Origin of the sequence: Myroides sp. C15-4 (assembly GCF_050522745.1) — a bacterium.
Lineage (GTDB): Bacteria > Bacteroidota > Bacteroidia > Flavobacteriales > Flavobacteriaceae > Flavobacterium.
The window spans coordinates 57,672-115,342 of sequence record NZ_JBMVQX010000005.1; the positions used below are offsets into that span (position 1 = coordinate 57,672).

At 37.2% G+C, this 57,671-nt stretch carries 55 protein-coding genes and 1 tRNA gene (2 of these 56 cut by a window edge); 30 read left to right on the top strand and 26 right to left on the bottom strand.

The features are described 5' to 3' along the window. Positions 1–192, top strand: partial view of a cyclase family protein gene (locus ACPDHL_RS03695; protein ID WP_430531453.1) — the final stretch only. It extends 579 nt beyond the left edge of the window; the window shows 192 of its 771 coding nt (coding positions 580–771); the start codon falls outside the window, past its left edge; the stop codon is at positions 190–192. A gap of 9 nt (positions 193–201) precedes the next feature. After that, complete coding sequence (locus tag ACPDHL_RS03700) at positions 202–561, top strand: MmcQ/YjbR family DNA-binding protein (RefSeq protein WP_430531454.1); 360 nt, start codon at positions 202–204, stop codon at positions 559–561. 75 nt (positions 562–636) lie between these two features. Here ACPDHL_RS03700 and ACPDHL_RS03705 read toward each other — a convergent pair whose 3' ends face one another. The 4 genes from ACPDHL_RS03705 to ACPDHL_RS03720 are packed head-to-tail and all read right to left on the bottom strand — an operon-like array spanning position 637 to position 3,464. Next, a complete protein-coding gene (locus ACPDHL_RS03705) occupies positions 637–1,416 on the bottom strand; it encodes a hypothetical protein (RefSeq protein ID WP_430531455.1) in 780 nt (259 codons plus the stop codon). A gap of 14 nt (positions 1,417–1,430) precedes the next feature. Further along, on the bottom strand, positions 1,431–2,678 hold the full coding sequence (locus ACPDHL_RS03710) for a M56 family metallopeptidase (RefSeq protein ID WP_430531456.1): 1,248 nt from the start codon (positions 2,676–2,678) through the stop codon (positions 1,431–1,433). Between the two features lie 4 nt (positions 2,679–2,682). Next, the gene (locus tag ACPDHL_RS03715) at positions 2,683–3,048 is read right to left on the bottom strand and encodes a BlaI/MecI/CopY family transcriptional regulator (protein WP_430531457.1); all 366 of its coding nucleotides are present in this window, start codon (positions 3,046–3,048) and stop codon (positions 2,683–2,685) included. Further along, positions 3,045–3,464 (bottom strand): hypothetical protein, encoded by a 420-nt coding sequence (locus tag ACPDHL_RS03720; RefSeq protein WP_430531458.1) that lies wholly within the window; start codon positions 3,462–3,464, stop codon positions 3,045–3,047. The genes ACPDHL_RS03715 and ACPDHL_RS03720 overlap by 4 nt, the downstream gene beginning before the upstream one ends. 139 nt (positions 3,465–3,603) lie before the next feature. Between ACPDHL_RS03720 and ACPDHL_RS03725 the strand changes: the two genes are divergently transcribed. Continuing rightward, positions 3,604–4,131, top strand: coding sequence for a hypothetical protein (locus ACPDHL_RS03725; RefSeq protein ID WP_430531459.1), 528 nt, complete (start codon positions 3,604–3,606; stop codon positions 4,129–4,131). Positions 4,132–4,196: 65 nt separating this feature from the next. Here ACPDHL_RS03725 and ACPDHL_RS03730 read toward each other — a convergent pair whose 3' ends face one another. Beyond that, positions 4,197–4,778 carry a tRNA-(ms[2]io[6]A)-hydroxylase gene (locus ACPDHL_RS03730; protein WP_430531460.1) on the bottom strand — a complete coding sequence of 194 codons (582 nt, stop codon included), beginning with the start codon at positions 4,776–4,778 and terminating at the stop codon, positions 4,197–4,199. A gap of 90 nt (positions 4,779–4,868) precedes the next feature. Between ACPDHL_RS03730 and ACPDHL_RS03735 the strand changes: the two genes are divergently transcribed. Then, positions 4,869–6,131 carry a glycosyltransferase gene (locus ACPDHL_RS03735; protein ID WP_430531461.1) on the top strand — a complete coding sequence of 421 codons (1,263 nt, stop codon included), beginning with the start codon at positions 4,869–4,871 and terminating at the stop codon, positions 6,129–6,131. Positions 6,132–6,158: 27 nt separating this feature from the next. Here the strand turns inward: ACPDHL_RS03735 and ACPDHL_RS03740 are convergent, their stop codons facing one another. Beyond that, positions 6,159–7,547: a dipeptidase gene (locus ACPDHL_RS03740; RefSeq protein ID WP_430531462.1), complete on the bottom strand. Its 1,389-nt coding sequence runs from the start codon at positions 7,545–7,547 to the stop codon at positions 6,159–6,161. Positions 7,548–7,705: 158 nt separating this feature from the next. Here ACPDHL_RS03740 and ACPDHL_RS03745 point away from each other — a divergent pair. Further along, a tRNA-Leu gene (locus tag ACPDHL_RS03745) sits at positions 7,706–7,787 on the top strand. A gap of 209 nt (positions 7,788–7,996) precedes the next feature. Here ACPDHL_RS03745 and ACPDHL_RS03750 read toward each other — a convergent pair. Next, positions 7,997–8,818: a hypothetical protein gene (locus ACPDHL_RS03750; protein ID WP_430531463.1), complete on the bottom strand. Its 822-nt coding sequence runs from the start codon at positions 8,816–8,818 to the stop codon at positions 7,997–7,999. 244 nt (positions 8,819–9,062) lie between these two features. On the opposite strand from ACPDHL_RS03750, the gene ACPDHL_RS03755 reads away from it, so the two are divergent. Then, positions 9,063–10,373: a DEAD/DEAH box helicase gene (locus tag ACPDHL_RS03755; protein ID WP_430531464.1), complete on the top strand. Its 1,311-nt coding sequence runs from the start codon at positions 9,063–9,065 to the stop codon at positions 10,371–10,373. 62 nt (positions 10,374–10,435) lie between these two features. On the opposite strand, the gene putP is transcribed toward ACPDHL_RS03755, so the two are convergent. Further along, positions 10,436–11,965 (bottom strand): sodium/proline symporter PutP, encoded by a 1,530-nt coding sequence (gene putP / locus ACPDHL_RS03760; RefSeq protein WP_430531465.1) that lies wholly within the window; start codon positions 11,963–11,965, stop codon positions 10,436–10,438. 206 nt (positions 11,966–12,171) lie between these two features. On the opposite strand from putP, the gene ACPDHL_RS03765 reads away from it, so the two are divergent. Next, positions 12,172–12,903, top strand: a complete 732-nt coding sequence (locus ACPDHL_RS03765; protein WP_430531466.1) for a hypothetical protein — start codon at positions 12,172–12,174, stop codon at positions 12,901–12,903. Positions 12,904–12,969: 66 nt separating this feature from the next. On the opposite strand, the gene ACPDHL_RS03770 is transcribed toward ACPDHL_RS03765, so the two are convergent. After that, a complete protein-coding gene (locus ACPDHL_RS03770) occupies positions 12,970–14,757 on the bottom strand; it encodes a hypothetical protein (RefSeq protein ID WP_430531467.1) in 1,788 nt (595 codons plus the stop codon). Positions 14,758–15,098: 341 nt separating this feature from the next. Here ACPDHL_RS03770 and ACPDHL_RS03775 point away from each other — a divergent pair, with 341 nt between their 5' ends. Together ACPDHL_RS03775 and ACPDHL_RS03780 are read left to right on the top strand one after the other, a co-directional pair. Beyond that, a complete protein-coding gene (locus ACPDHL_RS03775) occupies positions 15,099–15,935 on the top strand; it encodes a mechanosensitive ion channel family protein (RefSeq protein ID WP_430531468.1) in 837 nt (278 codons plus the stop codon). A 52-nt stretch (positions 15,936–15,987) separates the two neighbouring features. Further along, a complete protein-coding gene (locus tag ACPDHL_RS03780) occupies positions 15,988–16,887 on the top strand; it encodes a glycoside hydrolase family 25 protein (RefSeq protein WP_430531469.1) in 900 nt (299 codons plus the stop codon). Between the two features lie 5 nt (positions 16,888–16,892). Here ACPDHL_RS03780 and ACPDHL_RS03785 read toward each other — a convergent pair whose 3' ends face one another. Next, positions 16,893–17,978: an ABC transporter permease gene (locus tag ACPDHL_RS03785; RefSeq protein WP_430531470.1), complete on the bottom strand. Its 1,086-nt coding sequence runs from the start codon at positions 17,976–17,978 to the stop codon at positions 16,893–16,895. A gap of 11 nt (positions 17,979–17,989) precedes the next feature. Continuing rightward, complete coding sequence (locus ACPDHL_RS03790; RefSeq protein ID WP_430531471.1) at positions 17,990–20,224, bottom strand: carboxy terminal-processing peptidase; 2,235 nt, start codon at positions 20,222–20,224, stop codon at positions 17,990–17,992. A 183-nt stretch (positions 20,225–20,407) separates the two neighbouring features. On the opposite strand from ACPDHL_RS03790, the gene surE reads away from it, so the two are divergent. From surE to ACPDHL_RS03815, 5 genes are all read left to right on the top strand, one after another. Continuing rightward, the gene (gene surE / locus ACPDHL_RS03795; RefSeq protein ID WP_430531472.1) at positions 20,408–21,178 is read left to right on the top strand and encodes a 5'/3'-nucleotidase SurE; all 771 of its coding nucleotides are present in this window, start codon (positions 20,408–20,410) and stop codon (positions 21,176–21,178) included. Then, positions 21,179–21,457: a hypothetical protein gene (locus ACPDHL_RS03800; protein ID WP_430531473.1), complete on the top strand. Its 279-nt coding sequence runs from the start codon at positions 21,179–21,181 to the stop codon at positions 21,455–21,457. Further along, on the top strand, positions 21,458–22,570 hold the full coding sequence (lpxB, locus tag ACPDHL_RS03805; RefSeq protein WP_430531474.1) for a lipid-A-disaccharide synthase: 1,113 nt from the start codon (positions 21,458–21,460) through the stop codon (positions 22,568–22,570). It begins immediately after the preceding gene. Positions 22,571–22,598: 28 nt separating this feature from the next. Then, positions 22,599–23,204, top strand: coding sequence for a C40 family peptidase (locus tag ACPDHL_RS03810; protein ID WP_430531475.1), 606 nt, complete (start codon positions 22,599–22,601; stop codon positions 23,202–23,204). Between the two features lie 93 nt (positions 23,205–23,297). Next, positions 23,298–25,277 carry a ComEC/Rec2 family competence protein gene (locus ACPDHL_RS03815; protein ID WP_430531548.1) on the top strand — a complete coding sequence of 660 codons (1,980 nt, stop codon included), beginning with the start codon at positions 23,298–23,300 and terminating at the stop codon, positions 25,275–25,277. A gap of 2 nt (positions 25,278–25,279) precedes the next feature. Here the strand turns inward: ACPDHL_RS03815 and ACPDHL_RS03820 are convergent, their stop codons facing one another. The 6 genes from ACPDHL_RS03820 to ACPDHL_RS03845 all read right to left on the bottom strand — a co-directional run bounded on the left by ACPDHL_RS03820 (position 25,280) and on the right by ACPDHL_RS03845 (position 35,328). After that, positions 25,280–25,732, bottom strand: coding sequence for a thioredoxin family protein (locus ACPDHL_RS03820; RefSeq protein WP_430531476.1), 453 nt, complete (start codon positions 25,730–25,732; stop codon positions 25,280–25,282). Between the two features lie 18 nt (positions 25,733–25,750). Continuing rightward, complete coding sequence (locus ACPDHL_RS03825; RefSeq protein WP_430531477.1) at positions 25,751–27,859, bottom strand: peptide MFS transporter; 2,109 nt, start codon at positions 27,857–27,859, stop codon at positions 25,751–25,753. 101 nt (positions 27,860–27,960) lie between these two features. Then, positions 27,961–29,595 carry an MFS transporter gene (locus ACPDHL_RS03830; RefSeq protein WP_430531478.1) on the bottom strand — a complete coding sequence of 545 codons (1,635 nt, stop codon included), beginning with the start codon at positions 29,593–29,595 and terminating at the stop codon, positions 27,961–27,963. A 150-nt stretch (positions 29,596–29,745) separates the two neighbouring features. Continuing rightward, positions 29,746–31,284, bottom strand: coding sequence for a peptide MFS transporter (locus tag ACPDHL_RS03835; protein WP_430531479.1), 1,539 nt, complete (start codon positions 31,282–31,284; stop codon positions 29,746–29,748). 37 nt (positions 31,285–31,321) lie between these two features. Beyond that, on the bottom strand, positions 31,322–33,094 hold the full coding sequence (locus ACPDHL_RS03840) for a peptide MFS transporter (protein ID WP_430531480.1): 1,773 nt from the start codon (positions 33,092–33,094) through the stop codon (positions 31,322–31,324). Between the two features lie 68 nt (positions 33,095–33,162). Next, positions 33,163–35,328 (bottom strand): S9 family peptidase, encoded by a 2,166-nt coding sequence (locus ACPDHL_RS03845; protein WP_430531481.1) that lies wholly within the window; start codon positions 35,326–35,328, stop codon positions 33,163–33,165. Between the two features lie 526 nt (positions 35,329–35,854). Between ACPDHL_RS03845 and ACPDHL_RS03850 the strand changes: the two genes are divergently transcribed. The 5 genes from ACPDHL_RS03850 (at position 35,855) to ACPDHL_RS03870 (ending at position 40,422) form a co-directional block, all read left to right on the top strand. Continuing rightward, positions 35,855–37,201: a hydroxymethylglutaryl-CoA reductase, degradative gene (locus tag ACPDHL_RS03850; protein ID WP_430531482.1), complete on the top strand. Its 1,347-nt coding sequence runs from the start codon at positions 35,855–35,857 to the stop codon at positions 37,199–37,201. 4 nt (positions 37,202–37,205) lie between these two features. Further along, positions 37,206–38,117: a GYDIA family GHMP kinase gene (locus tag ACPDHL_RS03855; protein WP_430531483.1), complete on the top strand. Its 912-nt coding sequence runs from the start codon at positions 37,206–37,208 to the stop codon at positions 38,115–38,117. Positions 38,118–38,551: 434 nt separating this feature from the next. Continuing rightward, positions 38,552–39,271 carry a YqjF family protein gene (locus ACPDHL_RS03860; RefSeq protein ID WP_430531484.1) on the top strand — a complete coding sequence of 240 codons (720 nt, stop codon included), beginning with the start codon at positions 38,552–38,554 and terminating at the stop codon, positions 39,269–39,271. 17 nt (positions 39,272–39,288) lie between these two features. Continuing rightward, the gene (locus ACPDHL_RS03865) at positions 39,289–39,705 is read left to right on the top strand and encodes a lipocalin family protein (protein WP_430531485.1); all 417 of its coding nucleotides are present in this window, start codon (positions 39,289–39,291) and stop codon (positions 39,703–39,705) included. Between the two features lie 24 nt (positions 39,706–39,729). Continuing rightward, positions 39,730–40,422: a carboxypeptidase-like regulatory domain-containing protein gene (locus tag ACPDHL_RS03870; protein ID WP_430531486.1), complete on the top strand. Its 693-nt coding sequence runs from the start codon at positions 39,730–39,732 to the stop codon at positions 40,420–40,422. On the opposite strand, the gene ACPDHL_RS03875 is transcribed toward ACPDHL_RS03870, so the two are convergent. Both ACPDHL_RS03875 and ACPDHL_RS03880 read right to left on the bottom strand, forming a co-directional pair. Next, entirely contained in the window at positions 40,411–40,815 is a 405-nt protein-coding gene (locus ACPDHL_RS03875; protein WP_430531487.1) for a hypothetical protein, read from the bottom strand. The two genes, ACPDHL_RS03870 and ACPDHL_RS03875, sit on opposite strands and share 12 nt — an antisense overlap. Further along, positions 40,815–41,390 carry a hypothetical protein gene (locus tag ACPDHL_RS03880; protein WP_430531488.1) on the bottom strand — a complete coding sequence of 192 codons (576 nt, stop codon included), beginning with the start codon at positions 41,388–41,390 and terminating at the stop codon, positions 40,815–40,817. Before ACPDHL_RS03880 ends, ACPDHL_RS03875 begins: the two co-directional genes overlap by 1 nt. A gap of 119 nt (positions 41,391–41,509) precedes the next feature. On the opposite strand from ACPDHL_RS03880, the gene ACPDHL_RS03885 reads away from it, so the two are divergent. Both ACPDHL_RS03885 and ACPDHL_RS03890 read left to right on the top strand, forming a co-directional pair. Further along, complete coding sequence (locus ACPDHL_RS03885) at positions 41,510–42,724, top strand: NAD(P)/FAD-dependent oxidoreductase (RefSeq protein WP_430531489.1); 1,215 nt, start codon at positions 41,510–41,512, stop codon at positions 42,722–42,724. 10 nt (positions 42,725–42,734) lie between these two features. Beyond that, complete coding sequence (locus ACPDHL_RS03890; RefSeq protein WP_430531490.1) at positions 42,735–43,220, top strand: PH domain-containing protein; 486 nt, start codon at positions 42,735–42,737, stop codon at positions 43,218–43,220. Between the two features lie 194 nt (positions 43,221–43,414). Here the strand turns inward: ACPDHL_RS03890 and ACPDHL_RS03895 are convergent, their stop codons facing one another. Next, positions 43,415–44,032 (bottom strand): hypothetical protein, encoded by a 618-nt coding sequence (locus ACPDHL_RS03895; RefSeq protein ID WP_430531491.1) that lies wholly within the window; start codon positions 44,030–44,032, stop codon positions 43,415–43,417. 227 nt (positions 44,033–44,259) lie between these two features. On the opposite strand from ACPDHL_RS03895, the gene ACPDHL_RS03900 reads away from it, so the two are divergent. The 8 genes from ACPDHL_RS03900 (at position 44,260) to ACPDHL_RS03935 (ending at position 51,174) form a co-directional block, all read left to right on the top strand. Further along, complete coding sequence (locus tag ACPDHL_RS03900; protein WP_430531492.1) at positions 44,260–45,351, top strand: diphosphomevalonate/mevalonate 3,5-bisphosphate decarboxylase family protein; 1,092 nt, start codon at positions 44,260–44,262, stop codon at positions 45,349–45,351. Positions 45,352–45,404: 53 nt separating this feature from the next. Beyond that, positions 45,405–45,803 (top strand): hypothetical protein, encoded by a 399-nt coding sequence (locus ACPDHL_RS03905; protein ID WP_430531493.1) that lies wholly within the window; start codon positions 45,405–45,407, stop codon positions 45,801–45,803. A 29-nt stretch (positions 45,804–45,832) separates the two neighbouring features. Further along, a complete protein-coding gene (locus ACPDHL_RS03910) occupies positions 45,833–46,426 on the top strand; it encodes a penicillin-binding protein activator LpoB (RefSeq protein WP_430531549.1) in 594 nt (197 codons plus the stop codon). Between the two features lie 11 nt (positions 46,427–46,437). Continuing rightward, on the top strand, positions 46,438–47,862 hold the full coding sequence (locus tag ACPDHL_RS03915; protein WP_430531494.1) for a COG3014 family protein: 1,425 nt from the start codon (positions 46,438–46,440) through the stop codon (positions 47,860–47,862). A gap of 6 nt (positions 47,863–47,868) precedes the next feature. Further along, positions 47,869–48,222 carry a cysteine-rich CWC family protein gene (locus tag ACPDHL_RS03920; protein WP_430531495.1) on the top strand — a complete coding sequence of 118 codons (354 nt, stop codon included), beginning with the start codon at positions 47,869–47,871 and terminating at the stop codon, positions 48,220–48,222. A 74-nt stretch (positions 48,223–48,296) separates the two neighbouring features. After that, positions 48,297–49,235, top strand: coding sequence for a mevalonate kinase family protein (locus ACPDHL_RS03925; RefSeq protein ID WP_430531496.1), 939 nt, complete (start codon positions 48,297–48,299; stop codon positions 49,233–49,235). Positions 49,236–49,289: 54 nt separating this feature from the next. Next, on the top strand, positions 49,290–50,213 hold the full coding sequence (locus tag ACPDHL_RS03930; protein ID WP_430531497.1) for a geranylgeranylglycerol-phosphate geranylgeranyltransferase: 924 nt from the start codon (positions 49,290–49,292) through the stop codon (positions 50,211–50,213). 70 nt (positions 50,214–50,283) lie between these two features. After that, positions 50,284–51,174 carry a pseudouridine synthase gene (locus tag ACPDHL_RS03935; protein WP_430531498.1) on the top strand — a complete coding sequence of 297 codons (891 nt, stop codon included), beginning with the start codon at positions 50,284–50,286 and terminating at the stop codon, positions 51,172–51,174. Positions 51,175–51,379: 205 nt separating this feature from the next. On the opposite strand, the gene ACPDHL_RS03940 is transcribed toward ACPDHL_RS03935, so the two are convergent. The 4 genes from ACPDHL_RS03940 to ACPDHL_RS03955 form a co-directional block, all read right to left on the bottom strand. Continuing rightward, positions 51,380–51,910 carry a YceI family protein gene (locus ACPDHL_RS03940; RefSeq protein WP_430531499.1) on the bottom strand — a complete coding sequence of 177 codons (531 nt, stop codon included), beginning with the start codon at positions 51,908–51,910 and terminating at the stop codon, positions 51,380–51,382. Positions 51,911–51,936: 26 nt separating this feature from the next. Next, complete coding sequence (locus ACPDHL_RS03945; RefSeq protein WP_430531500.1) at positions 51,937–52,668, bottom strand: pirin family protein; 732 nt, start codon at positions 52,666–52,668, stop codon at positions 51,937–51,939. A gap of 186 nt (positions 52,669–52,854) precedes the next feature. After that, positions 52,855–53,430 (bottom strand): Crp/Fnr family transcriptional regulator, encoded by a 576-nt coding sequence (locus ACPDHL_RS03950; protein ID WP_430531501.1) that lies wholly within the window; start codon positions 53,428–53,430, stop codon positions 52,855–52,857. Between the two features lie 108 nt (positions 53,431–53,538). Then, positions 53,539–54,729 (bottom strand): pyridoxal phosphate-dependent aminotransferase, encoded by a 1,191-nt coding sequence (locus ACPDHL_RS03955; protein WP_430531502.1) that lies wholly within the window; start codon positions 54,727–54,729, stop codon positions 53,539–53,541. A 114-nt stretch (positions 54,730–54,843) separates the two neighbouring features. Here ACPDHL_RS03955 and rsmG point away from each other — a divergent pair, with 114 nt between their 5' ends. Further along, positions 54,844–55,473 (top strand): 16S rRNA (guanine(527)-N(7))-methyltransferase RsmG, encoded by a 630-nt coding sequence (gene rsmG / locus ACPDHL_RS03960; RefSeq protein WP_430531503.1) that lies wholly within the window; start codon positions 54,844–54,846, stop codon positions 55,471–55,473. A 370-nt stretch (positions 55,474–55,843) separates the two neighbouring features. Here the strand turns inward: rsmG and ACPDHL_RS03965 are convergent, their stop codons facing one another. Both ACPDHL_RS03965 and ACPDHL_RS03970 read right to left on the bottom strand, forming a co-directional pair. After that, positions 55,844–56,716 carry a universal stress protein gene (locus tag ACPDHL_RS03965; RefSeq protein ID WP_430531504.1) on the bottom strand — a complete coding sequence of 291 codons (873 nt, stop codon included), beginning with the start codon at positions 56,714–56,716 and terminating at the stop codon, positions 55,844–55,846. A gap of 6 nt (positions 56,717–56,722) precedes the next feature. Beyond that, positions 56,723–57,671, bottom strand: the 3' portion of a protein-coding gene (locus tag ACPDHL_RS03970; RefSeq protein ID WP_430531505.1) for a BCCT family transporter. 638 nt of this gene lie beyond the right edge of the window; 949 of the gene's 1,587 nt are visible here — the last part of the coding sequence; its start codon lies beyond the right edge, outside the window; its stop codon occupies positions 56,723–56,725.

A 57,671-nucleotide genomic window follows, 5' to 3' on the forward strand; every position in this document is an offset into this window, starting at 1 on the left:
GCACACAAAGCGTTTTGGAATGTAACAGACATTAAAAAAGTCAACGAAGACGCGCAATTTGATGCAACGATTACCGAGATGATCTATGTGCCAGATTGGGTACACGATGGTTTTTATCTCCTGAATATACAGATTGCCTCTTTTGTAAATGATGCCTCGCCTAGCAAGCCAATTTTATATCAAATTCTTTAACGTCATACCATGGATGTACATGTTATTTACGACTATTGTCTGAACAAAAAAGGCACCACAGAAGATTTTCCCTTTGATGAGGAAACACTGACATTTAAAGTAGGAGGAAAGATTTATCTGCTCCTCAATTTGACTAAATGGGAGCAGGGCAATTGCTTTGTCAATTTAAAATGTGATCCTGAAAAGGCGGAAGAGCTTCGCGCAGATTACAGCGAAATTGTTCCAGGATATCACATGAGTAAAAAACATTGGAACAGTATACACCTTGGTGGAGCTGTACAATGGACGTTGTTGAAAGCATTGATCGATCATTCGTATGAACTCGTTTACACAAGTTTGACGAAAAAGGTAAAAGAGAGTTTAGATTAAAATTAACTTGTTGATTGAATACTAGTTAGATTTATATAAAAAATAAAAAAGAGCATAATCGCTCTTTTTTATTTTTTAACTTGCTCGTAAAATGAAAGGCAAAATCTCTTTCTTGCGTTCGTATTCATCTTTTAGCAATTGCTGCAGATCAGTTGAATCCAGCATCTGGATGAATAAGGCTCCTTGTGCACGAAGCAATTGATCTTGGTCGTTTGTTCCTAAGTTTAACTTGTAAATCTTTTGTATCGATTTAATATAATAGTTGTAAAAAGGATAGGTTTCGCTGTTTAAGTTATTGATAATAGCATCAAAAGCAAAAGCTTCTAAATAGGGTGAACGCGTTTTTTCTGTGTTTTTTAAAGGGTTGATTCCCACGCAAATTCGTCCACTATAAGCTCCTGCGGCATTGACTCCGGTGAGATTGAAAAACTTAACTGCTACGTTGAGAATTTTGTCTAAGTGAACGGTGTCTTTGGCTTGGGTATGATCTACAACTTTCGCTCGGTAGTTTTTTACTAAAGGGGCAAAAGTAGCATCAGATTCGAGGTGCTCGATTACGTTTTGACTTACGGCGATTGTGTCGTTGATTTGAGCTAAGGCATCATAATCTAAACGCGCTGAATGATTGATAATCAAAAAATCCCAAAAACTCGGTTGTCCGTTGATTGCTGCCGCTCCAGTCAAGGATGAATCGACTTGTCTAATTGTGACATAAGGCGATGCATCATAGAATTTTACCTCTAAAAATTGGTTGTAATCTTCAAACATCGATGGAGGCTGTTGTGCATGTCCTTGTGACGGAGTACCTAGCAATGTCAAGAGGAAAATAATAGATAATGAATAAATGATTTTCATGTTGTTTTATTTGATTAGCTGTTTTTAGCTGGTGGAGTTGCCGCAATAGTGATAGGCAAAGTAAATTGACTGCGTACTATTTGATCATGGTCTTCAGCAGGAATCCATTGTTTCGTTTTGGATAGAGCTTCTATAGCTGCTTCCCCTATACCAAAACCAGGATCTCTCACAACTTTAACGTCGTGTAAACTCCCATCTTTTTCAACAATGAATTGAAGAATAACGCGAGCGGAGTTACCATCTATCTCAGGTAGTTTAAAGTTGGAAATAAAATCTCGGTTAAATTCTTCCATACCACCGGGGTATTTGGCTGGTTTAGAAACGGCAATGTGAACTTTATCTGAATTCGATACTTGCTTTGCTTTTTCCGTTTGGGCTGACGCTGTTGTTTGTTTTTTGAGATCTTTTGCAAGTACAGTTGTTGCGCCTAGCATACATACTAAAGCGAAGGTACCCAATACAGCTAGTGTATTGTGTAACGGTTTGTTTACTTTTGTTAGCATAATAAAACGTTTTTTAGTTAGGTTAAAGTTGAATGAACTACTCAACGGTTGTTCATTGTGTTGATAGGTTTGTGTTAATAGTAATTGTAAATAAGCTTGGGTTTCCTCTTTTGATGTATTTAGGGTATCATCCGCTAAAAACTCGTGATTTAAGGCGATGTGCTGTTTGTACCAATACAACAAAGGCTGAAACCAAAACACTATTTTTAATAGTTCAATGAATAAAATGTCTCGTGAATGATGTTGTTTCACATGGTTGTATTCATGCAATAGAATTTTATTGTCCCAGTCAATAGGAATGTGAAGGGGAAGGTAAATGGTACTTCGAAAAGTAAAAGCTACATCCATGTGGGGTAATAGAACAAAGCGTTGTCCGCGATTGTAGATAACACTGCCTTGCTTTTCTATTTTTTTATACTGGTATAGGGCAGTAAAAAAGCGAATTAACATAACGATAACTCCAAGGACATAGAGCAGGAGTAAAATCGTTGATCCAGTTAGTACTGACGAAGTGTCAACCCCCGTTGGCGGGGTTACAGGAGAAATAATTACTTCATTTAGTTCTTGTAATTTGCTATTAGCAACTGTCAATGCTCCTGTAGAGGGGATCTTTATCAAGGGCATAGCAAAGGCAAATCCCAAAGCAGCAAGGAGATAGTAACGTTTGAACTCGTGTATTTTGGTCTGTTCGAGAAACAGTTTATATATGCCCAGAGTCAAAAGCAATAAGAGTGTGGTTTGGATGAGGTATAGTAGCATAGTGTTAGTCTTTTAGTTGGTCTTCTACAATTTTTTTAAGCGCTTCCAATTCTTTTTTGCTCATTTTGCTTTTTTGGGTAAAGAATGAAGCGAAAGAGAAAGCAGAGTTGTTAAAATGTTGCTCTACGAGGGTGTTTAAATGCGTCTCGAAATAATCCTCTTTTTTGACTAAAGGGGTATAGGCTCTAGAATTACCATAGGTTTCATAGGTAATAAATGCTTTCTCAGTCAGTCGTTTTAACAACGTGGCTAAGGTGGTCTGTGCAGGTTTTGGATCAGGGTATTTGTCCAACAAATCCTTAGCAAAGGCCTGCTTCAAATCCCAAATATACTCCATCAACTGTTCTTCTGTTTGCGGTAATTTTATCATCGTTGTATGTTTGTTTCGTGTTTTAATTCGCCAAATTCATAATGTCTTACAGTGGTTAACTGTTCTTTCGTGTCGTAAATAAACCAAGAACCAAAGTAAAAAAAGTGTAAACCTGAAGGAGTAGATCGCAATCGTGTTTGTCCTCTTTTCGCTATTTTTCCATTGGGATGGTAATAGGTAGTATAAGCAATAGTGTCTTTAAACTGTTCTTTCTTGTATAGTTTCCCCTTGTAGCGATAATGCCAGGTTCCTTTTTGGAAACCACGGTTGTCATAACGCCCTCGAACAACCTCCCTGTTTTTTTGATCTACAGTTGTTTTATAGACCCAACGCCCTACCTTCTCCCCATTGACTGTTTGATTGATGGTGCAACTCTGTAAAAAAAGTAAAATTAAAAGTAGGGGAATCGCTTTCATTTCTATTAATGTAGATGTTGTTCTACAAATATAGAATAAGAAATTGAAAAAACAACTGTTATTTTTAAAAATAGTAAAAAAACGGAGTATATTTACAAGCACAAGACCTTTATATTGAGCTGTATAAGCAATGTATACTATGATTGAAAAGATTTTATCCCAAGGAAATACAAGTTTAGCAAGCAGAAAAAAAGTACGAGAAGACATCGAAAAACAACCGAATTCAATTTTAACTTTAGTTGAATTTACGTTTGATCCCACGAGTAAAGTAAAGGTACTAGCGAGTATTATTTTGGACGATATGGTTCAAGAGAATCCTTGCTTATTAGATGATTATATTGTTTTTTTTATTGAAAATTTGCCTCGAGTAACGGATGAGAGTGTGAAGCGCTTGACGAGTAAAATGGCTGTTTTATTGTTGGAAAAGCGTGGACATCTACTGACTGTTCAGCAAGAAGAACAATTGGTTGATCAAAGTTTGCTGTGGTTAACTACGGAAACCAAAGTAGCGACAGAGGCCAATGCTATGCAGGTGATCTTGTTGTTGTGTGAGAAATTTCCCACACAAGCCAAATTGATTGCTGAATTAATCGAAGTGAGATTTACAGCCAAAACCCCAGCCTATCAGAGTAAGGCGCGTAAACTGTTGAAGAAAGTAATGGGTTAACGGTTCACAGCGTGCCGTAAACCGTACACTGTAAACTAAAAAAGGGCATACGCCCTTTTTTAATTCTATCCGTGGATATGTTCTTTTGTTCCGTAGCTTTGAATTAAATTACCTTCAAATTCAAGCCATTCTTTCCAGCGTTTGTCTACGTCAACACGTTCGGTATATTTGCGTGCAAACTTCAAGAATGTCGTATAGTGATTGGCTTCAGAAACCATTAAATCATAGTAAAACTTAGCAAGTTCTTCATCCTTAATATTTTGAGATAGTACGCGAAAACGCTCACAACTTCTTGCTTCAATCATGGCAGCAAATAACAAGCGATCAATAAAGGCATCATTTCGACTACCGTCTTTTTTACAAAACTTAACGAGTTGATTGACGTAATCATCCTTGCGCTCACGTCCTAAAGTATAGCCACGTTCTTTGATGATGTCGTGTACCATTTTGAAGTGTTCCATCTCTTCAATGGCGATATCCGTCAATTCGGTTACAAGGTCTTCGTATTCCGAGTTGTATGTGATTAGTGTAATAGCGTTGGTTGCTGCTTTTTGTTCACACCAGCAGTGATCAGTCAAGATTTCTTCAAGATTTGATTCCGCAATATTAGCCCATCTTGGATCGGTTAAAAGTTTTAGTCCTAACATAATTCCTTTTCGTTTTGAGCAAAAATACTAAATATAATAGAGATTAAAAATTTAGGTGTGATACTGCTTTAGAAGCTGTACTTTTGTAGGATGGAGCATTCGTTAAAAGGAAAAAAAATACTGGTTATTGGTCAGGTATGGCCTGAATCTCGATCCTCTGCTGCAGGTAAGCGCATGTTGCAATTATTGGCTGTTTTTCAATTGTGGGAATTGGAGATTTACTTTGGATCTCCTGCACAGCAAACACCTTATAGTGATGATTTGACGCCTTTTGGCGTAACAGAAGTAGCGATTTACCTCAATGAGGAGCGCACAGATCATGTACTAGCTGATTTACAACCTGATTGGGTGATGTATGATCGATTTATGATGGAAGAGCAATTCGGATGGCGGGTTAGCGCACAATGTCCTAATGCCCGAACCATACTTGACACCGAAGATCTACACTTTTTGCGTTATGCACGTCAAGAATTAATAAAAAAAAGAGTTGGCACTATAGAAGATTATTGGTATAGCGATCGAACTAAACGCGAATTGGCTAGTATAATGCGATGTGATTTAACCCTCCTAATTTCTCCTGTAGAGTACCAGTTGTTGGTGGAGCATTTTCGACTACCTCCAAAGGTGTTATGGGTACTTCCTTTTCTAGAAGCTGAAATTTCCCAAGAAGAGCAAAGTAACTGGTTGGCTTTTGACCAAAGAGAGGGGTTTGTTTTTATTGGTAACTTTATTCACGAGCCCAATTGGCATACTGTGTTGCGTTTAAAAACAGAGATTTGGCCGTTGATTCGAAAACAGCTACCCCAAGTCAATATGCATATTTACGGAGCCTATCCTTCTGCTAAAGTGATGCAATTGCATCAACCAAAGGAGAACTTTTGGGTACACGGTAGAGCAGAAGATGCTTTATCCGTTATTGGCCAAGCAAGAGTATTACTAGCGCCTATTGCTTTTGGCGCAGGAATAAAAGGAAAGTTTATTGATGGGATACGCGTTGGAACCCCTAATGTAACTACCTCAGTTGGGATGGAAGCCATGGCAGTAGAAGAGGAGTGGCCTGGTTTTGTGGCAGATGAAGTAGATCAATTGGTTGAAAGAGGCATTCAATTATACCAAAACGAAGTTGTTTGGAAGGAAAAACAGCAAAAAGGAATTACTTTACTTGAGCAGAAGTACAATAAAACTTCTTATATACAAGCGTTTAAAGCAAGAATAGTAGAACTAGATGCTGCGATAGAAGACCATCGAAAAGAGAACTTTTTATTGGAAGTCTTTAAACATCATAGCGCGCAAAGCACGAAATACATGGCGCTTTGGATTGAAGAAAAAAACAAACATAAAAAAAGCGAGTAACCTGAGGTACTCGCTTTTTTGTTTATTTTATTTTGTTAGTTCCATATAGTATTTGTAGAACAACGGAATCGTTTCAATTCCCTTTAAGTAGTTGAATACACCAAAGTGCTCATTTGGTGAGTGAATTGCATCTGAATCCAATCCGAATCCCATCATGATTGATTTAGATCCTAATTCTTCTTCAAACAAAGCAACAATTGGAATACTTCCTCCTGAACGTACCGGAATTGGCGTTACACCAAAAGTATCTTCATACGCTTTGGCAGCCGCTTGATAGCCAATAGAGTCGATTGGTGTTACATACCCTTGTCCACCGTGATGAGGTTTGACTTCTACTTTTACACCTGCTGGAGCAATGCTTTCAAAGTGTGTTTTGAATAGATTCGTGATTTCTTCCCAGTCTTGATTCGGTACTAAACGCATTGAAATTTTAGCAAAAGCTTTGCTAGCAATTACTGTTTTAGCTCCTTCTCCTGTATAACCTCCCCAAATTCCATTTACATCCAAGGTAGGACGAATTGAATTGCGTTCATTTGTTGTGTATCCTGCTTCTCCGTATACTTCGTCAATGTCCAAGGCTTTTTTGTAGTCGTCTAAAGAGAATGGGCGTTTAGCCATTTCGTCTCTTTCTTCGCGTGAAAGCTCTTCTACTTTGTCGTAGAATCCTGGAATTGTGATGTGATTGTTTTCATCGTGTAAGGAAGCAATCATCTTAGTTAATACGTTTATTGGGTTTGCAACCGCTCCACCGTATAAACCAGAGTGTAAATCTCTGTTTGGTCCTGTAACTTCAACTTCAACATAGCTTAATCCTCTCAATCCTGTTGTGATCGATGGTTGTTGATTTGAAATCATGCCCGTGTCAGAAATTAGAATAACATCGTTCTTTAATTTGTCGTGGTTTCTTTTTACAAACCACCCCAAACTTACTGATCCAACTTCTTCTTCCCCTTCAATCATGAATTTCACGTTACAAGGGAGGGTATTGGTTGCAATCATATATTCAACCGCCTTCACATGCATGAACATTTGTCCTTTGTCATCACATGCCCCACGAGCAAAGATTGCTCCTTCAGGGTGAATCGGTGTCGTTTTAATCACGGGTTCAAACGGAGGAGACGTCCAAAGTTCGATTGGGTCTGCGGGTTGTACGTCATAGTGACCGTAAACCAAAACCGTTGGAAGAGCAGGATCGATGATTTTTTCTCCATAAACAATAGGATATCCTGGAGTTTCGCACAATTCTACATTGTCGCAACCTGCTTTTATTAAATTTTCTTTTACCGCTTCAGCTGTGTTGATGACATCCTGTGAGTATGCACTATCCGCGCTGATAGAAGGCTTTTTAAGTAGTTCAATTAACTCATCTATAAGACGTTGCTTGTTTTCTTGAACAAATTGTTTTGAATCTTTCATAGTATGTATAGATACAGTTATATTATTCCTTACAAACATAAGAATAAAAAAAAATTATTTTTTTCTTGCAGATTAAAAAACAGGTTGTATATTTGCAACGTCTTAAAAGAACAACAGTACACAAGTAAACACAAGTGCACAGCCGTTCGAAGCCACCTGCGGGTGTGGTGAAATTGGTAGACACGCCAGACTTAGGATCTGGTGCCGCAAGGTGTGTAGGTTCGAGTCCTATCACCCGCACTAAAGCCTCTTCTTTCGAAGAGGCTTTTTTTATGGTTTCCAGTCTAGTATGCTCCCTTTTAGGGATCAGGAGCAAAAGTTGGGATCAGGAGCAAAACTTGGGGACTATGTAAAAAAAGGGATCAGGAGCAAAACTTTTAGTAACAAAAAAAAGGGCAACCTGTTAAAGCTGCCCTAAACGTACTGCAGGTAGAATAGATTTACTCTAATTACGGTGCAGGTATTGTTGTAGGATCATTAGGATCAATTTGACCATTATAAACAAGCGCAATTGCGTTTATATCAGGACGACTTTTTTTAAGACCACGGAATTTCCAATATACTCTTTCTCCAGTTTGGTTGTTTTTCCAATTAAAGGTCTGTGAGATGGTAGATTTGGGTGAGGTTACAACAACTTTAGTTGTCGTTCTTCCATTCTGTATTGAGGTTCCTGTATCACAAGTTAAAACAGCCGCTACATTATTGGTTCGGTTACTAGAGTTTACAGCAACCATCGTAATCACTTTATCCTTACCATATGTTTCAAAAGGCTTTGAGTACTGATCTTGCCTAGTAAAATTTATACTACCAAGAGAAATATAGTACCCAGAACCTGTATGTTCATCAACTTCCTTTATCGGAGTTAAATTCAATGAGTCACTAAGTTCTTGGGTATACGAATCACGACTCGTTTCCATGACAACATAGTCTGCTTGATTTTTGGTTTGCTCACGGATGAAAGTATTTAATTCTTCTAACCCATCGACAAATTTCTTTTTATGGGCCGCAGAAATTTGTTGGAATTGTTCCACTACCTTTTTAGAAATAGTGGCTGTCTGTTGATCTTTTGTTTCTAAATCCAAATAGTATCGGTTATTAACTTTGTCAATGCGAACAAATTCCTGTAAAACTTTAGCATCAGCTTGATACTGCTGTGAAGTTAGACCTTGTGCTTCTTTTTTTGAAACCAACTCCTTGGTTTCTTCTTTTTGACAACTGTAAGTTAATAGAACTAATGACATGATTAAGACCTTGTAAATTGTCTTGCGCATAATTTTTTAAAATTTAAATTAAATAAAATGTATAATACTTGAAACAGGGGTTTAACTTGAATTCAAAATTATATTAAAATAACTTTTAATTGAAGTTTTTATGTGATATTGATAAGTAATAAGACTTTATGATGTTTATTTTTTAATAAAAAGAAATCTATGTTGGGATTGATTCAAACTTATTTTAGATTGGGATTTGTTTTTAATTCCATTTCTTTTCATTCAAATCAACTACCTTTGTCCCATGAATCAAGCAACTATCCTTAAAAAAATGGAGATTACATCCTTAAATGAGATGCAACTTCAAACGCTTCAAACTGCACAGACAAAAACAAACCTTGTTTTATTATCTCCAACAGGATCTGGTAAAACCTTGGCTTTTTTGTTGCCGATCGTTCAACGACTAAATCCTGCTGTAAAAGGAGTTCAAGCTGTTATTCTCGTACCTACACGTGAATTGGCTCTACAGATTGAAACGGTTTTTAAGAAGATGGGAACTGCTTTTAAAATCAATGCTTGTTATGGCGGACATTCTACGCGTATTGAATTGAATAATCTCTCGTCTCCACCTGCTGTTCTCGTGGGAACGCCAGGGCGTGTGGCTTTTCATATTGAAGAAAATTCTTTTGATACAGCCCATGTACACAGCTATGTGATTGATGAATTCGACAAGGCGCTAGAAATGGGGTTTCAAGACGATATGGAGTATATTATTCAGTCTTTTGATCAGCTAAAATTTCGTCTGCTAACTTCAGCGACTGCATTGAAGAAAATCCCAGAATTTACTGGAGTTGAAAATCCCACGATACTTAAATTTTTACAAGCGGAAGCTGTACAACCCCAATTAACTTTTAGTAAAGTGGTTTGTTCTGCGGAAGAAAAATTGGAGGCTGTTATTCAGTTAATTGGCAAAATTGGCAAGGATACTATTTTAATTTTCTGTAATCATCGAGAGGCTGTGGCGCGAATTAGTGAGACCCTCACAAAAAAAGGAGTAGCAAATGGTGCTTTTCACGGTGGACTCTTGCAAGAGGATCGCGAACGCGCGTTGATGAAGTTTAGAAATAAGAGCTGTCATATCTTGATTGCAACCGATTTAGCTGCTAGGGGCTTGGATATTCCAGAAATTGGTCATGTGATTCACTATCAGATTCCAGAAAAAGAAGACGCTTTTATTCATCGAAACGGACGTACTGCACGAATGAAAGCAGCCGGAAAGGCCTATGTTATGGTGACTAATGAAGAAGAATATAGTTTTATAGATTCCAATATGCCCCTTGAACCACTGAAAGGAAACTATACGATAGACAATGCAACAGATTTTAAAACGCTATACATTAGTGTAGGTAAAAAAGACAAGGTAAATAAAGTAGATATTGTAGGGTATTTGATTAAAATGGGTGGACTTCAAAAAGAGGATATCGGTTTGATTGAGGTGCGTGATAACCAGTCTTTTGTAGCTATAAAAACAGCAAATATTAAACCGCTGTTGCTAAAGTTGAAGGATACAAAATTGAAAAATAAAAAAGTAAAAATTGCAATCGCCAAGGATTGATCGGTTTTGTAAAACCTCAAGTAGACCTCGTTAAATAAGCACGAATTAAAAAAGAAGGGTTTTTATTTTTCATTGTGATAGATCGTATTGGCTGAATCAAAATTTGCTTGTAATACCCTAGAAGCTGGTGGTCCAAAGCTAGAGACGAGATAAATACTCAAGGCACTTAAGATAAATCCAGGAATAATCTCATATAACGGTTCATGGTAACCAAAAACTACACCCTGTAGAACGATGTCCTGAAAAGTCGGCCAACATATAACGGTTAAGCCTCCAACAAAAATACCTGTTAAAGCTCCTTTTCCCGTTGTTTTTTTCCAAAACAAGGCAAAGAGAATCAAGGGGCCAAAAGCAGCTCCAAAACCTGCCCATGCATGAGCAACCAAGGCGAGTATGCTACTATTTTCGTCTGTTGCAATTCCCATGGCAATAAGCGAAATCAGCAATACTCCTAGGCGGCTGATCCAAACGAGTTCTCGTTGGTGGGCATGACGTCTAAAAAAAGAATGGTAAAAATCTTGGGTTAAGGTACTGGACGCCATCAAAAGTTGGGCACTTAGTGTACTCATCACAGCCGCTAATATTGCGGATAACAATAGACCAATCATCCAAGGATTAAATAGGTTGTTTAGTAAGGCAATGAAAATAAGTTCACTGTTTTTGTTGACAACAGTGGCTTGCTCAGGAAACCATTGAAAATAACCAATACCTAAATAACCAATGAGGATGGCGCCAGCTAGACAAAGAAACATCCATGTCATACTAATACGACGTGCCTTTTTCATGGTTTTTACATTTTCAGCTGCCATAAAACGAGCCAAGATGTGAGGTTGTCCAAAATAACCTAATCCCCAAGCAGCTGCACTGAGAATGGATACAAAACTAATATTGTGAACGAGATTGGAATAGGCAACGTCCTGCCATGCGCTGGCAATGTGGATTTGTTCTAAAGCAAAGTCCCAATCGCCTAAAGATAAAAGAAGCATGATTGGAGTGACGAGTAGTGCAAATAACATAAGTGTTGCTTGTATCGTATCACACCAACTAATGGCTAAGAATCCGCCTATAAATGTATAGATAATCGTCGCTAACGCACTTAGTAACAGGGCTTGGATGTATGAAAGTTCGAAAATAACAGTAAAAAGTTGAGCACCAGCAACCATGCCCGATGCACAGTACAACGTAAAGAAAACGAGAATGACGAGAGCAGCTAGCGTTTTAACACCTTTTCCATCCTTTCCAAATCGACGTAAGAAAAAATCAGGTAAGGTAAGTGCATTATTGTTTAATGCTGTGTGTATACGCAACCTTCCCGCAACTAATTTCCAGTTGAAATACGCCCCCACAAACAGTCCGATGGCAATCCAGCTTTTGGATAATCCAAAGAGATAGATGCTACCTGGAAGCCCCAGTAATAACCAACCAGACATATCCGAAGCACCAGCAGATAAAGCAGTAACCAATGCACCTAGACGCCTACCTCCTAGGATATAATCCGAGAAGTTTTTGGTCTTTGCATAAGCAATAAATCCAACACCCAAAATGAGAATGAGGTAAATAGAAAAGGTAAGTAACGTAGGGTTAATTTGCATTTTTTGTTTTAAAACTAATTATAATTTATGTTTATTTATTGTTTATGTGTGATATAAGTAAGTAATAGGTGATTAGTCTTTGAATAATGTAATTTTCTTGTTTATGAATCATGTATTATCTTTTTTATTTAAGGTGAACTGTTTTTTTGTTAATTATTAGTAGAAAGATGTTTTTGTATCTTAGAGTTTCACTTAAAAAACATGGTATGATGAAAATTAGAAGGCTAGCGTCAAAAAATATACTCTTGTTAGGGGGAATTATACTTGCTTTTTTATTGTGTTCTTTTCAAGTGCAAGAAAACCAGAAAGAAAGTTATATAACATCCCGTATGCCTAAGATCAGTTTACTAGATGAGACAGATCGAATTAACTTTATGGAGACGATGAAGTTTAATGAGGCTGGTGCGTTAACCTATTGGGATGACGATATCTTTGAAAAAGCATATCCCAAAGGCACTGCAGAGTACAATGAAATTGTACGACAAATAGTGAAAGAACTCGGATATCATTCAGATAATATCATCATGGTTAGCGCTGAGGGGGATGAATATGTAATAGAAAATGAAGTGGTGTATGATGGGAAAGGGAATGCCTATTCTTTGGACGATTTAAAAAAAATAAATGGTTTTGTTGCGATTACTTCTCTAGCTTGTGGACATTGTTTACCTGCTTTTAAAGAATTGAATCAATTGTCGAAATATGAAAACAAAATAGCCCTTGTTGATAAATTAAACGAATTAGAAAAGTATAAAACGGGCTATAGAAATAACAAATTTGGATTTTTGGATGAACATTGGATTATTCTAGACTATTCTAATCCCGTCGTTCAAGAATTTATAAAGAGTAGTCAATTAAAATATAAACAAGGATTTTTTCCCTACTATTTTGTCAGAGATGCTGAGAAGACAGCAAAAGAATTTTCAAACTTAGCGTTTTGACTATAAAAAAATCAGGTTCTCTTTCTTAGAGAACCTGATAACAATCAAAAAAACTAATTAGGGGGGCTATGCATGTGACAATGCTATTTTTATTTCGGTTAATTCGTTGAGAATATCCGTTTTCGTTGCTGTGAAATACGTTTGATCGTTTTCGAATAAAGTGTGGTAATAATCAATACCTGCTTCTAAATTGGCCTTTGTTTTGTCCAATTTTTTACGTTGTATGCCAGGGGTATCTGCTTTGATTTGACGTTTTTCTTCCTTAAAGTGATCCAAATACATACGCAGTTCCTTGATGAAAAAATGTGGACGATGGGTGGCATCGATTACATTGTTTCGACCATAAATGTGCTGCATCATTTGCTTGAGTGAAACCTCCTTGGAAAAATAGGCGATATTGGGACCAGGACAGATTACAACACCTTGTGCTTCTCCTTTTATTTGCAGGTTATTTTCTAGAAAAGAAGCATTCGCTAAACCAATACACAGGCAGGCTTTTTCCGTGATGGATTGGTATTTGAATTGGTAATCTTCTACACTCATTTCACTCTTTTTTTGTTTTAGCGCTTCGATTTCGATGGTTTGATACTTGCGAGAAGCCGTACATATTCCCTCGTTATCGTGTGTTTTGTTTAACGCTAAATACTTGCGCGGACAAGAACTACCCGCTTTGTTTTTGGCAATGCGATCTGCTTTGTAGACGTCATTAGTTGTTCCCTTGATGTTGTTGAAGGGAATCCCCAAAGGTGAAACATGACTCAAGTATAAGTCTTCTTCCTTGGCATTGGCTAAGAGTTGACGGGTTGCAGGGTCTACCGACGTTGCTTCTGGTACTAATAGGAAAGGAGAACCCCATCCTACTGAATCGACCTGATAATGCTCTAGTAAGAATTGATGTTCAGCTGCTGTTCCTACCCCTCCTTGTGCTGTTATTTTTAAAGATAACGGTTGTTCAGGAATGTATTTCCCTTTTTGAGCCAGTGCTTTTACCATTAATTCATGGGTAGTGACAATAAGCTCTTCTCGTTTATCTTTAAATTCTTCTAGAATCACTCCCAATAAAAATCCATCAGTTGCAAAAGCGTGCCCACCACAGTTTAATCCTGATTCAATGCGATATTCAGAAACCCAAAGTCCCTTTTTTGCTAAAAAACTCCCTTGAATCAACGCCGATCGATAGTCACTTACTTTTAAAATAATTTTCTTCGCTAAGGGTTGATCATGTTGGGGGTAGAAAGCATCAAATTCTTCAAAATAGCTAAAGAGTTTAGGGTTCATCCCCGCAGATAAAACAACAGAAGAATGTAAAGTACTGTTGTTAAACCCGCGTAATGCTGCATGGGCATCATTAAAAATGGAAGGGAGTGGCTCTTTTTTGTCAAATTGCTCTCGATCGACTTTGGTCATAATATTGACATCAATATCCCCTGGTATTAGGTACGTATCAAGGATGTTCTTGAGGTTTTCGACTGAAATTTTATCGTCGATATAGGTTTGCAATTGCTTGCGAATATCTGATACTGTTGGCAACATTTCGATGTACTCTTCCACATTTTGTTTACTTTTGAGTAAGTCTTTCTTGAGCGTATCGAATTTTCTTTTTACAATGGTATCCAGCGTGTTGAGGTAAGCAGTAATGCGCTTGGCTCTAAAATCTTCGATTTTTTTTGTGATCTCGAAATAAGGCAATTCAAATTTCTCACAATAGAATTTATTCATGCGTTCAATCAACTCATCATCCATTACAGATAAAGTCGAAGCTAGACCATATTGTGCCACGCGAATCGGACTATCAATGGTGTAAGCAAGTCCCATCACTGGAATGTGAAAAGAATGCAAAGGTTTTACTTTCATTTGGATTAAGGTTTAGTTGTAAGAGCGGAAAAATAGTATTTTTATTCAGCCTAAGAGGTGATAATTATCATGCTTTAACTCTGTGATTTACAGAATTTAATCTTCAGCTTGGTCCCGCTATTCAAAAGAGAGAAAGGGTAGGGTAAAATCGTATTTTGTAATTTTTATCCTAGGAGGAAAAGAAAGAGGAAAAGGATAGGAATAGCAGCTAATTAGTTGTATTTTCTCTTTTAATATTTCTTATAATACTTTAAATTTAGCAATTGAATAGTTCTTAAAAAGTGACTTTTCAATGTTAACGAGTCCAAAGGGTATAAACCCACTTAATACTAGAGATTATTTTGAATTTAAAACTGTTACTTTCCAAGTTTTTAGAATATGAGCTTTACGCAAGTAAATCGCTGAGTATTACCATAGGTACAATTCTCTTTATTGTTTTTACTTTGATGATTACCCGTTATGGGTTGACGTTTTTGAGAAAAACATTTATTAAAAACTCGCCACCTGATGTTGCGTTGCGCCTGCGTAGTGTATTTAATTTTGTCAATTACTTCATCTATGTGATCATGTTTTTTTTTATACTCAATGTAATTGGATTAAACATTAGCATGTTCTTGACTACATCAGCCGCTCTATTCGTGGGGTTGGGGTTTGCCTTACAGGATATTTTTCGCGATATCATCGCAGGAATTTATATCCTTTTTGATAAGACACTCAATATGGGAGATGTAATTGAAATTAATGGACAAGTGGCACGGGTGAAAGCAATCCACCTGCGATGTACTATTGTAGAAACGCGTAACCTCAAAGACATTGTAATCCCCAATCGAAAATTAATTGATGATATTGTATACAATTGGACACATGAAGATCCTGTTATTCGTGCGCGAATAGACGTTGGTGTCTACATTGGAACAGATGTTGAAGTAGTGAAGGCCGTCCTACTCTCTGCTGTAGAAGACAATAAAGATGTTCTAAAACACCCAAAGCCGATTGTTTTTATCGATCAATTTGGTGAATCGTCTATTCGTTTTATTCTCTATTATTTTATTGACAATGCGTTTGATAACGATCGTATTTCCAGTGATATTCGCTTTGCCATCGATAGAAAATTTAAGTTGAATAATATCGCATTACCCGTACCTGTTTTAAAAGTAGATCAGACCCCAGTGGTGTAATTCTGTGAAGGTGTTTAAGTAAAATGCGTATTTTTGTTTTTTTATTATAAATATGGCTTCTACGAAATACGGAACAGGAAAAAACTCGCCAATTGCAGTTGTGAATAAAAGACAACCTGTCAAGCGAAAACCTGCTCCGAGACGACCAAAAAAGAAAAAGGGATCGACAACCTTCACACGCTTGAAGTGGATTTGTATTGTCGTAACCTTACTGGGAGCAGGAGTTTGGTTTGGGATTACCTTTCAAGAGGGAATTAAATATTTCTTTAGCGCTCAACGCAAGGAAGCAGATGAAAAATCTTTTTTTGACTTTAGGACGGTAGAAGTATTACAACGTCATTCCGATCGTATGATTGGTTTTGACGTATCTCATTATCAAGGGGTGATCGACTGGAAACTCGTGGATTCTGTTGCACAACATGCTCCGTTAGAATTTGTTTTCGTTCGTGCAACGATGGGCGATGACGGAAAAGATAAAGCCTTTGCAATAAACTGGAAAGGAGCACGCGCCAATCGCTTTATACGCGGCGCTTATCATTATTATCGTCCCGATGAAAATTCAAGCAAACAAGCCGAGAACTTTATTGCTACCGTGAAGCTCTCTGAAGGGGATTTTCCTCCTGTCTTAGATATTGAAGATTTACCCAAACAGCAATCCATGGAAAACCTAGTGTTAGGGCTCAAACGATGGATGGAAATTGTTGAGAAACACTACGGGGTTCAACCGATTTTGTATTCAGGAGAGCACTATTATACCACTCACCTGAAAAAATGGTTTCCCGACCACATTATTTGGATTGCGAATTACAACTTTTTTGTAGAGGAAATTAAGCCTGAATGGCATTTTTGGCAATTCACCGAAAAAGGCGTGGTGAAAGGAATTGATGGTAAAGTAGACTTAAATATTTACAACGGATCCAAATCAGATATTCGCCATATTCTCATGAAGTAAATACCTTATTTTCGCACGTCAAAGGCATCTCGAATGGCATTGCCCAGTTGAGTAAAACACATGACAATACTAAACATGGCTAATCCTGGTAACAGGGCTAAATAGGCTTTTCCCACTAGAATATAGTTGTAGTTTTCTTTGATCATAGCCCCCCAACTGGGTGTGGGAACTTGGGTGCCTATGCCTAAAAAGCTCAATCCACTTTCGACTAAAATAGCCGAGGCAAAGTTTGCTGCTGAGATTACGATGACTGGTGCCATACAGTTAGGTAAAATATGTTGGGTTACAATTCTATAATCAGAATAACCCAAGGCTCTTGCAGCTGTAATGTATTGTTGTTGTTTGACGCTAATAACTTGACCCCGAACAACACGAGCCACTTCTACCCACATGGTTAGTCCAACAGCAATAAAAACTTGCCAAAATCCTTTTCCTAAAGCCAAGGTGATGGCAATTACGAGTAGTAGGGTGGGAATAGACCAAAAGATATTGATCACCCACAAAATAAAAGCATCTATTTTGCCGCCATAATAGCCTGCAATAGCCCCCAAACTAATCCCAATAAGTAAAGAAATCGAAACGGCTATAAAACCGATAGAAATGGATACGCGAGACCCTAAAACCAAGCGGCTCAAATAATCTCTTCCTTGGCTATCTGTTCCCAACCAATACGTTTTTTGTTGGATTAACTGTGTTTGTTCTTGTGAAGTAAATGCAGCTAAGACTAGTTTTTTTTCCTGACTGCCGTCTTTTAATTCGGTATAAGGGGTATAAAAAAGAGTATCCGCTGTCATTCGATACTGACTAAGTGGAATCTGTTCTGTAACGTCTTTTCGACCAAACCAATATGCTGCTGCCGTTCTTTTTGCAGTATTGGGAAAAACCAATACAGGCGTACTAAAACCAGGATGCTTCGAACGAATAGCTAAATCACCCGCATTAGCGTGTTGCGATTGATCAGGAATTATAAAATAGGCAAATACACTGATTAAAATAAAGATGATGATCATCCAAAAACACAAAACGCCCCGAAAATCTTTTTTGAATTTTCGGAGCGCGATATTGGTGTTGCTATTTTTATTTCTAGCCATTAACTAGCTGATTATAGTTTTTTATCAGAAAATGTTTTCGTATTTGTTGGCGCTTTAGTCAGCTGCTGAATGTCTTTTAGAATGCGTATTCCTTCTTCAACATAAACATCACTGTTTAAGGATTCGTGCCATCTGTCTCTTTTTTGCTCTAAAATTGTATCGGTTTTTATGCGTTCAATTTCACTAGGCAAAGACATAAAAGTCAACTTGTTGTTGTACTTCGAAATGGCTTTGAATTTTTTTACTTTGGCGTCAACCTCTTTTTGTTTTTCTTCGTATTGTTTTAAGTTTAACGAAATTGATTTTTCATCTTTTCTTTCGTTGATCCACTGTGCATTTTCATCAATCAACTTAAACTGATCATTACCTGCAATTCTAGATTTACTTTTGTGGATGACAGCAGTAAAATCATTGTTGTATGGGGTATAGTTTGCGCGATCAATCTTATCCCACGGCATTGCGTTGTCCATGTCTCTTTCTCCCATATCGATGTAAGAATAGCGATCTGGTAAAATGATATCACTTAATACTCCTTCTCTTTGAGTAGAACCTCCATTGATTCGATAGAATTTCTGTAAGGTAATTTTCAATGCTCCTAAGTCGCCATATGGTTGTTTTTTCAACAACTCATTCAAGTCCACTAAGTTTTGAACGGTTCCCTTTCCATAGGTGTGTTTACTACCAATGATCAAGCCGCGTTTGTAATCCTGAATGGCCGCAGCAAAGATCTCAGAGGCAGAAGCAGAAAAGTTATTTACTAAAACTACAAGGGGACCATCCCATACGATAGGGGTTCCTTTGTCATCTAATACTTGTTGTTTTCCTCTTGATGATTTTACTTGTACCACAGGACCTTCTTTTGAGAATAGTCCAAGCATATCCACTACGGTTTGAAGGGATCCACCACCATTGTTTCTCAAGTCCATGATTATACCATTGACATTTTGTTTCTTCAATTCAATAATTTCTTTTTGAACATCCGTAAACGCATTGCGATTGTCTTTATTTTCAAAGTTGATGTAAAATTTTGGCAACTGGATAATTCCATAGCGATTTTCTCCATCCTCAATAACGCTTGATTTAGCGAAAGTTTCTTCAAATTCAATCACTTCACGGGTAATTGCTACGGTTTTGATTGTTCCTTCAATTTTCTTGATGGTCAAGTAAACGGTTGTTCCCTTTTTCCCTTTGATCAGTTTTACGACATTATCAATGCGAACACCAACAACATCAACAGGTTCTTCTTCTTTGTTTTGCGCTACTTTCAAGATAACATCACCTACTTCAATTTCTCTACCTCTTGCAGCAGGTCCACCAGGAACTAGTTCTGCGATTTCGACACCTTCTGTTTTCTTTCTCAAGACAGCACCAATCCCTTCAATACTCCCACTCATACTCGCGTCGAATTTCTCTTTATTCTCTGGAGCGTAATAGAAAGAATGCGGATCAAAGCGCTCTACAATAGAATTTAAATAGACATTAAACCAGTCCTTACGCTCTAAGTCCGTCACGACATCAAAGTATTCGTCATACGATTTTTTAGTTGTCTCACGAGCTTCTTTCTCTAATTGCTCAAAAGACTTGATTTCTTTTGGTTTGTCGTCTTTCTTATTCTTTGAAGGTTTCGTTTTTTCGATGGTATTACCATATTCGTCTGTTTCATCTTCCTCTTCTTCCACAATATCCTTGCCTTCTTGGATTTTGATATTATCCGTTAGCGTAGATAAGGTGTTCAATTTCATCTGCTTTCTCCAGCGATCTTTTAATTCTTCTGGTGTTTTAGCAAAAGTCATATTGTCGTAATCCGCGTCAAACGTTTCCATTTGTGTATAGTCAAAAGGATCTGCTAAAGCCTCGCTGTATAAAGCTTTGGCTTCATTCATTCGCTGGGTGATACGCTCATACGTTAAATCAAAAAAGGAAAGCTCTTTTAACTGAATCATATCGTCAATTAAAAGTTCATATTTACTAAACTCATCGATATCCGATTGAAGAAAATAACGCTTCATGGGATCAAGAGCCTTGATATATTCGGTATATACCTGTTGTGAAAAATTATCGTCTAACTTGGGTGGATCATAATGGGTGCGTTCCATTAAGTAGGTGACTAACTCCAATAAAAGTTGGTCTTTTTCTGGATCCTCCGTTTCCTTTTTAGATCTAAAACTCCATAAAGCTGCAGAAACTGCGAGTAGAAGTATAATGACCTTATAATTTCTTTTCATAAATGCCCCAATAGTATTCATTAAATAGTTTTGAACTAAAGTAGTTAAAAAAGTAGAGTAATTAAGAGGTAAGCCGATAATTATTTGTTAAATCACAAAATACGATACGAAGCCGCTGTGTATTACTGTTTAGAAAGTCTGAAATAACGAAAGGGATTACATAATAATTCTTACTTTTACGAAAGTAATTAAAAATTTGAGATGATGCAAAAACCATTAATACTTGTTACGAATGACGATGGTATTACAGCGCCAGGAATCCGTGCTTTGATTGAGGTGATGAAAGAAATAGGCGAAGTGGTTGTGGTAGCTCCTGACAGTGCACAATCTGGGATGGGGCACGCGGTTACAATTAACAATACACTAACGTTAGAACGCGTACACATAGACCCAGAATTAGAACATGAGTATGCGTGTTCGGGTACACCAGTAGATTGCGTGAAAATCGCTTTAGGACAAATCCTTGACCGCAAACCAGATCTATGTGTCTCTGGAATTAATCACGGATCAAATTCATCCATTAACGTGATCTATTCTGGGACAATGAGTGCGGCTTTAGAAGCGGGCATGAGTGGTATTCCTGCAATCGGATTTTCACTACTGGATTTTAGTTGGAATGCTGATTTCGATCAAATCCGTTCGTTTGTGAAAAAAATTACCCTGCAAGCCCTGGAAAATGGAATACCCAAAGAAGTGGTGTTGAATGTCAATTTCCCAAGGCTACAGACGGATGAAATCCAAGGAATCAAAGTATGTAGACAAGCGAAAGCCGTTTGGATTGAAGATTTTGATAAGAGAACAAGTCCCAACGGAAAAGAATACTACTGGTTAAAAGGAGAATTTGTCAACCAAGATAAAGGAGAAGATACCGATGAATGGGCTTTGAGAAATGGTTTTATTTCGATTGTTCCCGTTCACTTTGACTTAACAGCACATCACGCAATCAATAGAATTAACAATTGGGAATTAGTATAGATGGGAAAGAGGATTAAACATATACTACTGGGCTTTTTAATCGGTTCGATTTTAACCGTACTCGGAGCTGAACTTTATGTGAGGTTTTTTACAAACTATGATTTATTTAGCAATTTCGATTTAATCCGAAAAGCCGGCTTGTTAGGAAGGATTGTTGCTATTGGAAGTTTATTGAATCTGGGAATATTTACTTTTTTTATCAACCGCAGAGAGGATTATAAGGCCAGAGGCTGTATTTTTGCTGTTATTATTATTACGTTAATCACCCAGTTGTTGTAGATGAAATACTATATTATAGCAGGAGAAGCGTCCGGTGATTTACACGGCGCAAATTTGATGAAATCCATTTATGCCAAAGATCCTCAAGCGGAAATTCGCTTCTGGGGAGGTGATTTGATGCAAAAAGTGGGCGGAACATTGGTCAAACATTATAAAGAGTTAGCTTTTATGGGGTTTGTTGAAGTGGTCCAAAATCTTCGTACAATCCTAAAAAACATCTCTTTTTGTAAAAAAGATATTACCACTTTTGCACCAGACGTTTTGATCTTTATTGATTATCCTGGTTTTAATATGCGTATTGCGCAATGGGCCAAAATACAACGAATCCCTACCCATTATTATATCTCTCCTCAAATTTGGGCATGGAAGGAAAATCGCATCAAAGCCATTAAACGCGATGTGGATTTTATGTATGTAATCTTGCCTTTTGAGAAGGATTTCTACGAAAAGAAACACCATTATCCTGTCACCTTTGTAGGGCATCCCTTAATTGATGAAATTGAGGAATTCCGCAGTCGTGAAAAAGTTGATTTTCGCCAAAAATATCACTTGGATGAACGCCCAATTATTGCGTTATTACCTGGAAGTAGAAAGCAAGAGATTAAACGTCTTTTAGGTGAAATGCTTTCGGTAGTACAAAATCACCCCGAATATCAATTTGTTATTGCTGGAGCACCTGGACAAGAGCCTGAGTTTTATGCGCAATTTTTAAAAGGACAAAACATCTCCTTTATTACCAATGATACCTATGCTTTGTTGGATGTGGCTTATGCTGCTTTAGTAACTTCAGGAACAGCGACATTGGAAACGGCTTTGTTTAAGGTTCCTCAGGTTGTCTTATATAAAGGAAATACTATTTCATACGAGATCGCTAAGCGAATTATTACCTTAAAATACATTTCTTTGGTTAATTTAATCATGGATGAGGAGGTTGTTGTGGAACTGATTCAACATGATTGTAATGCGAAAAGAATCGCTTTAGAATTTGAAAAAATTGTCAAAAGTGAAAAAAGAGCCAAAATTTTGTTGGATTATGAAAAATTAATTCATAATTTAGGCGGTCGTGGGGCTAGTGATTTAGCCGCTGCGGAGATTATTAAAAATTCTAATTGAAAATCTACTATGTAAAAACCCATTTGCTATGAAAAATAAAACAGTACTTTCTTCCATTTTATTAGGTTTGAGCGTTATCTGCTCAAGTTATACGCATGCCGCAACAACAGATAAAGAGAACCCAGGTAAAAAGAAAGAAACACTTGTTTTAAAAGAGAGTAAAAAAACAGATGAGGAGATTAGAAATCAATTGGATTCGCTTTTAGAGGAAATGAGCACGACAAAAAATGCGGATGCTGAATTGTCTGATATGGTGTTGAGTACCGCTTTTGATTTTGAAGGGGTGCGTTATCGCTTTGGCGGAACAACACGTAGTGGACTTGATTGCTCAGGATTAGTTGTCAATGCTTTTAATGATACTTCTGTTAACCTACCAAGAAATTCGAGTGCTATGGCGAAAGTTGGAGATAAAGTCTCCAAAAACCAAGCGCAAAAAGGAGATTTGATTTTCTTTAGAACAGGTAGAGGACCTAGAATTAGTCATGTTGGCATTGTTACAGAAGTACTCGATGATGAAATTAAATTCATTCATTCTTCAACAACAAAAGGAGTAATTGTTTCTTCAACTAATGAAGATTACTATAAAAGAAGATTTGTTCAAATAAACCGAGTTTTGATGGATCAAAATATCTAAATCAAAGCTTCGACACAGCAGTGGAGAGAATTTTGATGTACTCAGTCAATGAGGCCATTAAAATTCTCTTTTTTGTTTTATGCTACTGCGGTTATGCTCGGTATAGGGTGTAAGCCGCATGTAAACATATGGATTATTCTAGCTGTCTTCTGCGCATCGATCCTATTGCTTGCTCTCAGTATTCGCTCTACGCGTACTTGGCTCTATCTATCGCGTGTCTTTTATTTTGTAGGCTTTCTTTTTTATTGCCTGTGTTTTTGTACCGGTTTTTTGGCAACTCAATTTGCAGATTGGCGCAGTCAATGGAATAACTATGCCGAGACTGTTGTGGATCACAAACCCTATGTAATTCAGTTTCGCGTAATAGAAAAGCAAAAAAGTCAAAGAAAACAACAACAGCTGGTGCTAGGTGAAAAATCGCGTTTTCTCGTTGAAATAGAAGCGATTGATTCGCAAGTAACCCAAGGGAAAGCTATTGTTTTGCTAGTTGATCACTCGACGACAGTAGAAAGTACTTGGACAACCGTTGGTTATTTTCAATCTTTCCGCTCGCCTGCCCATCGAGGACAACTTGATTATGGCATGTTGATGGAAGGTCGAGGCATTAGTAAGCAGCTGTATTGCAATCAAGTGTACAAGTTAGGAGAGGGGCGGGGATTTCATTTTCTCTTGTTTAAAATACGCGCAGGGCTACTCCAACGTATAGCATCCAATACCCAGATGACTCAACAGGCAAAAGCAATACTATTAGCTGTGTTACTAGGTGATCGTACTCAGTTAGATGAGAGTGTTGTGGCTTCATTTCAACAGCTGGGTGTGATGCATGTTTTAGCTATTTCTGGCTTGCATATTGGTATTCTGTATATTTTCTTAACCCAATTGACCTATGTTGTAAAACGAAGCTATCGCTCCCTTATTATTTTGGCCGTTTTGTGGTTATTTGTTTTTCTTTCAGGATGTACACCCTCTGTTTTTCGGGCTGTTTTTATGTTTTCCTTGTTAACTATTGCCAGCGCCTGCAGGCGTAAGCAAAGCACACTAGAGATTGTGGGGATTACGTTATTTCTGAGCTTGATTTTTTATCCTGATTGGCTGTTTGATGTGGGGTTTCAGTTGAGTTATGCTGCTGTCTTGGGGATTATTTGGTTAATGCCATTGTTTAAAAAGTTGTACACCTCTAATAAGGTAGTCAATTATTTTTTGGGATTGGTTTACGTCTCTTTTGTGGCTCAGTGTAGTGTGCTCCCTTTGCAGTTATACTATTTTCACTCCTTTTCACTAACCTTTTTGTTGAGTAATTTAGTAGTTGTTCCCTTGATTACCCTTTTGCTTATTTTGGGATTGTCTTTTTTGTGCTTTGGTTGGATGTTTGCTTGTGTTGAGGAATATTTAGGGTTGGCCATTACACATTTGATGCATTTTGTATTTTCGGTATTGGATCTATTGACTCAAGGAAATATTTCACGATCTGATTGCTATTTGACCCCAGTACAGCTGGCAGTACTTTTTGTTTGTTTCTTCTTATTGGGTATTTTGTTTTATCGTCCGAGTATCAAGCGAATTAAAGGGATCATCATTGTTTCTGTGCCGTTGGTGTTGCTTTGGGTATACCCGTTTATTTTCGAGAAGAAAGCAGCTGAATTTATCGTTGCTTCAACAAGCGCGAAGACAACACTGATGGTAGAATACCACAACGAAATCTTAACTCTTTTTAGTGATAGTGTAGTTGAGCCAACCGTTTTACAAGGGTATCGAAACTATTTTCAACCCAAAGAAATTAAGAATGCTAAGGGACAGGCTATTTATGCGATAGATGCGAATCGCTATCTGTTGGTTTTATCTCAATCAATGCCTTATTACGAGCTTTCCGGACGTTGTAATGTGCTGTACTTTCAAGAGAATTGTAAGGTAAATGGCAATCGTATTTTGGAGTGGCACCAACCACAATACGTCATTTTGGGAAAGGGTATGACTAAAGGATATAAGAAGCGTATTATGGAAAGTTGTCGAAAAAAAAATATCCCTTTTCACGATATGAGTGAAAAGGGATATTGGGTTTCTCAATTCTTTTGAGCTTATATTTTACTTAACAATTGATCTGCTTTATGATAGCCTACGATCGTTTGTTTAACGTTACTTTTTTCATCTAAGATAACCATAGTAGGATAACCCGGTACGCGCAAGAATAACGTTAATTCATGGGTAGCATTTCTTCCTTTTCTACTGGCATCATAGTTTGGGTTGCTGTATTTTTTACCATTGTAGGTAACGGTTTCATTTCCTTCTGCATTGAACTTAACAGCGTAGTAATTTTTAGTGATATATGCTACAAATTTAGCATCGGTAAAGGTATTACTATCTAACATTTTGCATGGGCCACACCAATCTGTATATACATCCATAAAGATAGGTTTTGGATCTTTCTTTTGTGCTGCTAAAGCGTCATTCAATGACATCCATTTGATTTCTTGTGCCTGTGTGGTTAATCCAACCAAAAGCAGGGCAAATAATAATACGATTTTTTTCATTTGTAATTAGGTTTGTTTTTATTTAACACCATGCATTAAGCGTTTCATAACTGGATTTAATGCAATGACCAAAATACCTGCTACAATAGGAACAATAGTAAAAATTAAGAAGAAGCCCGATAACGAGTATTTTTCTGTAATATTTTCAATTTGTCCTCCAAGTTTAGCTGCTAAGTTGTTTCCAATTGCAATAGCTAAATACCACATACCAAACATAAATGCAATCATCCTCGCAGGAACAAGCTTAGAAACATAAGAAAGCCCTACTGGTGAAGAGAATAACTCTCCTAAGGTATGAAATAAATACGCAAAAACAAGCCACATCATCGAAACTCTATTGCCTTCTGTGATTCCGTTTGCTCCATAGGCTAACACACCAAATCCTAAAGCCATGATGATTAAACCTAATCCATACTTGATAGAGGCTGGAGGGTTGTATTTTGAATCCCATAGTTTGGAAACCAAAGAAGCAAAGGCAATAATAAAGAAAGAGTTCAGAATAGAAAACCACGAAGCAGTAATTTCTACCTGATTGTCTTTGATTTCTTTAATTTCAGCTTGAACAATAGGTGCAGCTTCATTTTTAGATCCATAAGCAGCCACTAATTTTGCTTCCATTTCATCATCTAAAATATGGTAGGTTCCCAACTCCTCGTATATCTTAATTGAGGTACCCACTTCAAATTCTCCTCGATTGGAAATGATGGTATTTTGTTCGACGATTTTAGCTCCTTCATTCGCTTGGAAAGCGGCAGAAATAGGTTGATAGCTATACGTAGCCTGGTTATTCTCGTCGTATTTTGCTGTTCCATCTGCATTTAGTGCAGGTGTTTCTACCGTTTGGAAGTGTACTTGGTAGGCATGTGATGACCAATCACGGTCTAACATCCAGACCACTGCGCCCCAAACCCCTAAGAAGGTAAGACCTAATATAAGGTTGGATATCAAGGCTTTTTTATAGGTGCGCTTCGCTAAGATGATTAATACCCATGAAATTAAAGCCAGAGGAATAATTGTTAATAAGGTATTGAAAATCTTGAAGAGTAAAGCAGTATCTCCTGATAGCACTCGTTGTGTATTATCACGGGCGAAAATCACCAAAGAAGTTGCTCCTTGCTCAAAACTCATCCAGAAGAAAATAGTAAAGAAAGCAAAGATAATTACGGCAATCATTCGATCGCGTACTACTTTAGCATATCGCGCAATTCGCCAAATCACAAGGACTAAGAAAACGATTAAACCAAAGGCAATTCCTACGGTAGCTCCATCTTGTCCTAAAATAGTCTCTGGGAATAAGTTGATTCCCCCTACAATGCGGAATACATCGTCAAATGCATAGAGTAATCCAATAACAGTAACGATCGCAATGAGGATATAATCAATCGTTGTAAAAGGATTGCGTTTTAGTGAATCCTTTTCTTCAGGAGTCATATGTGTAGTATCAACCACTTCTTCTTTATCGCTTCTCACTTCTTTTGAAGGAACATCTCCAATATTGCCGAAGATCGGTTTAGCTAACCAGAATTGAAGCGTTCCTAATAGCATGAAGATTCCAGCTAATCCGAATCCCCAGTGCCATCCGACGCGTTCACCTAGATAACCACAAAGCATCATACCAAAGAAAGCTCCTGCGTTTACACCCATATAGAAGATGGTATAAGCACCATCTTTTTTCTCAGGGAAAGACTTGTACATTTCCGAAAGGATAGAAGTCATATTGGGCTTAAAGAATCCTGTTCCGATTACCAAACAAGCCAAACCAATATACATAAACGTTTCGCCTTCTAGTGCCATAGCAGCGTGTCCTAAGGTCATAATCAAAGAACCAACCACTACCGCCCATCGATACCCCATGTATTTATCCGCTAGAATACCCCCAAAAATAGGCGTAATATAAAGTAACATGGCATATGTTGCAAACAAAGCACCCGCATCTGCAACGTTCCAACCCCAACCGGTGTTGATTCCGATTACGGACATGGTTAAGAATTGAATTAATAAAACTCTCATTCCATAGAATGAAAATCGTTCCCACATCTCTGTAAAGAATAACACAAATAAACCAGCCGGATGTCCAAGCACTTTCGTGTCAAAAAAGTTCGGCTGCGTAGTCGAGCTTGTCTGCATAAATTGTTGTTTTTTAAATTGGTTGAGAAAGATAACCATTTTTATTTAGTAAAAAAGGCTATTTTTTTTGTTCTCAATAATTTTAGTAGAAAAATACTTGGTTATTTCTTATTTTCAATCGGTTTAATCACCAATTTGTCATAGATCATCAAGGTGATAACGGAGAATATACCAATTCCTACGATTACATACCAAATCTTATTTGGGTTGTACGTATTCCAAAGCATATCTACGATATCCCAATGCGACATGCCTAGTTTCTGTTCGGCTAAGGCAAAATATTCATTCTTAGAGAAAGGGAAGTGTACTTGGCTAATATCAATACTCTTAGCTATTGCAAAGTCTTTAAAAGATTGTATCACAGTAGGCCAATCTACAGATTCAGCTTTCAGATTGAATTGTTTTTCAAAAGCATTTATCGACATGTTTAGCGCTTTGGCTCCTTGTTCTATAAATTGTTCATGGCTGATTACTTCAGGCATGGGAACGTTGCGTGTTGCCATCTCTGTTTTTAATAGGGATAATTTGTCAGACCACGACTGGTATAGGTTTCCTGAGATGTAATCCGTAACAAAGTAACTTGCTGCTACAGGTAAGAAGTAAGTTCCTTGGTACAAGCCATCTTTTCCTTTAGGCGTGATTAATGAAATAAACGAAGATACGGTTGGACTTGACATCATCTCCCCAATAGAGAAAATCATCGTTCCTAAAATAGTGAAAAGCGGATTGTTGGTATAGAAGGTTAATCCAACTCCAATACTCGCAATAATAGCTCCGCGGATTACGGCATTGATATGACGCATTTTAGTTACGAAATAAGAAATAGTTACCTGACAGATGATAATCATAAACGAGTCAATATTGGTAAACCATTCGGGTTTCACTTGTCCATCTTGTGTCAATAAAGTTCCTAAGAAAGGTACATTTTCATTGATCCATTCACTTAATACCGCAGAGTTAACCCAGTCTTCGATAAAGTTTGGTAGTGTATTGAATAACTGATTAAACATGGTCCAAAACCCAATCATTAACAACAATAAAATACCTAAACGGACGTCTTTTAAAGCTTCAAAAATACCTAGTATAGAATCCTTAATAGCTTTTGCGATAGAGTCTTTTGGTTTTTCTATTTTTGATTCTTTATAGAAAAAAAGTACGACGATTAAATTAATGGCGATTACTACAGCCGCTTGGATGAAGATGATATTCCAACCATACGTAGTGCGCAATCCCGATGACATGGCAGGTCCAATAAACCCACCGATGTTTACCATCATGTAAAAGATACCGAAACCTAAGGTGCCCGTCGATTCATCGGTGTTACTTGCGATAATGGCTGATGCTACCGGTTTAAAGAAAGCTGCTCCTACTGCAACTAATAAAAAGGCAGCATAGACATTGGAGAACGCAGTTACTTCCCCAAGAAGGTAATAACCAGCAATCATGATAACAAAGGAAATAATCAATGAAATTTTATAGCCGATACGGTCAGCAATAACGCCAAAAAATAAAGGTAAGAAGTATAGGATTCCTACTACGCCTCCCATAATACTTCCTTTTTGCACGTGGTCAAATCCCAATCCTCCCGTGTCGGTTGATCCAACTAAGTAAAGACCTAAAAGAGTATAGATTCCGTACCAAGCCCAACGTTCCATAAGCTCCATAAAACTGGCAATCCAGAAATTTTTATTGAACGATCGCAAGGTCTGTCCAAAGGTTTTATTATTTTGTGACATGATAATAAAAGGTTGTTAAAATTAAGGAGTGTAATTTAATTCCTATATTTTATATAGCAATGCGTTCGGTGTTAAAAAAAGAGGCTAAAAAAGAAAAAGCGACCCATGGGTCGCTTTTGTCTTGTTTGTTATAGAAAAAGTATCGTTGTATTACTTCACTTCTTGCATTAATTTTTTCATTAATGGTGAAAGAGCAATTAAGATCACCCCTGCAATAACCGCGTAAAGACCTAAGTCTTTATATCCATCCGTATAGGAAAGTAGCGCATCGTAGTTTGGGTGATTTCCTGTTACCGCTTCTGTATGTCCTTTGGACATAGCCGCACCGATGATCCCTGCTACATATTGTCCATAAGCACTTGCTAAGAACCACATTCCCATCATCATTCCTTGAAGGTTAGCTGTAGATAGTTTGGTCATAATAGACAATCCAATAGGCGACAAACACAGCTCTCCAAGTGTGATGATTAACAAGGCGAAAGTAAAGAAGTCTAAGGACGTCATACCTGCTGCATCAGCGAAGAATCTTGTTCCAAATAAAGCATAGTATCCTGCTCCTAAAAGGATAAATCCTAAACCAAATTTCATTACGGTGTTTGGTTCAATTTTCTTTTTCGCCATCCAAATCCACAACAACCCTAATAAGGGTGCGATGAAGATAATGAAGAAAGCCCCTCCAGAGTTATTTACTCCATTTGGATCTAAGTGCATCCCTAATAGTTCCGCATTTAAGTTCTTTGCAGCGAAAATACTCAAGGATCCTCCTGCTTGTTCGTAGATTCCGAAGAATAAAATAGAGAAGAAAATAAAGACTAAGGCAGCAATAATCTTTTTGCGTTCTGCAGTAGTCAATTTCGTCATTTCATAGAACAAATAGATCAACGCTAAAGGACCAACAGTATACATAAAGTAAGCGGTATAATCTGTATTGTCAATCATGAACACGATTACTGGTACCATGGCAAAAGTCAATATGTATGTACCAACCTCTTTCCACAATGGCATTCTCACTTGCTCTCCATTTGCATTGGTTTGCATAGGTTGAAGTCCAATTGGACCTAAGTGTCTCTTGGTGAAGATGAAGTTGATTAAACTCACTAACATAACGAAAGCAGCTAATCCAAAAGCAACACTCCAGCGGTTTTCTACTGCAATAGCATCTTCAAATAAGTGTCCTTTACCGATTGCGATACATAAATATCCTCCGATAAGTGCTCCTAAGTTAATCCCTGCATAGAATAATGAGAAACCAGCATCTGTACGGTCATCCCCTTTTTTATACAATTTACCTACCATAGTAGAGATATTCGGTTTAAAGAAACCAGTACCAATTACGGTAAATGCAATTCCGATAAAAAAGTAAGCATGGGGATCAATGGCTAAGATTAAACTTCCTAGAATCATCATGGCTCCACCCCAAAACAGAGACTTGCGGAAACCTAAAATTTTATCTGCAAAAATACCCCCTAAGAAGGTAAAGGCGTATACGAATGCCTGCGTAGCACCGTATTGTAAGTTAGCTTGTGCTTCTTCAAATTTAAGTTGGTCAATCATAAAGAAAACCAACATTCCTCTCATTCCATAGAACGAAAAACGTTCCCACATTTCTGAGAAGAATAAGCTCCAAATTTGCTTCGGGTATTTACCAGAGAAATTTTGAATCTCTTCTAATGTCTGTGTTTGACTCATTTTTTATAGTTTTATTTATTGTGCAATGCACGGTGGGTTAACGAACACCGTGCATTAGTTTTTTCAATAATGGGTTTACTAGCATCACCAATACGGCAGCTGCAGCCGGGATTAATGTAAACAAGAAGAAGAAGTGACTCAATGAATATTCTTCTTTAATGTTTTCAATTTGACCTCCTAAGATTGCCGCAAATTTCTGTGCAATTGCAAGGGCCAAATACCACATACCAAACATGAACGCTAGCATTTTTCCAGGTACTAACTTGGATACATAAGACAGTCCAACAGGTGAGATAAATAATTCCCCTAAAGTATGGAATAAGTATGTTAAAACTAGAAATATCATCGACATTTTTACACCATCACCCAATCCCATTGAGCCTAATCCTAAGATTAAGAATCCAATAGCTACCAATAATAGCCCAATTCCGTATTTGAATGCTGCTGGCGGGTTGTATTTCGAATCCCATAGTTTGGATACGGATGAAGCCAAGGCAATAATAAAGAACGAGTTCAAAATAGAGAACCACGATACGGTAATTTGAGAAACTTCTCTCGAAAATTCAGCATTTAACATATAAATAGCCATCGCCCAAATTCCAGCAAAACAGATGAATAAAATCACGTTAGATAAAGCAATTTTTTTCCAAGTCGCTTTCGCTAATAAGATTAATACCCAAGAGATAATCATCAAAGGAATAATGGTTAAACATGTATTGATGATGTTAAATATGGTCAATGTCGTCCCCTCTAAGGTTCTATCTACATAATCTCTAGCCACAAGTACCAACGAAGTTGCCCCTTGTTCAAAACTCATAAAGAAGAACATCAAGAAGAATGCCAATAAGATAACGGCAAACATACGATCTCTAATGATTTTTCCGTAGCGTAAAATACGAGAAATCACCAGGTATAAGAAGGCAGCTAAAGCCAAAATAGCCATTAAATTTTGACCGCGTAGGAAAGGCGTGTCTAAACTTTCAAATACATCCAATACTCCATTTTTAGATAGCGGATCATTGAAAGCGTATAATAAACCAATGACAGATACTAGCCCGATTAAGATATAATCGACAAGAGTGTATGGATTCTTTGTTTCCTCTTCTTCTTTGAGTTGTTCTGTTGTTTTTGCTACAGTAGTATCTTCTTTTTTCAACTCACCTAAATCGCCAAAAAGCGGTTTAGCCAACCAGAACTGAATGGTTCCCAAAAGCATGAAAATACCTGCTAGACCAAATCCATAGTGCCATCCTTTTGTTTCAGCTAAGTATCCACAAAGCATCATTCCAAAGAAAGCCCCTGAGTTTACACCCATATAGAAGATGGTATACGCACCATCTTTCTTTTCAGGAAGTGATTTATACATTTCTCCTAGCATCGAAGGCATATTCGGTTTAAAGAAACCTGTTCCAATAACCAAACAAGCCAATCCAACGAAGAACCATATTTTAGAGATTCCTTCAGCGGCCATTGAAGCGTGACCTAAAGTCATGATAATTGCGCCTACAATTACAGCCCAACGAGAACCAATATATTTATCGGCAATAACTCCTCCTAAAATCGGAGTTAAATAAAGAAGCATCGCATAAGTACCGTATAACGCACCAGCTTGCTCTGCGGACCAACCCCAACCTGAAAATTCGCTACCAAAAAGAACTTGAGCGGTTAAGAATTGAATCAATAGGACTCTCATTCCATAGAATGAGAAACGTTCCCACATTTCTGTAAAGAAAAGAACGAAAAGACCTGCTGGATGTCCTAAGACATTCGACTTAAACAGGTCTGAATTAGTAGCTGTTTCTGCTGCCATTTATGTTAGTATTTATTATAGTTTGTTTTAAAAGCTATCCTACGTTCCGTAGTCGATCGTTAGTCGTTTTATAAGTTGTTTAAGATGAAATTAGTCATCTTAGTGTATAGTTGTAAGCGTGTGTTGCCTCCATAGATACCGTGGTTTTTGTCTGGGTAGATCAACCAGTCGAAATCCTTGTTGTGTTGTACCAATGTTTCGATCATGGCCATGGCATTCTGCACGTGTACGTTGTCATCAGCGCTTCCATGCACCAATAAATAACGACCTTTCAATTGGTTGGCAAAGAAATAGGGTGAGTTGTCGTCATATCCTGATGGGTTTTCTTGAGGAGTTTTCATGTAGCGCTCCGTGTAGATGGAGTCGTAAAATCTCCAGTTGATCACTGGGGCTACTGCGATGGCCATTTTGAATATGTCATTGCCTTTTAGCAGACAGTTTGTTGACATAAAACCACCGTAACTCCATCCCCAAATTCCAATGCGACTCGCATCAACATAGCTTTGTTGCGCCAAGTATTTTGCTGCTTCGATTTGATCTTCAACTTCGTATTTACCCAATTCATATTGGGTTGTTTTTTTGAATGCTGCTCCTCGGAAGCCTGTTCCTCTACCATCTACCGTTACAACAATGTATCCTTTTTGCGTTAACATCGCATGCCAGTAATCATTAGAATCAAACCAGTTGTCGGCTACCTGTTGTGAGCCAGGACCACTGTATTGATACATGAAAACAGGGTAGGTTTTCGCAGGATCAAAGTTAGCTGGCTTCATTACCCATGCATTAAGTAGTGTACCTCCTACAGTTGGAATTTGTGTAAATTCTTTTTTCGGTAGTTGGTATGCTTTTAGCTTGTTTTCTAAAGCGGTATTATTCAGTATTTCTTTGACAACTTGACCTGTTTTACTTTGGTGTAAGGTGTAAAGTGGAGCTGTTGTCGTAGAAGAATAAACGTTGATAAATAGATCAAAATTAGGACTAAAAATAGCATAATTCGTTCCTAATTGATTGGATAGTAGTTTTTTATTCTTGCCATTTAGATCGATCGAGTAGATGTCGCGGTAGATAGAACCTCGTTCTACTGATTGGAAGAATAATTTATTTTTTTTTAGGTCAATGCCGTAATAATCAGTTACTTCCCAATTTCCTTTTGTGATTTGGTTGAGTAATTTTCCGTCTTTGTTGTAGTGATACAAGTGATTGTTTCCATCGCGTTCACTCATCCATACAAAGTCGTTATTGTCTAAAAAAGAAAGCGTGTGTACATCGACATAGGCCTTGTCTTTTTCGTTTAGAATTAGTTTTTTTGCTTGTGTACTCCCATCGACAAAAAATACTTTTAAGTCATTTTGATGCCTATTGATCACTTGTACACTCAGCTGTTTTGGATCATTGGTCCATTTGATGCGGGGAATGTAAAAATCGGAAAACTCCGATAGATCTACTGCGTTGTTTTTTGCTTGAGCTATATCATATATATGTAAAGAGACGCTCGCATTTTTTTCTCCTGCCTTTGGATATTTGAATTTATCTTGTGTTGGATATAATCCCGTTCCATAGACATTCATGGAGTATTCTGGTACTTCTGTTTCGTCAAATTTGACGTAAGCCAGTTGATTACTCGTCTTGTTCCAATCAAACATGCGTACAATACTAAATTCCTCTTCGTATACCCAGTCCGAAATACCATTAATAATGTGGTTTTTCTGACCATCGTTGGTTAGTTGAGTCGTTTGTTTAGTCGAAATATCGTAGATAAATAAATTGTTCTGATACGCATAGGCGATCTTATTTCCGTCTGGTGAAAATAGCGGTTCCATGATTGGATGACTCGCAATTTTGGTCGTGCTATGAGTCTTAGGATTAAATAGATAGTAATCGGCTAAGAAGGAACGACGGAAGATTGGTGTAGTGTTTGTTCCAATTAGAATTTGTTCCTCTTTCTCGTCAAAGACATAACTTTCAATGGACTTAATTTCTGGAAATTGTTCATTACTGAAGACCGTTTTTGTTTTTTCTAAAGTAGCGAAGTTATAGAGGTTGATGACTTGATGCTGCTCAGAAATGCGCTCAATACGCGCGTATTGATTTTGGGTATTTAGCGTGTTGACCGCTTGCATAGCCTCTGTTTTAAAGGTGCCATTCCAAATTTCCGATAGCTCAATGTTCTTTTGTGCTAGTCCAATTTGCGTGGCAATCACACAAATTAACGAGGTGAATTTAATGTATTTCATTATCTAATTAGTCGAAAAAACTTCCAATTTTACTGAAAAAATATGATTTATGCCAATTTTCATTCAGATTAATTAATAAAAACTTAAATCTATTGAAGCGGTTTTGGTAGTTAAAATCCTAATACCTTGCACAAATGGTATAGATTATTCTGTATTTACTTTTTTTAATTGGCGTTGTTTAGAGTATTCTTGCATCATAGATAATTTGTTTAGGGTGGGGTTTGTTCGTTGCGCGGTTTGAACGGTTTGTTTGTTGTTTGGCTTTTGTTGGTGACTTTTGTTGGTGACTTTTTCGTTGGTCGCCTTTTTATCTCATCTAATTCATATTTTGTTTAGGTATTTATTGAATATATCTCCTTGATGTTATAGTTGTTTTGGTGTTCGATGAATCTCCATTTTGTGACGATTTCCACTTCGTTTTGATCTGTAGTGGGAACTATTTTATTAAGCAGTAATTCTCTATTGATTCTTAAATGCCCAAAAGCCAAAAGCCAAAAAGCCAAAAAGCAAAAAAACCAGTAGAATCATGTATCTTTGTTTCTTAAATTATTTAAACATGATAGGGAGTATAAATGGGTTTTCTAAACTAAACAAGGAAGAGAAAATCAATTGGATAGCAAAAACATATTTAAACAACCAAGAAACGGTCGTAGATTTGATCAAGCAATACTGGAATTCGGACGAAGAATTACAAAAATTGCATGATGAGTTTATTGAAAACACAATAACAAATTTTTATTTGCCCCTTGGTGTTGCTCCTAATTTTTTAATTAATGATGCTTGGTACACCATTCCGATGGTGATCGAAGAGAGTTCTGTTGTTGCGGCGGCGTCTAAAGCAGCCAAGTTTTGGGCTGATCGCGGGGGATTCAAAGCAACCATTTTAAATACAGAAAAAATAGGACAGGTTCACTTTATTTATAAAGGAGATAAAGCGAAGCTAGAACAATTTATACAAGATATCCAACCTGCTTTTTTTGAAGATACACTTTCGATTACACAAAATATGCAAAAGCGTGGGGGAGGAATTTTATCAATTAACTTACGCGATAAAACACAAGAGATTCCAAATTACTACCAGTTACACGTTACCTTTGAAACGAAAGATAGCATGGGAGCAAATTTTATTAACTCGTGTTTGGAACAAATGGCGACTACATTAAAACAGCAAGCTTTGACTAATGCTGCTTTTTCAGAAGAAGAAAGCGCCATTGATGTTGTGATGAGTATTTTGTCCAACTATGTACCCAATTGTGTAGTTCGAGCAGAAGTTTCTTGTCCAGTAGAAGCGTTACAATCTAGTGAAATTCAAGACCCAGTGCTCTTTGCAGAGAAATTTGTACAAGCCGTTCGTATTGCAGAAATTGAACCGTTTAGAGCCGTAACACATAATAAAGGAGTAATGAATGGTGTAGATGCCGTAGTCTTAGCCACAGGTAATGACTTTAGAGCAATTGAGGCAGGCGTACATGCTTATGCATCCAGAGATGGACAATACCGAAGCTTATCTCATGCGTCTTTAACTGATGGAATATTTAAATTTTGGATTGATTTACCTCTAACAGTGGGAACGGTAGGAGGATTAACTTCTTTACATCCCATGGTGAAAATTGCATTGCAAATGCTGCAAAAGCCGTCTGCGACGCAGTTGATGCAAATCATTGCCGTAGCAGGGTTGGCTCAAAATTTTGCGGCGGTTAAATCACTAACTACTACGGGAATTCAACAAGGGCACATGAAAATGCACTTAATGAATATCTTGAATCAGTTTAAAGCAACGGATGAGGAACGAATGAAAGTAGTGGCCCATTTTGAAAAAAATGTTGTGTCTCATAGTGCTGTTGTTGAGTTATTAGAAACACTGAGAAAATAGTCAAATGGAATTTTATAGTGCTGGAAAGCTTTTGATCTCAGGAGAATATCTTGTGCTAGACGGGGCTTTGGCTTTTGCCTTGCCTACTTCGTTTGGTCAGTCCTTGTATGTGGAAGATCAAACAGAAAGCTGTATTCGTTGGACAAGCTACGATGTGGATGGAACGATTTGGATGCAAGAGGAAGTCACTATTGAACAACTCTTGTCAGAAGAGGAGGTAATGGGTACTGACTATCGACAAACACTCGTAAAGGTATTGAGAGCTGCAAATCGACAAAATCCTAGGATTTTACAAACTAAGCAAGGATTTAAAGTAGAGAGTAAACTAACTTTTCCACGCTTGTGGGGATTGGGAACGTCATCAACATGGATTAATAATGTAGCGCAGTGGTTTGATATCAATGCTTACCAATTGCTACAAGAATCATTTGGGGGTAGTGGATATGATATAGCTTGCGCAAAACATCACAGTGCGTTATTTTATCAATTGACGGATCTGCATCATCCTAAAGTGGAGCTAATTGATTTCAAACCCACTTTTGTGGATCAGCTTTATTTTGTGTACCTGAACGAAAAACAGTCGAGTAGAGCTGCAATTGAAGCCTATCGAGCAAAAAAAGAATTAATTGACAAGGAAATACAACGGGTAACCGAAATAAGCCGAGCGTTGACCAAGACTGCAGCTGTGGAAGAATTTAAAACTTTACTCCGTGAACACGAGGTTATTTTGGGCGCTATTTTAGAAACGAGCCCCATCCAAGAGCGACTATTTGCTGATTTTGATGGTGCAATTAAAAGCTTAGGTGCTTGGGGAGGTGACTTTATCCTAGCCGTTTCACCTAAAGATCCAACGAGCTATTTCAACCAAAAAGGGTATACTACAGTGATTCCCTATCAAGAGATGATTGCCAAATAAATAAATACGATAGAACCAAAAAACTCGCCACGCAAAGGCGAGTTTTTAGTTGTTTATAGACATTAATCGCCTTGTTTTATAGATAAAAGGTATTGAGAATGTGTCAATTTACTCCTTTTACTAAAGATAGTAGTACAGATGGTTTATTTGTTCATAAGATTACTTGTTTTTTGGTGTTTTCAGTGGCTATTCTTGAAAAATAAGAGTTGACCCAAGAGGTAGGCGGTAGTTTTAGTGGAATTTAGTATATTTAGGATGTTTTAATTCGTTGATAACTGATTTAGTTTCCGAATGTGTTCAATTGTATGATAATAGCTTTTTAGGTATGAGCAATATGGAAAGAAGCTATTGAGAAAAAGGCATCTTAATCGGGTGCCTTTTTAGCGTTCTATCAATCTATTTAAGTATCTTTAAAGGAGCTAAAGAAAAAGGATATGATTAAAGAAATCTTACAACATGTCGAACACAGACCTTGGGATTTACCTAAAGACAGATGGAAATATTATCAAGAATGGAATCGACTACTGTTTTTTCATTTTGAAGTTCCCTTTGACGTACTACGCGCTTTAGTGCCCAAAGCGTTGGAATTGGATTCTTTTGAAGGAAAATATTACATCTCTGTTGTACCTTTTACCATGGAAAAAATTCGCCCGCGTATGCTGCCTTCGGTGGGATTTGTTTCAAATTTTGACGAACTCAATGTCCGTACCTATGTGGTGAAAGAGGGAAAAGCAGGTGTTTATTTTTTAACTATTGAGGGAGGAAAATCACTTTCTGTCTTTGTTTCCAAACAGCTATCGGGATTGCCTTATGAAAAGGCAACCATGAAACGCTCCAAAGGGGTATATACTTCTTCGAATCCCAAAAAGCCCTTTCAGTTTGAAGCTACCTACGCCATAGGCAATCTCGTTCAACAGAAAAATCCATTGCAAGTATGGCTAACAGAGCGCTATTGCCTCTATGTCTATGTCAAGAATAAGCTGTATCGCTATCAAATTCACCACAAAGTCTGGGAATTAAAAGAAATTGAATTTGATCAGCTAAAAATTGCGTATGATTTACCTGGAATTCAGCTGACTGAAAAAGAGGTGATTGCACCTAATTATTCCGATGGAATTCAAGTGGTGGCTTGGGGGAAAGAAAAAGTAGAATAGAAATAAAAATTAAGGGTATGAAAAAGTATATCGTTCTATTAGTGTTGCTCTTAAGTGGATTGTCTCATGCACAAGATTGGGTAGGAACATGGAAAACGAATGAATTGATCACGTATAAAACTGTCGATGAATATGTCTTGACGCCAGCAAATCAAGCGGCTAATGCAATTAAAATGGAACGGTTTGGTGATTTTATTGTTTTTAATGCGGATCAAACCTTTGAGTCTTACTATACCGCTCCCTGTGGAAATGATTGTTTTACTACTACAGCAGGTGTTTATACGATTACCAAGAATAATCAAATTACCTTGACATTACATCGCCTGAATCAAGAGAGAATGTGTATGCAATCTCGTGAAGAAACGGCTGACTTAGGAACGTATGATGTAATCAAAGAAGAGAATCAGATGCGTTTGGTTAAGTGTAAAAAATAAATTTTTAGTATAAAGAAACAAGCCATGGCAAAATACAGCATACAAATACCCGAACCTTGTTCCGAAGATTGGAACCAAATGACCCCTTTAGCAAAAGGGAGACACTGTGCTGTTTGTCAAAAGACAATTTATGATTTTTCCAACTACACGCAAGGTGAATTAGTTCAACACATCCAACGCGAAGGGAAAATTTGTGGACGTGTCCCAACTAAATATTTGGATATAGCGTTAAGTGAATCAAAAGCGAATCGCGGAATAAGCTTGCAGGGAATTGTAGCGGCAGCGATCAATCTATTGGTGCTAACAACAACTGCTGCTGTACAAGGACAAGAAAAAGCGAAGGTAGAACAACACGTAAAAGATAGGGAAAGTGTTCGTGAACAAGAACAAGTAGAGAAACTGCCTGTTGTTATTCGAGGTAAAGTGATGGATGAAGAAGGGCTTGGATTGCCAGGTGTTAGTGTTATTATAAGAGGAACTCAACTTGGAGTTGGCACAGACATGGATGGAAATTTTGAATTAAAAGTTCCTGAAGAACATAAGGAGGTTGATTTAGTTTTTTTATTTATTGGAATGGAAGATTATCTAGTTACGATTGTAGATTTTGATACGCCATTGTTGGTCACACTAAAAGATATCCTAAGAGATGAAGAGGAGGTGAGGGTTACTACTGGATTATTGATTTTCAAAAAGAAAAAAAGATGGTTATTCTTTTAATCGCATTATTTTTGCTTCTCTTTCCCAATTATAGGTTTGAGTGGTTTCATTGATCAATTGATAGAGGGATAGGGATAAGCTTTTGTATGCTTCACTTTTTATCGTGTCTACTGCCCTTGTTTTTTCCGCTAGGTCAACAACTAAATCAGCTAATAACTCTTGATTGGTTGAATCAAATGAAGGATGTTGAGTAAAATAATTCTGTAACTCAATCGAAGATTTCAAAAGGAGTAGATCCTCAAGATCTACATCTGTTTGTGCGTTCAATTGGGCAGAAAAATCCGCACGAGTCTGTTCGTGAAGGGGATCTTCTAAGGGTAACTGATTAAAAAAGGCCCTTAAAATAAGAGCCGTTTGTTCGATGAGTCGTAAAATTGTATCTCGTGTTTCCATTAACGCACTGGTCGTAAAGTATTGCTAAAAGTTACTTTGAATGGATTGTCTTTACTGCTGTTTTTCATGATGTAAATAAACTTAAACATCTTCGCGTGATCACTTTCAATGACTACCTCGCTATTGGTGTAGGTGTCTATAATTGTAAAGTCATCGGTGTTGTCTACGCGAATAGATTTGGCAATTCCATTGGATAAATCACTCATAGCCATGCCTTTAAAAAAGGTTTTGCTGCTATTTTTTACGACGATGTTTTCTCCTTTAAATCCTTGCGTCAGAATAACAACACTGTATTTGTTGCTGTTCGCTTGCATTCCTGCCAAATAGGATTCCTTTGTTTTTTCCGTTACAGAGCGGAAATCATCTCGTACTTGAGCGTAATCAGGTAGATCAATAACGTCTTTTTCTTCAGGTAATCGATTTTCTTCTTTAATTTCATCAATACGCTCTTCAATCGTTAAATCCTTGGATGGAGCGTCTGTACTGTTGTTTCTGCTGCTGTTATTGCTCCCGTGGGGGACTGATTTACACATAGCAAATAAAGCAATCAGGAATAAAAATGGCAATTTTTTCATAATCTTAATTTTACAATGATATGGATGCGATTGTAAGTAAGTATCTTTGTGGTTGTAAAGATAAAAGTTTCAACTAACATAAAAAAAGGAACTTTAGTAAATAGCTAAATATGGGGATTATGCATTATGATGTTATCATCGTAGGAGGAGGGGCCGCAGGTTTTTTTACGGCAATTAATTTGGGTGAACGTTATCCGAATTTAAAAGTTGCCATTGTAGAACGCGGAAAAGAAGTGCTTGCGAAAGTTAGAATATCAGGAGGAGGGCGTTGTAATGTCACCCATGCTTGTTTTGATCCTAAAGAATTAGTGCAATATTATCCCCGTGGAGCAAAAGAATTACTTGGGCCTTTTCATCAATTTTGTTGCGGAGATACGATCGAGTGGTTTGCAAAATATGGGGTTGAATTGAAAATTGAAGACGATGGTCGTATGTTTCCCATTACTGATTCCTCACAGACAATCATTGATTGTTTTATCCAAGCAGCAGCCCAATATAAAATTGACATTTTACAAGGCGTAAGTGTGCAAAGTGTTTACCAAAGTGAAAAAGGATGGAAGTTAGATACGTCTAAAGAAGGAATGACCTGTACACAATTAGTCTTTACAACAGGAAGCAATCCTAAAGTTTGGCAGATGATGACCGATTTAGGGCATCGTTTGGTAGAGCCTGTTCCTTCTTTATTTACTTTTAATATAAAAGATAAGCGAATTGCTGATTTAATGGGAGTTGCTACACCAGCTATAGTGAAAGTGAAAGGAACAAAATTAGAAGCAACAGGACCTTTACTCATCACCCATTGGGGAATGAGCGGACCAGGTGTTTTGCGTTTATCCGCTTGGGGCGCCCGCTTATTGGCGGAGAAAAAGTACCAATTTCACCTTGTGGTTAATTGGTTACCTCAGTTTGAACGAGAGGATTTAATAGATCACCTGAAGGATTTTAAACTCGAACACGCCAAGAAAACCGTGTGGAAAAGAGGGTTGTTTGATTTTCCATCTCGATTATGGGAACGTTTAGTGCTAGCTGCGGGAATTAATGAAACTCTAACCTGGGCAGATGTAAGCAATAAGCATCTACAAGCTCTTGGGGCTGAATTGCAAGAAGGATACTATCAAGTTAATGGGAAAAGTACATTTAAAGATGAGTTTGTAACCGCAGGAGGTATAGACCTACGCGATGTCAATTTCAAAACAATGGAGAGTAAGTATTGTGCTAATTTATACTTTGCAGGTGAAATTCTCGATATAGACGCTATTACAGGCGGATTTAATTTCCAAAATGCATGGACAACGGGTTTTTTAGCAGCCCAAGCGATTGCATCAAAATTTTAATACACCACACATGAAATTTAACTATTATAATCCAAGTAGTAGCCTCTTGCTTCTCGTTATTTGTTTGGGTCCGTTTTTGTCGACAGGCATTTTCTTTCTGTTGGTTGGCGTTGGGATTGTAAAATTGGTAGCCGTTATTTTGTTCTTTTTGTTTTTCGTATTTCTGTATAAAATTGTTTTTATAAAGGTGACCATTGACGAAAAAGGCGTGATGTACAAAAGCTTATTTAAGGAAAAATTCTTGCCATGGACAGCGATAAATGATGTTTTACTTGTAGTACGCGAACGTCGATCAATACCAGATTACTACAAATTAAACGAATGGATCGCTTCTGGACGCAAAACAAAAAGCTATTTTTTACTCTTTAGAGCCACAAGTGAATTTCCTGCAAACCCAATGTTTATGTTCAGTGAGCCCATTGCTGAGGACTATATCAGCGTACAAAGTAGAAAGGCGATTCTCGAAAAAGTAAATCAATATTTTTATAAGTCTTAAACTTAACTTAATTGATACACAATTGGTGATAACATTGTTGATAAGTTTATTTTGTTTGGGTGGAATCCACGGGAATTTTATGTTCCTTTGGCAAACACACAACTAAAAAATCAGAGGCTTACTCTGATTTCAAGATGTATGTAATTTTGTAAGTGCTAATAGAAATATGGAAGGTCTTCCCTTCCATATTTTTTTTATGGTTTAATGAACGGATTGTAGAGCTTCGTCAGTGTGCGATTATAGTGTTTTATAAATCGCGTAATTACTGTTAAGGTTGATAGACCAAGTAGGGTCTTTAACGTCCAGTTTTCAAATGGAATTAATAGGAAAATCAAAATTAAGGCACTGATGGTTGAAAGCATGCGTAGATTGTAGTGCTTACTTTCAATGGGGTGTTTGTACAGTATCATAAATAACAGTAATACAATAATGGTGCTACCTAATAAAAACAGCAATTCCCTCCAGTTGGATGTAACAAAAAAGGAATAGCCAATAGCCAGTACCCCTGAACATAGTCCTAGCATCAGATTGATGCGATCTAAAAAGCGTATTTTAGGTAGTAAACAAATTTGAATTACCATGTTATCTGTTAGCAGTATTCGTTGCTTTTCTGTTGGTATTAGTTCTGCTAAGGACAGCGTTTGCTTCGCATCTCCATACATAAAGGTTAATTCTTCTGTATCGTCATGTAGTAGGATAGTCGTTTGAGAAGCGGTGTTGATTTGCTTTAGAAAATGCTTCTCAGTATAAATAAAAACAGAAGAGAGACCTTCCGATTTATTAGCTATCGTTGCAAGGTGTAATTTTTTCATGCTTTTGTTCGTTCGTTCGGTATATAGCCAAGTTAGTATTAATTTATTTTTTTTGCAATTTATTTTTATTTTTTATTATTAATGTACGTATTGCTTGTGTTTAAGCTAACAAATTGTAGCGGTAAGTAAACGAAAAAGCTAGATGGCAGGATGTTTTAGCCTTTGTCTCTACAGGGAACTGTGGTATATAATAAAAAGGTAGTATTTTTGTCAAAAAGTTGAAAGGAATGACAAACGCACATGATTTTATATTTGATACGCAACATGCTGTAGCAAGTACTGTAGCAAGTGGAACGTTTACTTGGAGTGCACCTAGTAATATAGCGCTTGTGAAATATTGGGGCAAAAAGGAAGATCAAATTCCAGCGAACCCCTCTTTGAGCTTTACTTTGAGTAACTGTAAGACCATTACTACCTTGACCTTTGTAAAGAAAGAAGAAAAGGGAATTCATTTCGATTTGTTATTTGAAGGGAAACCCAAAGAGGAATTTAAACCCAAAATACAAAAGTTCTTTGAGCGTATAGTACCTTACTGTCCATATATTGAGGCGTATCATTTTACTATTGATACAACCAATACGTTTCCGCATAGTTCGGGTATTGCTTCTTCCGCCTCAGGAATGGCAGCGATGGCGATGAATATCATGGCTTTGGAGCGGCTCCTTCATCCAGCAATGGAAGAGTCATACTTTCATAAAAAAGCTTCTTTTTTAGCTCGTCTGGGTTCTGGAAGTGCATGTAGAAGTATTGTTGGTTCAATTGTCGTTTGGGGCGAACAAAAGGACGTGGCTGGAAGTTCAGATCTATATGGTATCGAAGCTCCTTTCGCTGTACACGAAAACTTCAAAAATTATCAAGATGTAATTTTATTGGTAGATAAAGGAGAAAAACAAGTCTCTAGCACAGTGGGACATGATTTAATGCACAATCATCCGTTCGCAATAGAACGCTTTAAACAAGCCCATCAAAATTTAAGTGCACTAAAAGAGATTCTGCAAACAGGTGATCTTGCGCAATTTGTATCTTTAGTAGAGCATGAAGCGTTAACTCTTCATGCCATGATGATGACTTCTCTACCGTACTTTATTTTGATGAAATCTAATACTTTACAGATTATAGAGCGTATTTGGGCATTTAGAGCGAAAACAGCGATTCCTGTTTGCTTTACTTTAGATGCAGGAGCGAATGTACACGTGCTTTTTCCTGAAGCTGTCAAAGAAGAGGTACTCGAGTTTATCCGTACGGATTTAAGTGTATTTTGTCAAAATAAACATTTTATTGAAGATAAAATGGGAAATGGAGCTTTATTAATTGAATAAAAAGTGCTAAATTTACATTAGAAAAATAGTGTTTATTCTAAAAATTTCAAGCTATGAAAAATGTTATAAAGTTATTAGGACTGATGATGTGTAGCTTGTTTACGTATCAAGCAAGCGCACAAACACCGAACTTAGATCAAAATCCCAACTATCGTGTAAGTATGGAAAAATACATGATACAAAAGGATTCGCTTCTGGTGAATTTAGGTGAAACGGTACACAATACATACAAAGCGTATGACTGGTATGAAGCAAAACAAGAACGCAAAGCGTTGAAGCGACAATACCGTCATGAAGAACGCATGGCTAGGGCAAAATACGGACGTTCGTATTATTCTGATTATGGGTATAACTACAACTACGGATACAACAATTACTATAGAAACTACAGCAATTGGAATTGGTCTCCGCGTATTGGTTTTAGAACTGGGAACTGGTGGTTCTCTATTTAGTAGAAAAAATAATGAATAATAAAAAAAATATGCAAATTAGAAAGATAGCATTAGCTGCAATTTTAGCGGCATCAGGTTTATTTATCACCTCTTGTGGTCGTCAAGTAACACGAGTAAGCACGGATGAAACAATCGATATCAGTGGTAGATGGAACAATTCAGATTCAAGAGAAGTCGCTCAGCAAATGACAAGACAAGTACTAGATGGTACATGGATTGGAGACTTTCAAGATGAGAACAACAATAAAAAGCCAGTTGTGATCGTGGGAATGGTGTATAACAAAAGCCATGAGCATATTGATGCAGAAACATTTGTAAAAGATGTAGAGCAATCGTTTATTCAATCTGGACGTGTGCGTTTGGTGCAAGGAGGTAAAAAACGAGACGAACTTAGAGGAGAAAGAGCAGATCAACAAACCAATGCATCCGCTTCTTCTATGAAACAATTCGGTTTAGAACAAGGGGCAGACTTTATGTTACAAGGTTCTATTAACTCTATTGTAGATTCACACAAAAAGAAAAAAGTTGTTTACTATCAAGTTAATTTAGAATTAACGAATTTACAAACAAATGAAGTTGTTTGGATCGGAGACAAAAAAATAGCGAAATACGTAAAAAACTAAACTTATAATTAATGGTTTTCAATCGAACCATATCCTCCATTACAAAAACATTAGTGCCTGTGGCGCTAATGTTTTTCGTCTTTGGATGCGCGACCTATCACGATCGAATTACAGATTATTATCAACGAATGATCCGCGAAGACTATGCTGGAGCGGAGAGTGCATTGGATAAAAATAAACTGTTGCAAAAATCGAGAAACCTCTTGCTTTTCTATATGGAAAAAGGAAGAGTGGAACACTTAAAAGGGAACTATACCTTAAGTAACCAATACCTAAATAAAGCGGATCTCTTAATTGAAGATCAGGTTGCCAAATTTGGTGATGTAATGGTTGGCCTCTTTTTAAATTCGATGTCCCAAAGTTATAAGGGAGAAGAGTTTGAAATCTTTATGCTACACTATTATAAGGCCTTGAATTATTTATATCTCGGACAATCACAAGAAGCCCTAGTAGAAGCTCGTCGTATTTCCCTCCAAAACTATGAGCAAGGGGATAAGTACAGTAATAAAACTACGCGTTATTCTAAAGATGCTTTTTCTTTAAATTTACAAGGACTTATTTACGAGTCGACAGGAAATTACAACGATGCTTTTATCGCTTACCGCAATGCGGTTGAAGTGTATCAAAGTGCGGTTGGTGGTCTGTACTACGGTGTAAGTATTCCAGAGAATTTAAAGTATGATGTCATGAATATGGCCTATAAACTTGGGTTTACGAATGATCTACGCAAGTTTGAAAAAGACTTTGGTAAGACGTTTAAACCCTTTCAAGCTGCTGAGGGTGGAGAACTTGTTGTGTTTTGGGAAAATGGAACTGCACCAATTAAAGAAGAAGAGAATATTATGTTCTCTTTGATTAAAGGCGATAGTGGTGCTTTAGTATTTACCAATGCTTTAGGCGTGATGATCCCCTTAGATTTTGGAATTGCTGGGCATACAGATTTGAGCGATGTACACAGTGTAAATATTGCTTATCCCAAGTATATTAGCACACCCGTGCCTTTTGCTAAAGCCCAAGTGCAGGTAAACGGCACGGCTACGTATGTTTTAGAAAAGGTACAAGATATTGATGTGGTCGCGGTTTCAACCCTACAAGAACGAGCAGGAAAAGAATTAGGAAAAATTTTAACGCGTTTGGCTGTTAAAAAATCAGCGGAATATGCCGTCAAATCAGTGGCTAGATCCAATGATAATAACGCAGTGTTAGAAGGAGTAGGTTTGGGCTTACAGTTGTATAACTTATTCTCAGAAAAAGCGGATACCCGAAATTGGCAAACCCTTCCTGCGGAAATAAAATACGCACGCGTTCCGTTAGCCAAAGGAAAAAATCAGTTGGCCTTCGATTTGCAAAGACCTAATGGACCATCCGTAAAACAAGAAGTTGAAATTGAATCCAATGGAGGCTTGAAGTTTTACAATTTTGCAACAATGCGATAAGAAAGTATGGCAAAAAATAAAGTATGCACCCATTGTAAGGTACCTATTAGCTGTCAACCCGATGCGATTGGACAATGTGATTGTGCTCAAATTAAAATTCATACTGATACCAAGGCATTCTTGCGTAGTTCTTTTCACAAGTGTTTATGCACGTCGTGTTTAGTGCAAATGGATCAATTGGTAGCGGAAGCAAAAATCAGTGACTTTCCACGTAAACGCAGTGAGATGATTGAAGACAAACACTACTATATCGAAAATGGGTATTTTGTCTTTACAGCATTGTATCATTTGCTCAAAGGACAATGTTGCCAAAATGGATGTCGACATTGTGTTTATGGTTACAAAAACCGGTATTTGTAGAAAAATAATAAAACAAAACCACCTAAGCGTGAATATTATACGTACCTTTGCGGGGTAAATTACTTTTATAAGCTATGAAAGGACCTTTATTTTATTCTAAAATTCTTTTATTCGGAGAATACGGAATTATAAAAGACTCAAAAGGATTATCAATCCCCTATAATTTTTATAAGGGAGCCTTGAAAATGGATGAAAACCTAGAAGGATTCGCAAAAAAATCAAATGAATATTTGAGAAATTTTGCTGATTATCTTGTAGATATGCAGGAAGCCGAACCTACTTTGGTACAATTTGATATGGAACGTTTACAAACAGAAATTGAAAACGGACTGTATTTTGATTCAAGTATTCCGCAAGGTTACGGTGTGGGAAGTAGTGGTGCACTAGTTGCAGCAATCTATGATCAATACGCGTTTGAAAAAATTACAGTATTGGAAAACTTAAGCAAAGAGAAATTGCTGAAGTTGAAAGGGATTTTCGGTAAAATGGAAGCTTTCTTTCACGGTACAAGTTCTGGATTAGATCCATTGAACAGCTATTTGAGCCTGCCGATTTTAATTAACTCCAAAGACAATATCGAACCAACAGGTATTCCTTCTCAAAGTTTAGATGGAAAAGGTGCCGTGTTTTTAATCGATTCAGGAATTGTTGGAGAAACAGCTCCAATGGTTACCATCTTTATGGAGAAATTAAAAGAACAAGGGTTTAGAAAAGTGTTGAAAGAAGAGTTTATCAAACATACTGATGCTTGTGTGGAAAATTTCTTGAAAGGAGATTTGAAAGCCCTGTTCAACAACACTAAAGAACTTTCATCTGTGGTGTTTAATCACTTTAAGCCCATGATCCCTGAACAATTCCACAATGTATGGCAAAAGGGTATCGAGACCAATGACTACTATTTGAAATTATGTGGTTCTGGTGGAGGTGGCTATATCTTAGGATTTACACCTGATATTGACAAAGCAAAAGAAACGCTTAAAGATTACAAGTTAGAAGTAGTCTACCAATTTTAAGCCCAAAACATAAAGAATGTTATAACCTTTTTTATTAACCGCGAAAAATATAATATGTTATCTAGGAAAAATAAAATCCTCTTAGCTAAAATATTCAGTTTGTTTTCTGTGGTGAGAGGTTATAACATTTTTGTTATAGTTCTAGCCCAGTATCTTGCGTCTATCTTTATTTTCGCTCCCGAAAAAAGAGCTTTAGATGTTATTTTAGATTGGCGACTATTTCTTATTATCTTATCGTCGGCTTTAGCAATCGCTTCTGGCTATATTATCAACAATTTTTACGACGCAGAAAAAGACCTAATTAATCGACCAACTAAATCGATGTTGGACCGTTTAGTGAGTCAAACAACTAAATTAAGGGTTTACTTTCTTCTTAATTTTTTGTCTGTTTGTATTGTTCTCCCTGTTTCTCTACATGGTGCTCTCTTTTTTTCGATCTATATTTTTCTCTTGTGGTTCTATTCGCATAAGTTGAAAAAGTATCCCATCATTGGTAATCTATTGGCTTCGTTGTTGGCTATATTGCCTTTTTTTGCCATTTTGATGTATTTTCAATCCTTCCATGCCTCTATTTTTATTCATGCTTTTTTCTTGTATTTGATTATGCTCATACGGGAAATCATGAAAGATTTAGAAAACATCAAGGGAGATTTTGCGAATAACTATCAAACGATTCCCGTGCGCTTTGGTGAACGCATGGCAAAGGAAGTAATTACGGCTGTATTTGCCTTGGCACTCATTCCGATTTACCTAATGACCGTTCGCTATGATGTTGGGTATATGATTTATTATTTTTATTTCAGTATAGTTATTTTACTTTTCTTTTTGGTAAAACTTTGGAAGTCAGAAACAACACAAGAATACCATCAGCTTCACTTTTTACTCAAGCTTTTACTTTTGTTAGGTGTCTTGTCTATTGTGTTAATTAAGCCTGATGTTTTGGCAAGTGGAAAGTATCTTTTAGAAGAGAACTTATAATAAAAGCCTATATTTTTTTGTATATTGAAATAAAAGACGGAGTTTGTCTATCTTTGCAAAAATATTTAATATGAATAACGGTAAATCAGGTTCTAGAAAAAACCAATCTAATCGCAGTGGTAAACCAAAAGCTGGAGGAGCAAAACCTTTCCAGAAGCGAGCTAGTCAAGGTCAGGGAACACAAAAACCAAAGCCTTCTGCTAGAACATTCGATAAAAAACCAAAAGTCGTAGCTACTCCAAAAGCAGATAATGGAGAGATGCGCTTAAATAAGTATATTAGTAATTCTGGTGTGTGCTCGAGAAGAGACGCAGATTTATATATTGTTTCGGGTAACGTAAAAGTAAACGGAGAAATTGTAACTGAATTAGGATACAAAGTAAAAATAACCGATGTGGTTAACTTTGATGGTATGGTGATTACCCCAGAGAAGAAAGTTTACCTTGTGTTGAATAAGCCCAAAGGGTTCTCTACAATTAATGAAGACATTGTAAGTCAGGAAAATGTGTTGAGTTTAGTAAAAGGTGCTTCTAAATCGCCTATAGTACCAGTAGGTCGTATGGATAAAAGTACGTTGGGTTTAATGATTTTTACGAACGACACGAATTTAATTCAAAAATTGAGTTCGCCTGAGCAACGTTCATCCAAGGTGTACCAAGTTTCTTTGGATCGCAATTTGAAATACGAAGATTTAGAACGCGTGCAAAAGGGAATTTACATTGAGGAAAAACGCGTATTTGTGGAAGATGTGGCTTACGTAGAAAACCAACCAAAAACGGAAATCGGAATTAAGTTGAAAGCTTCTAACGTGAAATTAGTTCGCGCTTTATTTGAATCGCTTGATTATAACGTTTTAAAAGTGGATCGCGTTATGTACGGATCAATTACCAAATGGAACCTGCCAAGAGGCACATGGAGATTCTTAACTGAAGAAGAAGTTCGCAGCTTGCAACAAGGATAGTGAAATAGAGAAGGGAAAATAGAGATGGGAGATAAGAAGAATTCTCGGTTTATAGCGAGATCTTCATTTGAATAATAGCTAAACCTTCTTTCTGAATAAAATAAAAAACGCGACGGCTTTTTAGCCGTCGCGTTTTTTATTTTATTTAGATAGATGAGGTTTACTTCCAAGGGATCATTTTCCCATCTCCCTTTTCTCATTTCCTTTAAGCTAAAACAAATTGTGTTTCAATATCGAAATTAACTTCCTCACTCACTAAGAGACCACCTGCTTCTAGTGCTGTGTTCCAGTTTAAATCCCAGTCTTTTCTATTGACTTTTCCTGTTAGGGCTAAAGCAACTTTAGCATTGCCCCAAGGATCGATAATCACACCGCTGTATTCGGCATTCAATTTGATCGTTTTGCTTACACCATGCATGTTTAATGTTCCTTCTACACTGTAGTGAGTTTCTCCTTTTTTCTCAATTTTTGTTGAGGTAAAAGTTACAGTAGGGTACTTTTCTACGTCAAAGAAATCCGCGCTTTTTAGGTGATTATCTCGATCTGTATTATTGGTGTTTACGGAAGCAGCTTGTGCTTCAAAGCTAATTGAACTTGCTTCGAAATTATCATCAACCAAGTTTAATGAAGCTTGATAATCGGTGAAAGACCCTCTGACATTGGTAAACATCATGTGTTTAATTTTAAATCCAATTAAAGAGTGTGTCGTGTCAATATTCCATTTTTTAGTTTCCATCTTGTTGTTGTTTTTTATGTTTGTAATTATTGTAAGTAACTTGGCAATTCCATCGGAACTTCCATAAGTAATAGCTGTGTATCAGCTGTCGCATGTACGCTTAGGTTTTCAATATCCCAAATGCCAAGGGCATCTCGACGCTCTAGGGTATGATCATTTACGGTAATACTTCCCTCTAGAACAAAGAGGTAAACACCATTGCTTTTGTCTTTGAGATTGTAGTTTAACGCTTTATGCTGATCGAGATCAGCGCGATGGAACCATGCGTTTTGGTGAATCCATGCTCCTGCATCCTCTGGATTAGGTGATAGAATCTGATCCCAGTTATTTTTGCGGTTTGCTACATCCAATTGAAGTTGTTGGTAACGAGGTGTAACGTGAAGGGTGTGCGGAAATAACCAAATTTGTAAGAATTCCGAAGCTTCTGTTGTACTCGGATTAAATTCACTATGTTCTACTCCTGTACCTGCACTCATTACTTGGATTTCATCTACGTGAATGGTCTCTCCATGTCCCATGCTATCTTTATGGGCTAAACTTCCCATGAGTGGAATGGAGATAATTTCCATATTCTCGTGGGGATGCGTTCCAAATCCCATGCCTGGAGCCACATAATCGTCATTTAATACGCGCAACACACCGAAGTGTACGCGGTCGTTGTTTCTGTAATTTGCGAAGCTAAAGGTGTGGTTTGATTTTAACCAACCGTGATCGGCATAACCTCTTGTGTCTGCTTTGTATAAAATATAGTTGTTCATAGCTGTATTGATTTTGTCTTACAAAGATACAGATAGTCAACAGGTTAGTTGCTTAATGTAGGTTAAGAAATGGGAAAATGGAAAATGGAGAATGGAAATGGGTGAATGGAAATGGGTGAATGGCAATTTGTCATTACCAATTAAATTTTCATTTTAAATTAGAAACACTAAACCGTGAACTGTCAACTATTTCATTAGCATTCGCTTTTTCAGCTTGCTAAAAAATTCGGGTGTAATGCCTAGATAAGAAGCAATTTGCTTTTGAGGCAAGCAATATTGAATATCTGGAAAACGCTGAGAGAAGCGCTCATAACGTTCTTCAGCAGTCAATGATAGGTTATCCATCAAGCGTTGTTGATTGGCGATTAAAGAGCGCTCAATCAAGATACGGAAATAACGTTCCATTTTGGGAACTTGGTCAAAGAGGTTGAGCTGTTGGTCTCGGGTTAAGGTAAGGACCATCGCATCTTCAACTACTTCAATATAGGAATTGCCTGGTTTTTGAGAAAGAAAGCTGTACATATCGGCAATCCACCATCCATTTGTAGCGAAACTAACGGTGTGTTCGACGATTTGATCATCGACAAAGTAGTTGCGCAAAATACCTGAAACTACAAAGGTTGAATTATAGCAGATTTCTCCTTCTAGCAGGAGTTTTTCTTTCGCACTATAACGGTGAGATTCGAAGGAATCCAATACTACTTTTTGTTCTATTTCAGTTAGGGTAACATGCTTTGCAATGCTTTCTAGTAATATATCCACGGCAATTAGTTTATCATATAAAAATACACTTTTTATTTGAAAAGTCTATAAAAAAAGCACTTATACCACAAGTATAAGTGCTTTTAAATATGATTCTAGTCGAATGCCTTATTGCAACGCTTCTTTCATTCGTTTTAAGGCTTCTGTCAATTGATCTTCGCTTGTTGCGTAAGAAAGGCGGATGCAGTTTGGATTTCCAAAAGCATCTCCTGTTACTGTAGCAACATAAGCTTTATCTAGTAAGTACATTGATAAGTCATTGGCGTCTTTAATCGTCACCCCTTGCAAGGTTTTTCCGAAGAAAGCGGATACATCTGGAAATAAATAGAAAGCACCATCAGGTACATTCACTTTAATACCTGGAATTTCTCTAAGTAAGTTAACCACTAAATCTCTTCGATTTTTAAAGGCTTGTACCATGTCTTTTAAAACGCTAGGATCTGCATTTACTGCCGTAATGGTGGCGCGTTGTGCAATGGTATTGGCTCCAGAGGTTACTTGTCCTTGCATTTTAGCACAGGCTTTTGCAATGAATTCTGGTGCACCGATATAACCAATACGATATCCTGTCATGGCAAAGGCTTTTGAAATACCGTTTACCGTAATAGTACGGTCAATCAAATTACCGATTGAACCGATACTGTAATAAGGGCTTCCAAAATTAATATGTTCGTAAATCTCATCCGATAAAATGTAAATGGATGGGTATTTGTCTAGAACTGCCGCAATAGCTTCTAATTCTGCTTTGTTGTACACCGATCCACTTGGGTTACAAGGTGAACTAAACCACACCATTTTCGTTTTGGGAGTAATTGCATCTTCCAGTTGTTGTGGGGTAATTTTAAAATCCGTGTCAATGCTTGTTGATACTTCCACCGGTACACCTGCTGCAATTTTAACGATTTCAGCATAGCTTACCCAAAATGGCGCAGGGATGATTACTTCATCTCCTGGATTAATCATCGCTTGGGCTACGTTAAACAAGGCTTGCTTCGCACCTGTTGATACGACAATTTGATTGGGGGTATAGGGTAAGTTGTTATCTCTTTTGAATTTGTTGCTGATTGCTTGTCTTAGTTCTAGATATCCTTCAACTGGTGGATACTTACTGTAGTTATCTGTGATGGCTTGAATCGCTGCCTCTTTGATAAAGTCAGGGGTATTAAAATCGGGCTCACCAAGACTCAAGCTGATAATGTCTATTCCTTGTTCTTTTAGCTCGCGGGCTTTTGCAGCCATGGCTAAAGTTTGTGACGTTGTAAGATTGTTGATTCTATCTGATAGAACTTGAGTTTTCATAGGTATTCATTCTTTTAAATAGTATCAATCAAAGGTAAGTATAATAAATCTATATTATAGTTAAGGGCTCTTTATTTACCAATAAAAAAAGCTATTTTTGTCAAAACTTTTGAAATGGAAGAAATTTTAAAATATTTCCCTAATTTAACTCCAGAACAGATCGCACAATTTGAGCAATTGGAAGGGGTGTATAACGAATGGAATGCGAAGATTAACGTTATTTCTAGAAAAGATATACACGAATTGTATGTGAAGCATGTCTTACATTCGTTGGGGATTGCTAAGGTGATGGAATTTGTTCCCGGTAGCAGTGTACTGGATGTTGGAACGGGAGGTGGTTTTCCTGGTATTCCATTGGCTATTATGTTTCCAGAAACGAAATTTTATTTGATTGATATCATTGCAAAGAAAATTCGCGTGGTCAATGAAGTAGTACAAGCCTTGGGAATACAAAATGTGATCGCCGAGCAAAAAAGAGCAGAAACCGTAGAGGAAAAATTCGATTTTATTGTAAGTCGTGCGGTAACAAATATGCCTGATTTTGTCAAGTGGATTCGACACAAAACCAAAAAGGAAAATGTGCATGAATTTGACAATGGAATTCTGTACTTAAAAGGAGGAGATCTAACAGAAGAATTACAAGATTTTCCCAAAGCAGTTCAATTTGACTTGAGTAATATCTTTGACGATGAATTCTTTGAAACGAAAAAAGTGGTGTATCTGCCGTTGAAATATAAAGGATAAAATGGAGATGGGTGATGAGAAATGGGTGATGGGTGAATTTATTCTATAAAAAAAGGTTCGATCTTTGGAAGAAGATCGAACCTTTTTTTGTTTTTCGGCTTTTGCTCTTTGCTCTTTGTTCTTTGTTCTTTGCTCTTTGCTCTTTGTTCTTTGTGCTTTGTGCTTTGAAGAAATACTCCTATGTACAGTGAAATTATCTTATAAATGTAGAGACAAAACAAACCGCGCACCGTGCAAACCGTGCGAATCTCACAAAATAGTTCTTTGCTCTTTGTGCTTTGAAGCAATACTGCTATGTAAAGCGTATTATCTTACAAAGGAAGAAACAAAATAAACCGTTTAACTCATTTCCCATCTCCCATTTCCATTATCATCGAAGTGGTTTGACGAATAACAAACATGTATCTGTTGGTCGGTGTAATAAATGATTGGCCACACTTCCTAGTATAATATCTTTGATTCCTGTAGAACCTTTTACCCCCAAAATCATTAAATCGGCTTTTTTGTTTTTGGCGTAGGTGATTAACGCAGCTGAAATATTTTGATTTTTTGCAGGAATGATGTCAATATCGGTATAATGTGGATATTGTTTGTTCCATTTTTCTTCTTTTTCTTTGATGTCTTCCAAGGAGATTTTGTCTAGTTCTTTTTCTGTCATCATAGGCAAATAGCTCCAATAGGATTTCGAAATATGCACTGCAGAGTGTTTGATGCGTTGCCCTTTGGAATTGTTTTTAAAGCGATCAGCCCAAAGCATAATCGCGTTTGTATAGCGGGAAAAGTCAATGGCATCAATAACAGTTTCGATTGGCACTTGAAAGGTTTCTGGTACAAGTAGGGTTGCAAAGGGCAAGATGCGAACTAATTTATTAGCTAAAGCCCCATTTCCGCTTAGTTTTTGTTTGTTTCCCAATACCAGGAGATCGTAGTTCTTCTTCTTCGCTACAGCAGAGAAGGCAATTTCTGAATAATTCTCTACAGTAACTAAAATTTCATGTGCACAGGTGATTTCTGTTGCTGCTATTTGGTCTTCAACTCTTTTTACAATCCTCTTTTGAATGAGTTCGAGTTGGTCTTTTTGGATTAATTCTTTAGGAAGCTCACCTAATTTCAAATTGTGAATAAAGGTGATTTGCGCTACATTGAGAATGTGATCGAGTATATTGGCATATTGGATGAGGAATTGATCCATCTCAGATAGATCCAAGCCAACGAGTATATTGAGTGCTTTGTTTGTTTCCATGTGTTGTTATTTTTGCTGTTCTTCAATTAGATCTGAAATAATTTCTTTGTAGCTTTTTTCTTCTTTGGACTTGAGCTGTTTGGCCTTTTTATTTAGTTCGTCTTGCAGTCCTTTTTGCAAGCTATAGCACATGAGTAGTAGGATGACAGCAAAAGGTAGACCTGTTATGATTACGGCAGTTTGCAAGGCATCTAATCCACCACCCCAAAGGAGAACAATGGCAATAAAACCTTGAGCAAAAGACCAAAAGACGCGTTGCCATACGGGCGAATTGCCTTCACTACCTGAGGTAATGTTATCGATGACTAAAGACCCTGAATCCGATGAGGTAATAAAGAATGAAAAAATTAAGATAATGGCAACAATAGAAAGGAAGTTCGTCAGTGGGAAGTTTTCTAAGAACACAAATAGTGCCGTAGAAATATCTTCTTTCACTGCAAGTACCATGGTCATATCGCCTTCTAGGATGGTGTGTAAGGCGCTTCCTCCGAATACATTCATCCAAAGTAAGGTAATTAAGCCTGGTACAATTAGCACCCCTAAAACGAATTCTTTGATTGTTCTACCTTTTGAAATTCGCGCAATAAAACTACCGACGAACGGAGACCAAGCAATCCACCAAGCCCAGTAGAAGATGGTCCAAATGTTTTGCCATCCCGATCCTTTATAGGTGTCGTTCCACGTACTGATATCAATGAAATTGGCTAAATAAGAACCTGTATTTTGCACATAGCCCTTTAAAATAAATAGCGTAGGGCCTAAGATGAAAATCAAAAGCATAAATCCAGAAGCCATATACATGTTGACATTACTCAATAGTTTGACTCCTTTATCCAAGCCTGAAAATACAGAAATTGTCGCGATACTGATCACTCCTATAATAATACCTGCTTGCATCATGGGAGAAATCTCCCAACCATAGAGGTATTCTAATCCAGCTGTAATTTGAGTCACT

Bases quoted from the DNA above. Each gene is read 5' to 3' on its own strand.
- ACPDHL_RS03700 (WP_430531454.1), top strand. From the start codon at position 202: ATGGATGTACATGTTATTTACGACTATTGTCTGAACAAAAAAGGCACC.
- ACPDHL_RS03705 (WP_430531455.1), bottom strand. From the start codon at position 1,416: ATGAAAATCATTTATTCATTATCTATTATTTTCCTCTTGACATTGCTA.
- ACPDHL_RS03710 (WP_430531456.1), bottom strand. From the start codon at position 2,678: ATGCTACTATACCTCATCCAAACCACACTCTTATTGCTTTTGACTCTG.
- ACPDHL_RS03715 (WP_430531457.1), bottom strand. From the start codon at position 3,048: ATGATAAAATTACCGCAAACAGAAGAACAGTTGATGGAGTATATTTGG.
- ACPDHL_RS03720 (WP_430531458.1), bottom strand. From the start codon at position 3,464: ATGAAAGCGATTCCCCTACTTTTAATTTTACTTTTTTTACAGAGTTGC.
- ACPDHL_RS03725 (WP_430531459.1), top strand. From the start codon at position 3,604: ATGATTGAAAAGATTTTATCCCAAGGAAATACAAGTTTAGCAAGCAGA.
- ACPDHL_RS03730 (WP_430531460.1), bottom strand. From the start codon at position 4,778: ATGTTAGGACTAAAACTTTTAACCGATCCAAGATGGGCTAATATTGCG.
- ACPDHL_RS03735 (WP_430531461.1), top strand. From the start codon at position 4,869: ATGGAGCATTCGTTAAAAGGAAAAAAAATACTGGTTATTGGTCAGGTA.
- ACPDHL_RS03740 (WP_430531462.1), bottom strand. From the start codon at position 7,547: ATGAAAGATTCAAAACAATTTGTTCAAGAAAACAAGCAACGTCTTATA.
- ACPDHL_RS03750 (WP_430531463.1), bottom strand. From the start codon at position 8,818: ATGCGCAAGACAATTTACAAGGTCTTAATCATGTCATTAGTTCTATTA.
- ACPDHL_RS03755 (WP_430531464.1), top strand. From the start codon at position 9,063: ATGAATCAAGCAACTATCCTTAAAAAAATGGAGATTACATCCTTAAAT.
- putP (WP_430531465.1), bottom strand. From the start codon at position 11,965: ATGCAAATTAACCCTACGTTACTTACCTTTTCTATTTACCTCATTCTC.
- ACPDHL_RS03765 (WP_430531466.1), top strand. From the start codon at position 12,172: ATGATGAAAATTAGAAGGCTAGCGTCAAAAAATATACTCTTGTTAGGG.
- ACPDHL_RS03770 (WP_430531467.1), bottom strand. From the start codon at position 14,757: ATGAAAGTAAAACCTTTGCATTCTTTTCACATTCCAGTGATGGGACTT.
- ACPDHL_RS03780 (WP_430531469.1), top strand. From the start codon at position 15,988: ATGGCTTCTACGAAATACGGAACAGGAAAAAACTCGCCAATTGCAGTT.
- ACPDHL_RS03785 (WP_430531470.1), bottom strand. From the start codon at position 17,978: ATGGCTAGAAATAAAAATAGCAACACCAATATCGCGCTCCGAAAATTC.
- ACPDHL_RS03790 (WP_430531471.1), bottom strand. From the start codon at position 20,224: ATGAATACTATTGGGGCATTTATGAAAAGAAATTATAAGGTCATTATA.
- surE (WP_430531472.1), top strand. From the start codon at position 20,408: ATGCAAAAACCATTAATACTTGTTACGAATGACGATGGTATTACAGCG.
- ACPDHL_RS03800 (WP_430531473.1), top strand. From the start codon at position 21,179: ATGGGAAAGAGGATTAAACATATACTACTGGGCTTTTTAATCGGTTCG.
- lpxB (WP_430531474.1), top strand. From the start codon at position 21,458: ATGAAATACTATATTATAGCAGGAGAAGCGTCCGGTGATTTACACGGC.
- ACPDHL_RS03810 (WP_430531475.1), top strand. From the start codon at position 22,599: ATGAAAAATAAAACAGTACTTTCTTCCATTTTATTAGGTTTGAGCGTT.
- ACPDHL_RS03815 (WP_430531548.1), top strand. From the start codon at position 23,298: ATGCTCGGTATAGGGTGTAAGCCGCATGTAAACATATGGATTATTCTA.
- ACPDHL_RS03820 (WP_430531476.1), bottom strand. From the start codon at position 25,732: ATGAAAAAAATCGTATTATTATTTGCCCTGCTTTTGGTTGGATTAACC.
- ACPDHL_RS03825 (WP_430531477.1), bottom strand. From the start codon at position 27,859: ATGCAGACAAGCTCGACTACGCAGCCGAACTTTTTTGACACGAAAGTG.
- ACPDHL_RS03830 (WP_430531478.1), bottom strand. From the start codon at position 29,595: ATGTCACAAAATAATAAAACCTTTGGACAGACCTTGCGATCGTTCAAT.
- ACPDHL_RS03835 (WP_430531479.1), bottom strand. From the start codon at position 31,284: ATGAGTCAAACACAGACATTAGAAGAGATTCAAAATTTCTCTGGTAAA.
- ACPDHL_RS03840 (WP_430531480.1), bottom strand. From the start codon at position 33,094: ATGGCAGCAGAAACAGCTACTAATTCAGACCTGTTTAAGTCGAATGTC.
- ACPDHL_RS03845 (WP_430531481.1), bottom strand. From the start codon at position 35,328: ATGAAATACATTAAATTCACCTCGTTAATTTGTGTGATTGCCACGCAA.
- ACPDHL_RS03850 (WP_430531482.1), top strand. From the start codon at position 35,855: ATGTATCTTTGTTTCTTAAATTATTTAAACATGATAGGGAGTATAAAT.
- ACPDHL_RS03855 (WP_430531483.1), top strand. From the start codon at position 37,206: ATGGAATTTTATAGTGCTGGAAAGCTTTTGATCTCAGGAGAATATCTT.
- ACPDHL_RS03860 (WP_430531484.1), top strand. From the start codon at position 38,552: ATGATTAAAGAAATCTTACAACATGTCGAACACAGACCTTGGGATTTA.
- ACPDHL_RS03865 (WP_430531485.1), top strand. From the start codon at position 39,289: ATGAAAAAGTATATCGTTCTATTAGTGTTGCTCTTAAGTGGATTGTCT.
- ACPDHL_RS03870 (WP_430531486.1), top strand. From the start codon at position 39,730: ATGGCAAAATACAGCATACAAATACCCGAACCTTGTTCCGAAGATTGG.
- ACPDHL_RS03875 (WP_430531487.1), bottom strand. From the start codon at position 40,815: ATGGAAACACGAGATACAATTTTACGACTCATCGAACAAACGGCTCTT.
- ACPDHL_RS03880 (WP_430531488.1), bottom strand. From the start codon at position 41,390: ATGAAAAAATTGCCATTTTTATTCCTGATTGCTTTATTTGCTATGTGT.
- ACPDHL_RS03885 (WP_430531489.1), top strand. From the start codon at position 41,510: ATGCATTATGATGTTATCATCGTAGGAGGAGGGGCCGCAGGTTTTTTT.
- ACPDHL_RS03890 (WP_430531490.1), top strand. From the start codon at position 42,735: ATGAAATTTAACTATTATAATCCAAGTAGTAGCCTCTTGCTTCTCGTT.
- ACPDHL_RS03895 (WP_430531491.1), bottom strand. From the start codon at position 44,032: ATGAAAAAATTACACCTTGCAACGATAGCTAATAAATCGGAAGGTCTC.
- ACPDHL_RS03900 (WP_430531492.1), top strand. From the start codon at position 44,260: ATGACAAACGCACATGATTTTATATTTGATACGCAACATGCTGTAGCA.
- ACPDHL_RS03905 (WP_430531493.1), top strand. From the start codon at position 45,405: ATGAAAAATGTTATAAAGTTATTAGGACTGATGATGTGTAGCTTGTTT.
- ACPDHL_RS03910 (WP_430531549.1), top strand. From the start codon at position 45,833: ATGCAAATTAGAAAGATAGCATTAGCTGCAATTTTAGCGGCATCAGGT.
- ACPDHL_RS03915 (WP_430531494.1), top strand. From the start codon at position 46,438: ATGGTTTTCAATCGAACCATATCCTCCATTACAAAAACATTAGTGCCT.
- ACPDHL_RS03920 (WP_430531495.1), top strand. From the start codon at position 47,869: ATGGCAAAAAATAAAGTATGCACCCATTGTAAGGTACCTATTAGCTGT.
- ACPDHL_RS03925 (WP_430531496.1), top strand. From the start codon at position 48,297: ATGAAAGGACCTTTATTTTATTCTAAAATTCTTTTATTCGGAGAATAC.
- ACPDHL_RS03930 (WP_430531497.1), top strand. From the start codon at position 49,290: ATGTTATCTAGGAAAAATAAAATCCTCTTAGCTAAAATATTCAGTTTG.
- ACPDHL_RS03935 (WP_430531498.1), top strand. From the start codon at position 50,284: ATGAATAACGGTAAATCAGGTTCTAGAAAAAACCAATCTAATCGCAGT.
- ACPDHL_RS03940 (WP_430531499.1), bottom strand. From the start codon at position 51,910: ATGGAAACTAAAAAATGGAATATTGACACGACACACTCTTTAATTGGA.
- ACPDHL_RS03945 (WP_430531500.1), bottom strand. From the start codon at position 52,668: ATGAACAACTATATTTTATACAAAGCAGACACAAGAGGTTATGCCGAT.
- ACPDHL_RS03955 (WP_430531502.1), bottom strand. From the start codon at position 54,729: ATGAAAACTCAAGTTCTATCAGATAGAATCAACAATCTTACAACGTCA.
- rsmG (WP_430531503.1), top strand. From the start codon at position 54,844: ATGGAAGAAATTTTAAAATATTTCCCTAATTTAACTCCAGAACAGATC.
- ACPDHL_RS03965 (WP_430531504.1), bottom strand. From the start codon at position 56,716: ATGGAAACAAACAAAGCACTCAATATACTCGTTGGCTTGGATCTATCT.